Source organism: Streptococcus sp. 3167 (assembly GCF_013277175.1).
GTDB lineage: Bacteria > Bacillota > Bacilli > Lactobacillales > Streptococcaceae > Streptococcus > Streptococcus pseudopneumoniae.
Window position 1 is genome coordinate 1 of record NZ_VMML01000069.1, and the last position, 57,671, is coordinate 57,671.

56 protein-coding genes, 1 tRNA gene and 2 pseudogenes (1 of these 59 running past the window's edge) are annotated in these 57,671 nt (G+C 37.6%); 10 read left to right on the forward strand and 49 right to left on the reverse strand.

Features of this window, described 5'->3' with window-relative positions:
* Positions 1-182: hypothetical protein (locus tag HT678_RS11610; protein WP_345890415.1), on the reverse strand; the 182-nt coding region annotated here is incomplete at its 3' end.
* Between the two features lie 223 nt (positions 183-405).
* Positions 406-2,076: a formate--tetrahydrofolate ligase gene (locus HT678_RS09520; protein ID WP_172924906.1), complete on the reverse strand. Its 1,671-nt coding sequence runs from the start codon at positions 2,074-2,076 to the stop codon at positions 406-408.
* 229 nt (positions 2,077-2,305) lie between these two features.
* Here HT678_RS09520 and coaB point away from each other — a divergent pair, with 229 nt between their 5' ends.
* The 5 genes from coaB (at position 2,306) to HT678_RS09545 (ending at position 5,339) form a co-directional block, all read left to right on the forward strand.
* Complete coding sequence (gene coaB, locus HT678_RS09525; protein WP_119947830.1) at positions 2,306-2,995, forward strand: phosphopantothenate--cysteine ligase; 690 nt, start codon at positions 2,306-2,308, stop codon at positions 2,993-2,995.
* An 11-nt stretch (positions 2,996-3,006) separates the two neighbouring features.
* The gene (coaC, locus tag HT678_RS09530; protein ID WP_001284129.1) at positions 3,007-3,558 is read left to right on the forward strand and encodes a phosphopantothenoylcysteine decarboxylase; all 552 of its coding nucleotides are present in this window, start codon (positions 3,007-3,009) and stop codon (positions 3,556-3,558) included.
* Positions 3,542-4,105: an ECF transporter S component gene (locus HT678_RS09535; protein ID WP_000747412.1), complete on the forward strand. Its 564-nt coding sequence runs from the start codon at positions 3,542-3,544 to the stop codon at positions 4,103-4,105. The genes coaC and HT678_RS09535 overlap by 17 nt, the downstream gene beginning before the upstream one ends.
* 179 nt (positions 4,106-4,284) lie before the next feature.
* A complete protein-coding gene (locus HT678_RS09540; RefSeq protein ID WP_001097393.1) occupies positions 4,285-4,812 on the forward strand; it encodes an ECF transporter S component in 528 nt (175 codons plus the stop codon).
* An 11-nt stretch (positions 4,813-4,823) separates the two neighbouring features.
* A complete protein-coding gene (locus tag HT678_RS09545) occupies positions 4,824-5,339 on the forward strand; it encodes a transcription repressor NadR (protein WP_172924909.1) in 516 nt (171 codons plus the stop codon).
* Here the strand turns inward: HT678_RS09545 and HT678_RS09550 are convergent.
* The 7 genes and pseudogenes from HT678_RS09550 to HT678_RS09580 form a co-directional block, all read right to left on the reverse strand.
* Positions 5,336-5,476, reverse strand: a pseudogene (locus HT678_RS09550) (NUDIX hydrolase); the annotation flags it as partial. The gene HT678_RS09545 and the pseudogene HT678_RS09550 overlap by 4 nt on opposite strands.
* A gap of 75 nt (positions 5,477-5,551) precedes the next feature.
* Positions 5,552-6,517: a substrate-binding domain-containing protein gene (locus HT678_RS09555; protein ID WP_023940186.1), complete on the reverse strand. Its 966-nt coding sequence runs from the start codon at positions 6,515-6,517 to the stop codon at positions 5,552-5,554.
* A 103-nt stretch (positions 6,518-6,620) separates the two neighbouring features.
* Positions 6,621-7,565, reverse strand: coding sequence for a ribose ABC transporter permease (rbsC, locus tag HT678_RS09560; protein WP_023938584.1), 945 nt, complete (start codon positions 7,563-7,565; stop codon positions 6,621-6,623).
* Between the two features lies 1 nt (position 7,566).
* Positions 7,567-9,045 carry a sugar ABC transporter ATP-binding protein gene (locus tag HT678_RS09565; protein WP_172924911.1) on the reverse strand — a complete coding sequence of 493 codons (1,479 nt, stop codon included), beginning with the start codon at positions 9,043-9,045 and terminating at the stop codon, positions 7,567-7,569.
* 13 nt (positions 9,046-9,058) lie between these two features.
* Positions 9,059-9,457 carry a D-ribose pyranase gene (gene rbsD, locus HT678_RS09570; protein ID WP_000759835.1) on the reverse strand — a complete coding sequence of 133 codons (399 nt, stop codon included), beginning with the start codon at positions 9,455-9,457 and terminating at the stop codon, positions 9,059-9,061.
* On the reverse strand, positions 9,432-10,343 hold the full coding sequence (gene rbsK, locus HT678_RS09575; RefSeq protein ID WP_119947834.1) for a ribokinase: 912 nt from the start codon (positions 10,341-10,343) through the stop codon (positions 9,432-9,434). Before rbsK ends, rbsD begins: the two co-directional genes overlap by 26 nt.
* Positions 10,343-11,317 (reverse strand): LacI family DNA-binding transcriptional regulator, encoded by a 975-nt coding sequence (locus tag HT678_RS09580; RefSeq protein WP_023940189.1) that lies wholly within the window; start codon positions 11,315-11,317, stop codon positions 10,343-10,345. Before HT678_RS09580 ends, rbsK begins: the two co-directional genes overlap by 1 nt.
* A gap of 143 nt (positions 11,318-11,460) precedes the next feature.
* On the opposite strand from HT678_RS09580, the pseudogene HT678_RS09585 reads away from it, so the two are divergent.
* Positions 11,461-11,529: pseudogene (locus HT678_RS09585) on the forward strand (DNA-binding transcriptional regulator); the annotation flags it as partial.
* On the opposite strand, the gene HT678_RS09590 reads toward HT678_RS09585, so the two are convergent.
* From HT678_RS09590 to HT678_RS09610, 5 genes are all read right to left on the reverse strand, one after another.
* Entirely contained in the window at positions 11,526-11,993 is a 468-nt protein-coding gene (locus HT678_RS09590) for an 8-oxo-dGTP diphosphatase (RefSeq protein ID WP_023940190.1), read from the reverse strand. The pseudogene HT678_RS09585 and the gene HT678_RS09590 sit on opposite strands and share 4 nt — an antisense overlap.
* 72 nt (positions 11,994-12,065) lie before the next feature.
* Positions 12,066-12,554 carry a GNAT family N-acetyltransferase gene (locus HT678_RS09595; protein WP_023940191.1) on the reverse strand — a complete coding sequence of 163 codons (489 nt, stop codon included), beginning with the start codon at positions 12,552-12,554 and terminating at the stop codon, positions 12,066-12,068.
* Entirely contained in the window at positions 12,520-13,083 is a 564-nt protein-coding gene (locus HT678_RS09600) for a GNAT family protein (protein WP_023940192.1), read from the reverse strand. Before HT678_RS09600 ends, HT678_RS09595 begins: the two co-directional genes overlap by 35 nt.
* A 9-nt stretch (positions 13,084-13,092) precedes the next feature.
* Positions 13,093-15,081: an excinuclease ABC subunit UvrB gene (gene uvrB / locus HT678_RS09605; protein ID WP_172924913.1), complete on the reverse strand. Its 1,989-nt coding sequence runs from the start codon at positions 15,079-15,081 to the stop codon at positions 13,093-13,095.
* A 76-nt stretch (positions 15,082-15,157) separates the two neighbouring features.
* Positions 15,158-16,111 (reverse strand): CPBP family intramembrane glutamic endopeptidase, encoded by a 954-nt coding sequence (locus tag HT678_RS09610; RefSeq protein WP_172924915.1) that lies wholly within the window; start codon positions 16,109-16,111, stop codon positions 15,158-15,160.
* 172 nt (positions 16,112-16,283) lie between these two features.
* Between HT678_RS09610 and HT678_RS09615 the strand changes: the two genes are divergently transcribed.
* From HT678_RS09615 to zwf, 3 genes are all read left to right on the forward strand, one after another.
* The gene (locus tag HT678_RS09615; protein ID WP_172924917.1) at positions 16,284-18,449 is read left to right on the forward strand and encodes an ABC transporter substrate-binding protein/permease; all 2,166 of its coding nucleotides are present in this window, start codon (positions 16,284-16,286) and stop codon (positions 18,447-18,449) included.
* On the forward strand, positions 18,449-19,189 hold the full coding sequence (locus tag HT678_RS09620; RefSeq protein WP_001096327.1) for an amino acid ABC transporter ATP-binding protein: 741 nt from the start codon (positions 18,449-18,451) through the stop codon (positions 19,187-19,189). Before HT678_RS09615 ends, HT678_RS09620 begins: the two co-directional genes overlap by 1 nt.
* 150 nt (positions 19,190-19,339) lie before the next feature.
* Positions 19,340-20,827 carry a glucose-6-phosphate dehydrogenase gene (zwf, locus tag HT678_RS09625; protein ID WP_033681726.1) on the forward strand — a complete coding sequence of 496 codons (1,488 nt, stop codon included), beginning with the start codon at positions 19,340-19,342 and terminating at the stop codon, positions 20,825-20,827.
* A 45-nt stretch (positions 20,828-20,872) separates the two neighbouring features.
* Here the strand turns inward: zwf and ftsY are convergent, their stop codons facing one another.
* The 13 genes from ftsY to shp3 all read right to left on the reverse strand — a co-directional run bounded on the left by ftsY (position 20,873) and on the right by shp3 (position 33,054).
* Complete coding sequence (gene ftsY / locus HT678_RS09630; protein ID WP_138707763.1) at positions 20,873-22,162, reverse strand: signal recognition particle-docking protein FtsY; 1,290 nt, start codon at positions 22,160-22,162, stop codon at positions 20,873-20,875.
* Between the two features lie 3 nt (positions 22,163-22,165).
* Entirely contained in the window at positions 22,166-22,984 is an 819-nt protein-coding gene (locus HT678_RS09635) for a Cof-type HAD-IIB family hydrolase (protein WP_119946646.1), read from the reverse strand.
* Complete coding sequence (locus HT678_RS09640) at positions 22,984-23,775, reverse strand: HAD family hydrolase (protein WP_025170661.1); 792 nt, start codon at positions 23,773-23,775, stop codon at positions 22,984-22,986. Before HT678_RS09640 ends, HT678_RS09635 begins: the two co-directional genes overlap by 1 nt.
* Positions 23,776-24,397: 622 nt before the next feature.
* Positions 24,398-24,538, reverse strand: coding sequence for a hypothetical protein (locus HT678_RS11790; protein WP_212750423.1), 141 nt, complete (start codon positions 24,536-24,538; stop codon positions 24,398-24,400).
* 306 nt (positions 24,539-24,844) lie between these two features.
* Positions 24,845-26,011, reverse strand: coding sequence for a nucleotide sugar dehydrogenase (locus tag HT678_RS09655; RefSeq protein ID WP_000705670.1), 1,167 nt, complete (start codon positions 26,009-26,011; stop codon positions 24,845-24,847).
* A 21-nt stretch (positions 26,012-26,032) separates the two neighbouring features.
* The gene (locus tag HT678_RS09660) at positions 26,033-26,800 is read right to left on the reverse strand and encodes a site-specific DNA-methyltransferase (RefSeq protein WP_000846118.1); all 768 of its coding nucleotides are present in this window, start codon (positions 26,798-26,800) and stop codon (positions 26,033-26,035) included.
* Positions 26,784-28,010: an MFS transporter gene (locus HT678_RS09665; protein WP_001257305.1), complete on the reverse strand. Its 1,227-nt coding sequence runs from the start codon at positions 28,008-28,010 to the stop codon at positions 26,784-26,786. The genes HT678_RS09660 and HT678_RS09665 overlap by 17 nt, the downstream gene beginning before the upstream one ends.
* On the reverse strand, positions 27,997-28,929 hold the full coding sequence (locus HT678_RS09670; protein WP_001144047.1) for a hypothetical protein: 933 nt from the start codon (positions 28,927-28,929) through the stop codon (positions 27,997-27,999). The genes HT678_RS09665 and HT678_RS09670 overlap by 14 nt, the downstream gene beginning before the upstream one ends.
* A gap of 3 nt (positions 28,930-28,932) precedes the next feature.
* The gene (locus tag HT678_RS09675; protein WP_240153455.1) at positions 28,933-29,850 is read right to left on the reverse strand and encodes a hypothetical protein; all 918 of its coding nucleotides are present in this window, start codon (positions 29,848-29,850) and stop codon (positions 28,933-28,935) included.
* A 44-nt stretch (positions 29,851-29,894) separates the two neighbouring features.
* Entirely contained in the window at positions 29,895-30,053 is a 159-nt protein-coding gene (locus tag HT678_RS11620; RefSeq protein WP_240153456.1) for a hypothetical protein, read from the reverse strand.
* A 5-nt stretch (positions 30,054-30,058) separates the two neighbouring features.
* The gene (locus HT678_RS09680) at positions 30,059-30,529 is read right to left on the reverse strand and encodes a hypothetical protein (RefSeq protein ID WP_000350878.1); all 471 of its coding nucleotides are present in this window, start codon (positions 30,527-30,529) and stop codon (positions 30,059-30,061) included.
* Between the two features lie 495 nt (positions 30,530-31,024).
* A complete protein-coding gene (locus HT678_RS09685; RefSeq protein ID WP_000744515.1) occupies positions 31,025-32,881 on the reverse strand; it encodes a hypothetical protein in 1,857 nt (618 codons plus the stop codon).
* 101 nt (positions 32,882-32,982) lie between these two features.
* Positions 32,983-33,054 carry a peptide pheromone SHP3 gene (gene shp3 / locus HT678_RS09690; protein WP_001812431.1) on the reverse strand — a complete coding sequence of 24 codons (72 nt, stop codon included), beginning with the start codon at positions 33,052-33,054 and terminating at the stop codon, positions 32,983-32,985.
* A gap of 79 nt (positions 33,055-33,133) precedes the next feature.
* On the opposite strand from shp3, the gene HT678_RS09695 reads away from it, so the two are divergent.
* On the forward strand, positions 33,134-33,985 hold the full coding sequence (locus HT678_RS09695; RefSeq protein ID WP_172924919.1) for an Rgg/GadR/MutR family transcriptional regulator: 852 nt from the start codon (positions 33,134-33,136) through the stop codon (positions 33,983-33,985).
* A 193-nt stretch (positions 33,986-34,178) separates the two neighbouring features.
* On the opposite strand, the gene smc is transcribed toward HT678_RS09695, so the two are convergent.
* The 22 genes from smc to HT678_RS09800 all read right to left on the reverse strand — a co-directional run.
* On the reverse strand, positions 34,179-37,718 hold the full coding sequence (gene smc, locus HT678_RS09700) for a chromosome segregation protein SMC (protein WP_172924920.1): 3,540 nt from the start codon (positions 37,716-37,718) through the stop codon (positions 34,179-34,181).
* Entirely contained in the window at positions 37,709-38,407 is a 699-nt protein-coding gene (gene rnc / locus HT678_RS09705; RefSeq protein WP_000661480.1) for a ribonuclease III, read from the reverse strand. The genes smc and rnc overlap by 10 nt, the downstream gene beginning before the upstream one ends.
* Positions 38,408-38,741: 334 nt before the next feature.
* A tRNA-Arg gene (locus HT678_RS09710) sits at positions 38,742-38,813 on the reverse strand.
* Between the two features lie 66 nt (positions 38,814-38,879).
* Positions 38,880-39,866 (reverse strand): GMP reductase, encoded by a 987-nt coding sequence (gene guaC / locus HT678_RS09715; RefSeq protein WP_172924922.1) that lies wholly within the window; start codon positions 39,864-39,866, stop codon positions 38,880-38,882.
* 173 nt (positions 39,867-40,039) lie between these two features.
* On the reverse strand, positions 40,040-41,356 hold the full coding sequence (locus HT678_RS09720) for an McrC family protein (RefSeq protein WP_172924924.1): 1,317 nt from the start codon (positions 41,354-41,356) through the stop codon (positions 40,040-40,042).
* Positions 41,343-43,076 carry an AAA family ATPase gene (locus tag HT678_RS09725; protein ID WP_172924926.1) on the reverse strand — a complete coding sequence of 578 codons (1,734 nt, stop codon included), beginning with the start codon at positions 43,074-43,076 and terminating at the stop codon, positions 41,343-41,345. The genes HT678_RS09720 and HT678_RS09725 overlap by 14 nt, the downstream gene beginning before the upstream one ends.
* Positions 43,077-43,232: 156 nt before the next feature.
* Positions 43,233-44,012: a Sua5/YciO/YrdC/YwlC family protein gene (locus HT678_RS09730; protein WP_000160496.1), complete on the reverse strand. Its 780-nt coding sequence runs from the start codon at positions 44,010-44,012 to the stop codon at positions 43,233-43,235.
* A gap of 27 nt (positions 44,013-44,039) precedes the next feature.
* Positions 44,040-44,633 (reverse strand): 3-isopropylmalate dehydratase small subunit, encoded by a 594-nt coding sequence (gene leuD, locus HT678_RS09735; RefSeq protein WP_023933062.1) that lies wholly within the window; start codon positions 44,631-44,633, stop codon positions 44,040-44,042.
* A 9-nt stretch (positions 44,634-44,642) separates the two neighbouring features.
* Complete coding sequence (leuC, locus tag HT678_RS09740) at positions 44,643-46,025, reverse strand: 3-isopropylmalate dehydratase large subunit (protein ID WP_172924928.1); 1,383 nt, start codon at positions 46,023-46,025, stop codon at positions 44,643-44,645.
* A 3-nt stretch (positions 46,026-46,028) separates the two neighbouring features.
* On the reverse strand, positions 46,029-46,298 hold the full coding sequence (locus HT678_RS09745) for a DUF1294 domain-containing protein (RefSeq protein WP_023938607.1): 270 nt from the start codon (positions 46,296-46,298) through the stop codon (positions 46,029-46,031).
* A complete protein-coding gene (gene leuB / locus HT678_RS09750) occupies positions 46,295-47,332 on the reverse strand; it encodes a 3-isopropylmalate dehydrogenase (RefSeq protein ID WP_023938609.1) in 1,038 nt (345 codons plus the stop codon). The genes HT678_RS09745 and leuB overlap by 4 nt, the downstream gene beginning before the upstream one ends.
* 11 nt (positions 47,333-47,343) lie before the next feature.
* On the reverse strand, positions 47,344-48,906 hold the full coding sequence (locus HT678_RS09755) for a 2-isopropylmalate synthase (RefSeq protein ID WP_023938610.1): 1,563 nt from the start codon (positions 48,904-48,906) through the stop codon (positions 47,344-47,346).
* A gap of 313 nt (positions 48,907-49,219) precedes the next feature.
* A complete protein-coding gene (locus HT678_RS09760; protein WP_023938613.1) occupies positions 49,220-49,876 on the reverse strand; it encodes an MmcQ/YjbR family DNA-binding protein in 657 nt (218 codons plus the stop codon).
* Positions 49,877-49,919: 43 nt separating this feature from the next.
* The gene (locus HT678_RS09765) at positions 49,920-50,552 is read right to left on the reverse strand and encodes a copper homeostasis protein CutC (protein ID WP_023938615.1); all 633 of its coding nucleotides are present in this window, start codon (positions 50,550-50,552) and stop codon (positions 49,920-49,922) included.
* A gap of 90 nt (positions 50,553-50,642) precedes the next feature.
* A complete protein-coding gene (locus HT678_RS09770; RefSeq protein WP_023938617.1) occupies positions 50,643-51,002 on the reverse strand; it encodes a YbaN family protein in 360 nt (119 codons plus the stop codon).
* Positions 51,003-51,014: 12 nt separating this feature from the next.
* Positions 51,015-51,161, reverse strand: a complete 147-nt coding sequence (locus HT678_RS11310) for a hypothetical protein (protein ID WP_000693518.1) — start codon at positions 51,159-51,161, stop codon at positions 51,015-51,017.
* Between the two features lie 98 nt (positions 51,162-51,259).
* Positions 51,260-53,347 (reverse strand): type I DNA topoisomerase, encoded by a 2,088-nt coding sequence (topA, locus tag HT678_RS09780; protein WP_023938619.1) that lies wholly within the window; start codon positions 53,345-53,347, stop codon positions 51,260-51,262.
* Between the two features lie 166 nt (positions 53,348-53,513).
* Positions 53,514-54,557, reverse strand: a complete 1,044-nt coding sequence (locus HT678_RS09785; RefSeq protein WP_007284808.1) for a TIGR00341 family protein — start codon at positions 54,555-54,557, stop codon at positions 53,514-53,516.
* Positions 54,558-54,609: 52 nt separating this feature from the next.
* Positions 54,610-54,735: a hypothetical protein gene (locus HT678_RS11795; protein ID WP_031233629.1), complete on the reverse strand. Its 126-nt coding sequence runs from the start codon at positions 54,733-54,735 to the stop codon at positions 54,610-54,612.
* 595 nt (positions 54,736-55,330) lie between these two features.
* On the reverse strand, positions 55,331-56,179 hold the full coding sequence (dprA, locus tag HT678_RS09790) for a DNA-processing protein DprA (RefSeq protein WP_031222470.1): 849 nt from the start codon (positions 56,177-56,179) through the stop codon (positions 55,331-55,333).
* A gap of 87 nt (positions 56,180-56,266) precedes the next feature.
* Positions 56,267-56,956: a CTP--phosphocholine cytidylyltransferase gene (locus HT678_RS09795; protein ID WP_020902399.1), complete on the reverse strand. Its 690-nt coding sequence runs from the start codon at positions 56,954-56,956 to the stop codon at positions 56,267-56,269.
* Between the two features lie 11 nt (positions 56,957-56,967).
* Positions 56,968-57,671: the 3' portion of a DMT family transporter gene (locus HT678_RS09800; protein WP_023938621.1), read on the reverse strand. It continues 175 nt past the right edge of the window; the window shows 704 of its 879 coding nt (coding positions 176-879); its start codon lies off the right edge, out of view; its stop codon occupies positions 56,968-56,970.

Consider the following 57,671-nt stretch of genomic DNA (forward strand, 5'->3'; position numbering starts at 1 on the left):
TTTAAGCTGACTTCGTCAGTTCTATCCACAACCTCAAAACAGTGTTTTGAGCTGACTTCGTCAGTTCTATCCACAACCTCAAAACAGTGTTTTGAGCTGACTTCGTCAGTCTTATCTGCAACCTCAAAGCAGTGCTTTGAGCAACCTGCGGCTAGTTTCCTAGTTTGCTCTTTGATTTTCATTGAGTATAAAAAGCCTCTTCCCAAGGGAAAGAGGACTAAATTTTATTGATGAACTGCTTGCAGCAAATAAGAAATAGGTAGGGCAAAAATATTTAAACTCAAAAAACGCATAATATCCGGTGTTGAAAAACCTTGATATTATGCGCTCTATTATGGGAAAATTTACTTCATTTTCTCCTGAAATTGAGTTTTTACCCAGTCTCTCAAAGTCAATTTCAATCCACTAGAACAAGCCTAATACAGTTCCATCGCTTTCAACATCCATGTTGAGAGCTGCTGGACGTTTTGGAAGACCTGGCATGGTCATAACATCACCAGTTAAGGCAACGATGAAGCCTGCACCTAATTTTGGTACCAATTCACGAATGGTAATTTCAAAGTTTTCTGGTGCTCCAAGGGCATTTGGATTGTCTGAGAAGCTATACTGGGTCTTAGCCATACAGATTGGTAATTTGTCCCATCCGTTTTGAACGATTTGAGCGATTTGTGTTTGAGCTTTCTTCTCAAAGTTCACTTTGCTACCACGATAGATTTCAGTGACAATTTTTTCAATCTTTTCTTGGACAGAAAGGTCATTATCGTACAAACGTTTATAGTTAGATGGGTTTTCAGCGATAGTCTTGACAACCGTTTCAGCAAGTGCTACTCCACCTTCTGCACCATCAGCCCAGACACTTGCTAATTCAACTGGCACATCAATAGAAGCACAAAGTTCTTTCAAGGCTGCGATTTCAGCTTCAGTATCAGAGACAAATTCATTGATTGCTACAACTGCTGGAATACCGAACTTACGGATGTTCTCAACATGGCGTTTCAAGTTGGCAAAACTGGCACGAACTGCCTCTACGTTTTCCTCTGTCAAAGCATCTTTAGCCACACCACCATTCATCTTAAGGGCACGAAGGGTTGCGACAATGACAACTGCATCTGGAGATGTTGGCAAGTTTGGTGTCTTAATATCAAGGAATTTCTCGGCACCAAGGTCTGCACCAAAACCAGCTTCAGTAACTGTGTAATCAGCCAAGTGAAGGGCTGTGCTTGTTGCCAAGACAGAGTTACATCCGTGAGCGATATTAGCAAATGGACCACCGTGTACAAAGGCAGGTGTACCGTAAATTGTCTGAACCAAGTTTGGCTTAATAGCATCCTTTAAAATCAATGCTAAGGCACCTTCAACCTGCAAATCACCTACAGAAACAGGCGTACGGTCATAGCGATAACCAATAACGATATTGGACAAACGACGTTTCAAGTCCTCGATGTCCGTTGCCAAGCAAAGAATAGCCATGATTTCAGAAGCAACTGTAATGTCAAATCCATCCTCACGTGGAATACCGTTTAGAGGGCCACCAAGTCCAACAGTTACATGACGAAGGGCGCGATCATTCAAGTCCACAACGCGTTTCCAGAGGATACGACGTTGGTCAATTCCCAACTCATTCCCTTGATGTAAGTGGTTGTCAATCAAGGCAGAAAGAGCATTGTTGGCAGTCGTAATGGCATGCATATCTCCAGTAAAATGAAGGTTGATGTCTTCCATTGGCAAAACTTGAGCATAACCACCACCAGCGGCACCACCCTTAATCCCCATTACTGGACCAAGAGATGGTTCGCGAATAGCAATCATGGTTTTCTTGCCAATCTTGTTCAAGGCATCCGCAAGACCAATGGTAATAGTTGATTTTCCTTCACCTGCAGGTGTTGGGTTGATGGCAGTAACCAAAATCAATTTCCCAACTGGATTGCTCTCAACTGCACGAATTTTATCAAAGCTGAGCTTAGCCTTGTACTTTCCATACAACTCTAAATCTTCGTAAGAAATACCAAGTTTCTCTACAACATCAACGATTGGCTTCAACTCAATACTCTGTGCGATTTCAATATCTGTTTTCATTCAAAACTCCTCTAACCTCTTATATGATAATTCATTATATCACAAAACAAGATTTTTAACATCCTCAAACTCTCTAAACGTTCGTAAATATCCATTTTTTTAAGGTTTTTAGAGCCCTTTCTTAAATTTTATATGGCTTTATAGTTTGAAACTATAGTAAATATTCGTTTCTACCAAAAATTTATCACTTTCATTTTACTTACCGTTTATTTTTGTGTACAATAGTGCTATGAAAATTTTAGTTACATCGGGCGGTACCAGCGAAGCTATCGATAGCGTCCGCTCTATCACTAACCATTCTACAGGTCGCTTGGGCAAAATCATCACAGAGACTTTGCTTGCTTCAGGACATGAAATTTGTTTAATGACGACAAAACGAGCCGTGAAGCCAGAAGCCCATCCCAACCTAAGCATTCGAGAAATTAACAATACCAAGGATCTTCTACTAGAAATGCAAGAACGTATCAAGGATTATCAGGTCTTGATTCACTCAATGGCTGTTTCTGACTACACTCCTGTTTATATGACAGGGCTTGAGGAAGTTCAGGCTAGCTCCAATCTGGAAGAATTTTTAAGCAAGCAGAATCATCAGGCTAAGATTTCTTCAACTGATGAGGTTCAGGTTTTGTTCCTTAAAAAGACACCCAAAATCATATCCCTAGTCAAGGAATGGAATCCTGCTATTCATCTGATTGGTTTCAAACTGCTGGTTGATGTTAACGAAGATCATCTGGTTGACATTGCTAGAAAAAGTCTTATCAAGAACCAAGCAGACTTGATTATCGCAAATGACATGACTCAAATCTCAGCGAACCAGCATCGTGCTATCTTTGTCGAAAAAGATCAGCTTCAAACAGCCCAGACTAAAGAAGAAATTGCAGAACTCCTCCTTGAAAAAATTCAAGCCTATCATTCATAGAAAGGAAAGCTATGGCAAACATTCTCTTGGCTGTAACGGGCTCAATCGCCTCTTATAAGTCGGCAGATTTAGTCAGTTCTCTAAAAAAACAAGGCCATCAAGTCACTGTCTTAATGACTCAGGCTGCTACAGAGTTTATCCAACCTTTGACACTACAGGTACTCTCACAGAATCCTGTCCACTTGGATGTCATGAAAGAACCCTATCCTGATCAGGTCAATCATATCGAACTTGGAAAAAAAGCAGATTTATTTATCGTGGTACCTGCAACTGCTAACACTATTGCAAAACTAGCTCACGGATTTGCGGACAACATGGTAACCAGTACAGCTCTAGCCCTACCAAGTCATATTCCCAAACTAATAGCTCCTGCTATGAATACAAAAATGTATGACCATCCAGTAACTCAGAATAATCTGAAAACATTAGAAACCTACGGCTATCAGCTGATTGCTCCTAAGGAATCCCTACTAGCTTGTGGCGACCATGGACGAGGAGCTTTAGCCGACCTCACAATTATTTTAGAAAGAATAAAGGAAACTCTCGATGAAAAAACGCTCTAATATTGCACCCATTGCTATCTTCTTTGCAACCATGCTTGTGATACACTTTCTGAGCTCACTTATCTTTAACCTTTTTCCATTTCCAATCAAACCGACCATTGTTCATATTCCTGTCATTATTGCCAGCATTATCTACGGTCCACGAGTTGGGGTTACACTTGGATTTTTGATGGGGCTGCTTAGCTTAACGGTTAACACGATTACAATTCTACCGACAAGCTACCTCTTCTCCCCATTTGTACCAAACGGAAACATCTACTCAGCTATCATTGCCATCGTTCCACGTATTTTGATTGGTTTAACTCCGTATCTAGTTTATAAACTGATGAAAAATAAAACTGGTCTGATTCTAGCTGGTGCCCTTGGTTCACTTACCAACACAGTCTTTGTACTTGGTGGAATTTTCTATCTTTTTGGAAATGTTTTTGATGGTAATATCCAAAAACTCCTAGCAACCGTTATCTCAACAAACTCCATTGCCGAATTAGTTATTTCCGCAGTTCTAACCCTAGCCATTGTTCCAAGACTACAGACTTTGAAGAAATAATAAAAACATCTCCACTTTCAAGCTTGAAGGTGGAGATTTTGCTCTATACAGTTTCTTTTCAGTGAAATCTTTACTAACTTTTAACTAAAAAAACGACCTATAAACCTAAGTAAATCCTTGCTTTATTGTCTTTTTTATTGTACTATACTAGTGTATATACAGTTAAAAAGGAGATTCTTATGAACACACGGAAAAAGACACAATTTATGACCATGACTGCCCTTTTAACGGCTATTGCGATTTTGATTCCAATTGTTATGCCTTTTAAGATTGTCATTCCACCTGCTTCTTACACTTTGGGAAGCCACATCGCTATTTTTATCGCTATGTTCTTGTCGCCCTTGATGGCAGTTTTTGTCATCCTAGCCTCTAGTTTTGGATTTTTGATGGCTGGCTATCCCATGGTTATCGTTTTTCGAGCTTTTTCCCATATCTTTTTTGGGACTTTGGGGGCTCTTTACCTACAAAAATTCCCCGATACCCTAGATAAACCAAAAGCTTCCTGGATTTTCAACTTTGTGTTAGCGCTTGTCCATGCCCTTGCTGAAGTATTGGCCTGTGTCGTTTTTTACGCAACTTCCGGTACCAATGTAGAAAATATGTTTTATGTTCTCTTTGTGCTAGTTGGATTTGGCACAATTATCCATAGTATGGTAGACTATACATTAGCACTAGCTGTCTATAAAGTGCTTCGAAAACGCCGTTAAAAGGAAAAACTATGACAAAAGATCGCAAACAAGTCCTCCTCCAACTCTTGAAAGAAGCTCCTAAAGCCCTTAATGGCCAAAGTTTGGCGGAGCACTTTCATGTCACACGTCAGGTCATTGTACAGGACATTGCAATTTTAAGAGCCGATGGCGCTCCTATCCTATCCACTAATCGTGGTTATATCTATAAAGATGCTAATGCAAATACTTATCATCACAAATTATTTAAGGTCAAGCATGAAGTTGAAGAAATTGGACGAGAATTACTTGCTATCGTAGATAATGGTGGTCGCGTTCAAAATATCTTGATTGATCATCCTGTTTATGGAGAGATTGAAACCTTACTAAAACTGACCTGTCGCCGCGACGTGCAACATTTTCTAGAACAAGTCGAGCATTCAGATTTTAGACCTCTGTCTGAATTAACAGATGGTATCCATTACCACCTAGTTGAAGCCGAAACACAACAAGACCTCCGCTATATCGAGGAGGCCTTGGATCAGCTAGGTTATTTAGTAAAAGACTAGAAGGTTTTCTTCTCCCAATCGTCTTCTGTACGGCGAGGGTAGAAAAATTCAGATTTGTCCGGAGCTTCCATCATCTCCATCAGAGGTAGCATATCATAGGCCAGATCCAAGTTTGGAATCTGGTCTTTTTGAATCCAATAGCTCAAATAGTAACAATGATATTTAAAAACTACATTGAATGAAGATGAATAAGTACCTACTTATTAAATATATCACCAGTTATGTTGATCAACATTATCCTTAGTCACAAGATAAATTGGAGAAACTGTTTCTTTTTCTAGTTTTTTCCCTTGATAATGATCAATTGCTGATTGAATAGCAATTTCACCCATCTTAGCTGGTTGCTGAGCAATAGTGGCAGTAATATCACCTTTGGCAATAGCATCATGTGCATCTGGTTGACCATCAATACCAACAATTAATACATTGCTAAGACCAGCTGCTTTTACTGCTTGTGCAGCTCCTAACGCCATCTCATCATTCTGTGCAAAGATTGCTTGTACTTCTTTGTTTCCTTGAATCATATTTTGCGCTGTATTCAAAGCTTTTGCGCGATCAAAATTAGCGGATTGACTAGAAAGAACATCTAAATTTGTCTTTGAAATTTGTTCAAATCCTTTACCTCTATCTACAGTTGCAGAAGCACCAGGAACTCCTGATAATTCAAAAGTTTTTGCTTTTTCTCCCAATTGCTTGGTAATAAATTCGGCAGCCATTTTACCTGCTTCTACGTTATCAGAAGCAACAGTTGTCAAGACTTCACCACCATTACTACCGCGGTCAATTAAGATTACTGGAATATTTGCATTATTAGCAGCTTTAATAGATGTAACAATTGCATCAGAATCAACTGGATTAATTAGTAAAGCATCTACATTTTGACTAATAAAATTCTGAATATCATCTGCTTGTCTAGCAGCATCATCTTGTGCATCTGCTATCTTCAAAGTTACTTCTTTTTCTCCTGCAGCTTTTTCAAGACCATCTTTCATAGCCACAAAATAGGGATTGTTAGTAGTCGAAATAGAAACTCCTAATTTTAATTCTTTTGCCGACTTTTGAGTCGTAGATTTATTATCATTTGATGAATTTCCTAAACCAGTTTTTCCACAAGCTGCTAAAGCAAAAATAAATGTTACAAACAAAGCAAAAATGCTAATTTTTTTAATAATTTTCATGTTATTACTCCTCGTAATATATATCTATAGGGATAGTTTCCATCCCGATTATTGTACGTCATCTAATAAATTGTTGCTATTTCCAAAAAAATTGAAAATGATTCTACTGTTTTACAACTTTAAAACGATCAATCAGAACAGCAATTAAGATTACAACTCCTTTTACTACTTGCTGCCAAAATGCTGAAACACCAATAATATTAAGTCCATTATTCAAAACCCCAATAATTAAAGCACCTATTAGAGTCCCCAGTATACGACCTTTACCTCCTGATAATGAGGTTCCCCCAAGAACAACAGCTGCAATAGCATCCATTTCATAACTAGCACCTGCTGTTGGTTGAGCAGAACTTAAGCGTGATGTTATAATCAATCCAGAAATTGAAGCCATCATACCTGAAATTGAATAAATGATAATTTTCACTTTATTTAGTTTCACACCTGATATATATGCTGCTTTTTCATTCCCCCCTATAGCATACACAGATTTACCAAATGCTGTTTTATGAAGTAAAACATATAAAACAATAAATACAATAAACATAATAATTACAGGAAATGGAATTCCGACTATGTAACCTTGCCCCAAAAATTGAAATAAGAATGTATCACTTAATCCTTTTGTAATAGGATTCCCATTTGTATAAACAAGTGTTGCGCCTCTAAAAATAGTCATAGTTGCTAAAGTAACGATAAATGGAGCTAATTTCCCGTAGGAAATCAATAAACCATTCATCATCCCCAGAATGCAACCCAAAATTAAAGAGATGAGAATTGCTAATGTAACAGGCATTCCAGATCCTAATAGGCCAGCTGTGAGCGCACTGGATAATGCTAAAATTGATCCTACTGATAAATCAATTCCACCTGTTAGAATAACAAAAGTCATTCCAAAAGCAATCAGTGCATTTGATGTTACTTGCAATAGTAAATTTAACAGATTATTTGCTGTTAAAAAATTTGAATTGATAATAGTGATGACAGCCATTAAAATTATCAATGCTATTACTGTTGTCAATTCTGACATATACTTCATAGTATTTTTCACACTATTGTCCTCCTGTAGCTAGTTGCATAACTTTTTCTTGTGTAGCTTCTTGACGTGTTAATTCTCCACTAATTCTTCCTTCATGCATGACCATAATGCGATCACTGACTCCGATCACTTCTGGTAAATCTGAAGATACCATAATAATCGGCACACCTCGTTCAGCCAATTCATTCATTAATTGGTAAATTTCACGCTTAGCACCAACATCTACCCCACGAGTTGGCTCATCTAGAATCAGTACTTTTGGAGCAATACCTATCCATTTTGCTAAAACTACTTTCTGTTGATTACCACCAGAAAGTGTTCCAACTTCCTTATCTGGATAACCTGATTTAATTCGTAGCCTATCAATTAAACGTTGTACAAATATATCACTTGTTTTATTATCAAAAATGCCATTTTTAACAAAATCACGAGTACTAGGTAAAGTCATATTATCTTTAATAGAAAAATCTAAAATCAATCCCTCATCTTTACGATCTTCTGTTAAGAAACCAATTCCATGCTTAATTGCTTCAAAAGGATTTTTAATTATCAGTTGTTCTTCGTTTATTATAATTTGACCAGATTTTAAAGAATCAATTCCAAAAATTGCTCGCATTATTTCAGTACGACCAGCACCCATCAAACCAGAAAAACCAAGAATTTCCCCTTGACGTACATAGAAAGAAATATCCGTAAAAGCATCACCAGAAAGATTCTTAGCTTGAAAAACAATATTCCCAATCTCAGCCTTTTTTTCTGGATAATAATCTTCTAATTCACGACCTACCATCTTCTGAACTAATTCATCCGCATTGGTTAACTTCGTTTTCTTGGTATCAATTACAAACCCATCCCTCATAACAGTTATAAGATCTGTAATCTTAAAGATTTCTTCCATCCGATGTGAAATATACACAATACCTACACCATCAGATTTTAATCCTTCTATCACTTTAAAAAGTGTTTCAGTTTCACGATCAGTTAAAGCTGCTGTGGGTTCATCCATAATTAACAAGGAAACTTCTGATAATAAACATTTTGCTATTTCTATCATTTGTTGTTGTCCGACTGATAATTGACCAATGATTGCATCAAGAGGAATAGAGATATTAAGACGTTTAAACGCTTCTTTAGCTTTCCTTTCCATACTAACTTTATCTAGAAACCCAATCGAATTTTTAATTTCTCTTCCTAAAAAAAGATTATCAAGTACAGTCATATCTGGCCAAGTATTCATTTCTTGATGAATAAAACTCAGTCCAAACCGTTCTGCCTCTTGAGGATTAGAAAATGTTTTTTCTTTTCCATCAATAAAAATAGTTCCTGAAGTAGCTGGAAAAAGTCCAGTTAAAATATTCATTAAGGTTGATTTGCCTGCACCATTCTCTCCCATTAAAGCATGAACTTCTCCTGAATTAAGAACCAAATCAATACTTTCTAAAACACGATTATTCCCAAAAGATTTTGAAATGTTCTTCATTTCAATTTTCATAGGCAACCCCCTTCTAAATAATAACTCCTGATTGCAAGATTATATTCGAATATGGTGTATCTTCCCCAGTGCGAATAACTGCCTTAACTTTAGTATTCATAGCTTTCAATTCTTCATGACTAATATATTCAATAATTATATTCGATCCTAAAAGATCTAGAACTGCTTGCCACTGTTCTTTGTTTTTTTCCTTAATTTCTTCTGCTAAGAAAATTTTTTCAATAAGTACATGATCTGAATATTCTTTTAAAACTTCTAAAAAACTTGGACTACCTTTTCTTAATGCTAAATCAATTTTATCAACACCTTTTGGAACTGGCAATCCTAAATCTCCGATACAAACCAAATCCATATGACCTAAATCATCAGCTAGTTTTGCTATATTACTATTTAAAATCCCATATTTCTTCATATCCTGAATGCTCCTTTATTTCTTTCAAACTCGGCATGCCTCCTTGCGCTCCAAATCTTTGAACAGACAGATGTGAAGCAATCGTTGCAAAGGACAATGCAACATTCATCTCTTTTCCTTTTGAGATAGCATAAGCAAAAGCACCATTAAATGTATCTCCTGCTCCTGTAGTATCAACTACTTCTGCTTTTATAGCAGGAATCTTCTGAACTACTGCCCCATCATAATAAATGGAACCTTCAACTCCTAATGTCACAATCATTTTATTAGGATAAATTTTAATAATTTCTTCTAATTTCTTATCTGGAAAAAGCTCTGAACATTCATGCTCATTAGGAGTAATAAAATCACAAAAAGAAATCATCTCTATGTCTGTTTCTCTAGCTGGTGCAGGATTGTAAAGCACCTTAACTTGATTTTCTTGACAAAATTTAGCTATAGATAGGTTGGCTTCATGTGGTATTTCATTCTGTAATACAACAATACTTGCATCACTAATCAATTCCCACTCATTTTTCCAATCATTTGTTTTAACTAAATTATTCGCTCCGGGATAATAAATAATCCTATTATCACCTCCATATAAAGTAATTTGTGCAACTCCTGTAGATTGTGGTACCGTTCCCACATGTTCTGTAGAAATATTATTATTTTGCAGATTACTTAGTAAATCTGCTGAAAAAATATCTTCTCCGACGTTTCCAAATATGTAAATATGATCTTCTACACTGGATAATCTACCAATAGCTACAGCTTGATTTGCACCTTTTCCACCTGGAACTATATTAAATGAATCCCCAAAAATCGTTTCACCTCCTTCTGGAATCCTTTTTGTTCTCATAACTAAGTCCATTGAAATACTTCCAACAACAACAATTTTACTCATTACTTTCTCCTTAATGTATTTCTTTCTACGTATCTAACAGGTAGTTTAATTTTAGCTTCATCTATAGAGAACTTATTTGCCATATTATAGATTAGCTTTGCAGCCTGTTCTCCCATTTTATATGATGATTGGTGAATAGTTGATAAAGAAGGGTAAATAAATTGACTAAGTACAATATCATCATAACCAATGATTTGAATATCATCTGGAATTTTTTTACCAATTGCTAAAATTTCATGAATATAAGCTATCGCATGAATATCAGAAGGTGCTATAATACTATCGATATTTGGATTTCTTTTTAGATTCTCTTTAGCTTCTTTTTGAATTTTTTCAAAGTCAAACGTTTCACTTTCTTCAATACAAATTTCTAAAGATTTATTCCTCAAATAGTTTAAACTTGCTTCAAACCGTTCCGCGATATTCTCGGCTTTATCATCTAAAACTTTAATAATCAGAACTTGTTTAGCACCTGCATTACAGATTGCTTCAGCAGCCAAACGACCACCTGACTGATTATCAGAAAAAACACCGTAACCTGTATCTTTACTAATTCGGTCAACCACAACAACAGGTAATGATAAATCTGGATATTCTTTTGTGAAGTCATGTGTAGTAATAATGCCAGCAGCATTTGTTTTCAACAGTAAGTTAACATATTCACTCAAAGATTCTTGGTCTGAAATCGTACCAACCATAATTCTATAACCTTTATCTTTCAAATATGATTCAGCTCCTCGAACCAATCTTGGGAAGAAGGGATTTGAAATATCTGGTAATAAGAGTCCTACCATTTGGTTTTTTTTAGTTTTCAAAGATTGTGCTAATACATTTGGTGTGTAATTTAATTTTTTAATCGCATTTTTTATTTTCTCTCTCGTATCATCTCCAACATAACCTTTTTTTGATATATATCTTGAAACCGTTGATTTTGATACTCCAGCTTCTTCAGCAACCTGTTTTATTGTAGTCATCACTCCTCCTTCTTACGCTGTGGAACCGTTCCCTTATTCTATAGTAAACGTTTTCTTTTGATTTGTCAATACTTTTCTAAAAATATTTTAAATTTATTTCATAGTACATATATTTTTCCAAATATATTATTACTATTACACAAGAAACACAACAAGACCTCCACTATATCGAAGAGGCCTTGGATCAGCTCGGTTATTTGGTAAAGGATTAGAAAATTTTCTTTTCCCAATCGTCTTCTGTACGGCGAGGGTAGAAAAACTCCGACTTGTCCGGAGCTTCCATCATCTCCATCAAGGGTAACATATCATAGGCCAGATCCAAGTTTGGAATCTGGTCTTTTTGCACCCAAGAAACTTCTCCCTCATCTGAAGAGCGAAGGGTACCAGAGAACTCAGTCGCCTTATAACAAACGACAATATAGCGCCCACCTGTATCTAGTGGCCAATTTTTAATGCCGACCAGTTGAGGATTTTGGATAGTCAACCCTGTTTCTTCATAGATTTCACGAATGACAGACTCCGCAAAAGCCTCACCATTTTCTACATGACCTCCAGGAAAGGCATAACCAGACCAGCGATTGGTTTCAGGAGAGCGATACTGCATAACCACGCGCTGAGTTTCAAGATCTTCAATCAGACAAATGTTTGTTAAAATCGTTAATTGGGAACGTGACATAAATTTACTCACTTTCTAATTTATTAAATTTTTAGACTTGGTACCAGTGCCATTAGCTTCTACTTTTTAGAATTATTTAGAATAAAATACCATTCGTTTTTCCTTCATAGGCTTTCCAAGTTCAAGTATCTTTTCTTGTCCATCAAAAGTAAAACCCATTTTTTGATAGAAAGCAATGGCTCGTTTATTATCTTTCAATACCCATAAGAAAATTTCAGAAAAATGATTAAGAGCAGTCAAAGCTACTTTCACTAACTTTTGTGCGATACCTTTTCCATAATAGTCTTTTAAAACATATAAAGCAATAATTTCACCAGCTTGAATAGTCTCATCACGAAAATTGCCATAACTGATAAAACCAACCACCTTCACACCATCCATCGCAATCAATGTATTTTCTGGATACTTTTGACTAAAGAATCGACATCTTTCTAATGTCATTGTCTCCTGAAATTCTGCAGGCAAAAGGTTATCATAAGCCTCTCTCCACGTTTGCCAGTGAACGAGGGATTTATCTTCTATCTCTTCAGGAGTTTCCATTGATTTGATAATAACCGTCATTTGTTTTCTCCCAGTCTTCTCTCAAAATACCATATTTAATACTATCAAAATATTTACCTTGATAATAACGAACTTTTGGAATATGAGCTTCTTTTTTCATTCTTAATTTTTCAGCAAGTTTCATCATACCAAGATTTCCTGACCAAGTTGTCAAACCCAGATGCTCCAACTCCAAGTAATCCTGAAACGTCCTATCTATCCACTGCAACATAGCAACTTTCCCAATACCAGTGTTCCAGAATTTTTTATCATAAATACCAATTCCCAATTCCATCCATCTTGTTTCTTTACATACCCAATAACGCGAAACAGTCCCAACTAGTTTATCATCAACAAAAATACCAAGGCGATTTGAGTGGCTTAAAATGGATTCTGATTTTTGTAGTTCGAATTCTTTAAAATTTGAAAAATACTGATAATCATCATAATAGGGAGCATCATACTGTTTCCAAACTGGATTAAGCTGTGAATAAGCCATTTCCCATAAAGACATCAAATCTTCTTTCTTTAACTTTCTTAAATAAATCATACTATTCCCCTAATCCAAGGCCTTGACTTCCAGCATCATATCACGAATCTGAGCTGCTAGTTCAAAGTCAAGCACTTCAACGGCTTCTTGCATTTGTTTTTCGAGTTTCTTAACAAGTTCTTTGCGCTCTTGTTTGTTTAGGCTATTGATATCGATTTCCTTGTCCTCTTCCTTAGCAACTACCTTGGTCACGGCAATCAGGTCACGAATTTCTTTCTTGATGGTTTGTGGAACGATACCATGTTCTTCATTATAGGCCATCTGGATTTTCCGACGGCGGGCAGTTTCATCGATAGCACGTTGCATAGACTGGGTAACGGTGTCAGCATACATGATGACATGACCTTCACTGTTACGGGCGGCACGCCCAATGGTCTGGATGAGTCCACGCTCGTTACGAAGGAAACCTTCCTTGTCAGCATCGAGAATCGCTACGAGGCTCACTTCAGGAACGTCAATTCCTTCACGAAGGAGGTTGATTCCGACCAAGACATCAAAGACACCCAAACGCAGGTCACGGATAATCTCTGTCCGCTCTAAAGTCTTGATATCCGAGTGCATGTACTTGACCTTGATGCCCATTTCCTTGAAGTAGTCGGTTAAGTCCTCTGCCATTTTCTTGGTCAAAGTGGTGATAAAGGTACGCTCATTTTTCTCAACACGGGCATTGATTTCACCTAAGAGGTCATCAATCTGTCCCATAGTCGGACGAACTTCCACCTCAGGATCCAAGAGTCCCGTTGGACGAATGATTTGCTCAATCACTGTCTCAGTCTGTTCATTTTCATAGTCACCAGGTGTCGCTGAAACGTAAACAATCTGATGGACATGACTCTCAAACTCCTCCCGACGGAGAGGACGATTGTCCAAAGCTGATGGCAAGCGGAAACCATAATTCACCAGCATTTCCTTACGAGAACGGTCTCCATTGTACATGCCTTTGATTTGTCCCATGGTCATGTGGCTCTCATCAATCATGATTAAGAAATCATCTGGGAAGAAATCTAAGAGCGTATAAGGAGGCTCACCCTCACTACGTCCATCCATGTGGCGTGAATAGTTTTCAACCCCGTTGGTGTAGCCCATCTCACGCAGCATTTCGATATCGTACTCTGTCCGCTGTTTCAAGCGTTGGGCTTCAAGCAATTTACCTTCCTTCTCAAAGATAGCTAACTGCTCCTCTAATTCTACCTGAATCTTGGCAATGGCAACTTCCATGTGGTCATCATTGGTCACAAAGTGAGTCGCAGGGAAAATCGCTAAATGATCCACTTCTCCCAATACCTGACCTGTCAGAGCCTCAACCTCACGGATACGGTCAATCTCGTCTCCAAAAAACTCTACTCGAAAGGCGTGTTCATCACGAGAGGCTGGGAAAATCTCCACTACATCCCCACGAACACGAAATCTTCCCCGTTGGAAATCAATATCATTTCGCTCAAACTGAATATCGACCAAGTCATTTAAGAGTTTATCACGAGAAATTTCAAGACCTGGACGGAGACTAACGACACTATCAGCGTATTCCTTGGGCGAACCCAGACCATAGATACAAGAGACAGAGGCAACGACAATAACATCATTACGCTCCAAAAGGGCTGAAGTCGCTGAGTGGCGGAGCTTGTCAATCTCGTCATTGACAGAACTATCCTTCTCAATGTAGGTATCACTAGAAGGGACATAGGCCTCAGGTTGGTAATAATCATAGTAAGACACAAAGTACTCAACTGCATTTTCAGGGAAAAATTCCTTAAACTCCCCATAGAGCTGGCCTGCTAGAGTTTTATTGTGGGCAATAACCAGAGTTGGTTTATTGACTTTGGAAATGACCTGACTCATGGTATAGGTCTTCCCTGTTCCGGTCGCCCCCATCAGAATCTGAGCTTTTTCTCCACCCTCAATGTTATCAACCAACTGTTCGATAGCTTGTGGTTGATCTCCTGATGGTTGATATTTTGATACTAGTTTAAATTGATTATCTGTAATGCGGTTAATCATAAGAATCCTCTCTCCATGTGCTATTCCTATTTTAGCATACTTGTAGCATTTTCACGAAGAAAAGGACGGACCGAAGTCACATCCTTTCATTTTCTTTCTTTAATTGATAAGCGAGATAAAGAATCAGCAGAAACAAAATAATACTGGACACGATGGAACCCTCAATACCAAAAGACCCACCAGATAGCCAGTCTTGATTGCCTTGTGGAGTAAATTTCATGATTGATGTTCCTGAAGACTGACCACTAACTAATACTCCAAAGAGGTTTCCCTGTGCGAAATTCCAGGCTCCATGAATACCACCTATACCCCATATAGTATCTGTTTTAAGAAGATATAGGGACATGGCAACTCCGAATAAAAAGAGATCAATTGCAGATAAGAAAGTTATGCCTGGATTTCCTAAATGAAGTAAGGTAAAGAGACTACTAGATATGATAATAGCGACTTTAAGATTAGTTCTCTTAGCCAATTGTGGAAGCAGCCAAGCACGAGTAACCAATTCTTCTGCCGTTCCTTGTAAAATCCAAAAAGGTATTGTAAATAAAGTAAAAGCTAGCGAATAAGTATCCAAGTGAATGGAGTCAAATTGATACTGCCCCAAGGCTACTAGTCCAGCCAAAGCAAGTATAAAGAGGGATAGACCAAGACCGTATCCTTTAAATAAGGCACTTAAAAAATTTTCTTTATAGAATCCCAAGGTTCGAATCGGTCTTTTCTCTACTTTTCTAGTCCATCTAAACACAGTTAAGATGATAAAACCAAAGGACAATAATTCAAATATTAAATGGATGTCACTTGTTTTATCAGATAAATTCTGAAATAACATTTGAAGGAAATCTGCAATTCTTTGACCACCCATACCAAGATTGCTAAATAGCCCGATCAATTCTAAAAAACTAAGTCCAAAAAATAGAGAAGATATGAACTCAGATATATAGACGAAAAATAGAGCTAACAAGGGGCTTGTGTAAATGTTTAAACTCATTTTAGAAGTTTCAAAGTCTTTTAAGATTCTTTTGTCTTTCATAACTTTATCCTCTTTTACTATATGATCTACCTTTATTATAGCACTTCTGTTGTGTGATTCAAGACAAAACCAGAATTATAGATGTCATATTTTCTTACACGAAAATATAAAAATTTGCCTTTTTTTACTTTTTCTGATATAATGGGAAAATATTCGGAAAAGGAGACTAAAAATGAAGAAAAAATTTCTAGCATTTTTGCTAATTTTATTCCCAATTTTCTCATTAGGTATTGCGAAAGCTGAAACGATTAAGATTGTTTCTGATACCGCCTATGCACCTTTTGAGTTTAAAGATTCAGATCAAACTTATAAAGGAATTGATGTTGACATTATCAACAAAGTCGCTGAGATTAAAGGATGGAACATTCAGATGTCCTATCCTGGATTTGATGCAGCGGTAAATGCGGTTCAAGCTGGTCAAGCTGACGCTATCATGGCAGGGATGACAAAGACGAAAGAACGTGAAAAAGTTTTCACCATGTCTGATACTTACTATGATACAAAAGTTGTCATTGCGACTACAAAGGCACACAAGATTAGCAAGTACGATCAATTGTCTGGTAAAACTATTGGTGTTAAAAACGGAACAGCCGCTCAACGTTTTCTTGAAACAATCAAAGATAAATACGGCTTTACTATTAAAACATTTGACACTAGTGATTTGATGAACAACAGCTTGAGTGCTGGTGCCATCGATGCCATGATGGATGACAAACCTGTTATCGAATATGCCATTAACCAAGGTCAAGACCTCCATATTGAAATGGATGGTGAAGCTGTAGGTAGCTTTGCTTTCGGTGTTAAAAAAGGTAGCAAATACGAGCACTTAGTCACTGAATTTAACCAAGCCTTGGCTGAAATGAAAAAAGATGGTAGTCTTGATAAAATCATCAAGAAATGGACTGCTTCATCATCTTCAGCAGTGCCAACTACAACTACTCTAGCGGGCTTAAAAGCTATTCCTGTTAAGGCTAAATACATCATTACCAGCGATTCTTCTTTTGCACCTTTTGTTTTCCAAAATTCAAGCAACCAATACACTGGTATTGATATGGAATTGATTAAGGCCATCGCTAAAGACCAAGGTTTTGAAATTGAAATCACCAACCCTGGTTTCGATGCTGCTATCAGTGCTGTTCAAGCTGGACAAGCTGATGGTATCATTGCTGGTATGTCTGTCACAGATGCTCGTAAGGCAACTTTTGACTTCTCAGAATCATACTACACTGCTAATACAATCCTTGGTGTCAAAGAATCAAGTACCATTGCTTCTTATGAAGATTTGAAAGGGAAGACAGTTGGTGTTAAAAACGGAACCGCTTCTCAAACCTTCCTAACAGAAAATCAAAGCAAATACGGCTACAAAATCAAAACCTTCGCTGATGGTTCGTCAATGTATGACAGTTTAAACACTGGTGCCATCGATGCCGTTATGGATGATGAACCTGTTCTCAAATATTCTATCAGCCAAGGTCAAAAATTGAAAACACCAATCGCTGGAACTCCAATCGGTGAAACAGCCTTTGCTGTTAAAAAAGGAGCAAATCCTGAATTGATTGAAATGTTCAACAACGGACTTGCAAACCTTAAAGCAAACGGAGAATTCCAAAAGATTCTTGACAAATACCTAGCTAGCGAATCTTCAACTGCTTCAACAAGCACTGTTGACGAAACAACTATCTGGGGCTTGCTTCAAAACAACTACAAACAACTCCTTAGCGGTCTTGGTATCACTCTTGCTCTAGCTCTTATCTCATTTGCTATTGCTATTGTTATCGGGATTATCTTCGGTATGTTTAGCGTTAGCCCCTACAAATCTCTTCGTGTGATTTCTGAGATTTTCGTTGACGTTATCCGTGGTATTCCATTGATGATTCTTGCAGCCTTCATCTTCTGGGGAATTCCAAACTTCATCGAGTCCATCACAGGCCAACAAAGTCCAATTAACGACTTTGTAGCTGGTACTATTGCCCTCTCACTCAATGCGGCTGCTTATATCGCTGAAATCGTTCGTGGTGGTATTCAGGCCGTTCCAGTTGGCCAAATGGAAGCCAGCCGAAGCTTGGGGATCTCTTATGGAAAAACCATGCGTAAGATTATCTTGCCACAAGCAACTAAATTGATGTTGCCAAACTTTGTTAACCAATTCGTTATCGCTCTTAAAGATACAACTATCGTATCTGCTATCGGTTTGGTTGAACTCTTCCAAACTGGTAAGATTATCATTGCCCGTAACTACCAAAGTTTCAAGATGTATGCAATCCTTGCTATCTTCTATCTTTTAATTATCACGCTTTTGACTAAACTAGCGAAACGCTTAGAAAAGAGGATTCGTTAATGGCAAAATTAAAAATTGATGTAAATGATTTACACAAAAGCTACGGAAAAAATGAAGTCCTAAAAGGAATTACGACTAAGTTCTATGAAGGAGATGTTGTTTGTATCATCGGTCCTTCAGGTTCTGGTAAGTCAACCTTCCTCCGTAGCCTCAATCTTTTGGAAGAAGTTACGAGCGGTCACATCACTGTGAACGGTTATGACTTAACTGAAAAAACAACCAACGTTGACCACGTCCGTGAAAATATCGGAATGGTTTTCCAACACTTCAATCTCTTCCCACACATGTCTGTATTGGACAACATCACCTTTGCTCCTATTGAGCACAAGTTGATGACCAAGGAAGAAGCTGAAAAATTAGGAATGGAGTTACTTGACAAGGTTGGGCTAGCAGATAAGGCTAAGGCCTGTCCAGATAGCCTATCAGGTGGTCAAAAACAACGTGTGGCCATCGCTCGTGGACTTGCAATGAATCCAGACATCATGCTCTTTGATGAACCAACTTCTGCCCTTGACCCTGAGATGGTCGGAGACGTACTGAACGTTATGAAGGAATTGGCTAAACAAGGCATGACCATGATTATCGTAACCCATGAGATGGGATTTGCCCGTCAGGTTGCCAACCGAGTTATCTTTACTGCGGACGGTGAATTTCTTGAAGATGGGACACCTGATCAAATCTTTGACAATCCACAACACCCACGTCTGAAAGATTTCTTGGACAAGGTCTTAAACGTTTAAACGCCAACTGTAAGGATTTCCTTGCAGTTTTTTTCTATCTCGTATTGGAATTTTTGATTTTTCGGAAAATTATGTTAGAATTAAGTTTATGAAATGAGGTTTCCTCATACCTAGCAAAACTAGGAATAAAAATAGAAATTAGGTAGCTAGATGTCATCTAAGGTTATTGTTACAATTTTCGGTGCGAGTGGAGACCTGGCTAAACGCAAGCTCTACCCTTCCCTATTTAGACTATATAAATCCGGCAATCTTTCCAAGCACTTTGCAGTCATTGGAACTGCCCGTCGTCCTTGGAGCAAGGAATATTTTGAATCTGTTGTAGTCGAATCTATCCTTGATTTGGCAGATAGTACCGAACAGGCTCAAGAGTTCGCTAGCCACTTCTACTATCAAAGTCATGATGTCAACGATACAGAACACTACATTGCTTTGCGTCAATTGCAGGCTGAACTAAATGACAAGTACCAAGCTGAACACAACAAGCTCTTCTTCTTGTCTATGGCACCTCAGTTCTTTGGAACTATTGCCAAACACCTCAAGTCTGAAAATATCGTAGATGGAAAAGGTTTTGAGCGCTTAATCGTTGAGAAACCATTTGGTACAGATTACGCAAGCGCAAGCAAGTTGAATGACGAGCTCCTAGCAACATTTGACGAAGAACAAATTTTCCGTATTGACCATTATCTTGGGAAGGAAATGATCCAAAGTATCTTTGCAGTTCGCTTTGCAAACTTGATTTTTGAAAACGTTTGGAACAAAGACTTTATCGACAATGTTCAAATTACCTTTGCGGAGCGCTTAGGCGTAGAAGAACGTGGTGGCTATTATGATGAATCTGGTGCCCTCCGTGACATGGTACAAAACCACACTCTACAACTCCTTTCCCTTCTTGCCATGGACAAGCCAGCAAGCTTCACAAAAGATGAGATTCGTGCTGAAAAGATTAAGGTTTTTAAAAACCTCTATCATCCAACTGATGAAGAACTTAAAGAACACTTTATCCGTGGTCAATACCGCTCTGGTAAGATTGATGGCATGAAATACATCTCTTATCGTAGCGAGCCAAATGTAAATCCAGAATCTACAACTGAAACCTTTGCATCTGGTGCTTTCTTTGTAGACAGCGATCGATTCCGTGGTGTTCCTTTCTTCTTCCGTACTGGTAAACGTCTGACTGAAAAAGGCACTCATGTCAACATCGTCTTTAAACAAATGGACTCTATCTTTGGAGAACCACTTGCTCCAAACATTTTGACCATCTATATCCAACCCACAGAAGGCTTCTCTCTCAGTCTAAATGGGAAGCAAGTAGGAGAAGAATTTAACTTAGCTCCTAACTCACTGGATTACCGTACAGATGCGACCGCAACTGGTGCTTCTCCAGAACCATACGAGAAATTGATTTATGATGTCCTAAATAACAACTCAACTAACTTTAGCCACTGGGATGAAGTTGGTGCGTCATGGAAATTGATTGACCGTATCGAAGAGCTCTGGGCTGAAAATGGTGCCCCACTTCATGACTATAAAGCTGGAAGCATGGGACCTCAAGCAAGCTTTGACTTACTTGAAAAATTCGGTGCCAAATGGACTTGGCAACCAGATATCGCCTATCGTCAAGATGGTCGTTTAGAATAAAAAAATTTCCTGCAAGTTTATGCCTTGCAGGATTTTTGCTTCTGATTAGATTAAGCCTTCCAAGAGACCTTTCATAAAGTTTTCTGAGTTAAACTCTCCAATATCATCGATTTTTTCACCAAAACCAATCAATTTTACAGGAATATTGAGTTCTTCACGGATGGCTAGAACAACACCACCTCGAGCAGTTCCATCAATCTTAGTCAAGACAATTCCTGTTAAAGGAGTGATTTTTGAAAATTCTTTGGCCTGTACCAAGGCATTTTGACCTGTTGATGCATCAAGTGCCAAGAAGGTTTCATGAGGAGCTTCTGGCACAATACGTTTGATAATACGACCAATCTTTTCCAACTCAGCCATGAGGTTGTCCTTGTTTTGCAAACGACCAGCAGTATCGATCATGAGAATATCGATACCTTCAGCCACGGCACGTTCCATGCCATCAAAGACCACACTGGCTGGATCAGCTTTTTCAGATCCAGTCACAACTGGAACGTCCACACGACGGCCCCATTCAGCAAGCTGGGCTACCGCCCCTGCACGGAAGGTGTCTGCCGCAACCAACATAACCTTCTTGCCAGCTTGTTTGTAGCGGTGGGCTAGTTTTCCGATAGAAGTTGTTTTCCCAACACCATTAACACCGACAAAGAGCATGACTGTCAAGCCATTTTGGAAGTGGATGCTTTCATCGTAGCTACCATCCTTTTCATAAAGCTCAACCAATTTCTCAATGATGACACGGCGCAGTGCATCAGGTTTCTTGGCGTTTTCAAGCTTGGCTTCGTAGCGTAACTCATCTGTTAAGTTAGAAGCGACCTGTACACCAACGTCACTCATGATCAGCAGTTCTTCCAGTTCCTCGAAAAATTCTTCGTCAACAGAGCGGAAGTTGGCAAGGAAGGCATTCAAACGAGCACCGAAGCCTGTACGAGTCTTCTTGAGACTGCGGTCATATTTTTCCTGAACAGTTTCTTCTGCTTGAGGCGTTTGTGCTTCAAGCACTTCAGAATTATTTTCTTCTACAGTTCGTTCGTGCTCAGGATTATCTCCCTCTGAGACTTCTTCTGAGTTTGGAAATTCTTCTATTTCTTCTTGAGAAACCTCTACAGTTGGCTTTGAATCCATACTTTCTTCAACTGTATCTTGGATTTCCTCTTCTTGGAGCTTAGCTTGTTCAACAATTTCAACTTCTTCATCTTCCTGAGAAACTTCCTCAGCTTCTGTAAGGGCAGGCTCCGTATCTTCAGACAAATCAAGATTTTCCAGAGCTTCTTTTACAACTTCTTCTATTTTAGGTTCTTCTTTTTTTCCGAATAGACGGTCAAATAATCCCATATCTTAGTTCTCCTTTAGCACATATTCTTCGATAGCCCAGGCGACAGCTTCCTCATCGTTGGTCATCGGCGTTACTACATTTGCGGCTGCCTTTACTTCAGGAACAGCGTTTTGCATGGCAACACCGAGTCCCGCCCACTCAATCATAGAGAGGTCATTGGCCTCGTCACCACAAGCCATGACTTGGCTTTGGTCAATTCCAAGATGGCTAATTAGTTTTGCCAAACCTGTTGCTTTATGAACATTCTTTGGTGACCACTCTAGCAACATTTCACGTGATTTAAAGATTTCATATTGGTCAAACAATTCTGGAGAAATCTTCTGAATAGCTGCATCCAAGGGTTCTTGAGCAAAGGCAGTCACACACTTATTGTAAGTCATCTGACTAGACAAGTCTTCAAAGTCCACTGGAATAAAGGTCAATGCTGGATTGAATTTGGCATAAAGACTTTCTTGGTCCGATTGGATTTGATAAACAGTTCCTTCTGAGATAGCATCAAGAGGCAGTGATAATTTCTCTGTCTCCTCATACAAGCGTGCCACATCATCATATGAAAAGACTGTTTTATCAAGGATTTCACCTGTATTCTTCTGAACCAAACCACCATTAAAAGTAATCGTATACTCATCTTCCTGACCGTCAGTCCCTAGCTCATGGAGAAAGAAATCCATGGCTTTTAAGGGACGACCAGTTGTCAATACGACCTTGATACCACGATCACGCGCAGCTTTCAAGGTTGCTTTGGTACGATCCGTCAGCCTTTTATCAGTAGTCAGCAAGGTCCCGTCCAAGTCCAATGCAATCAATTTTATATCTGCCATTATAAGCCCTCCATATAAGCTATAACCGACTGATCCTTATGGTGACCAATCACAGTCTCTGCTAATTCTAAAATTTCTGGTCGTGCATTTTCAGGAGCTACAGGATGTCCCACAACCTGCATCATATGCAAATCATTTAGATTGTCTCCAAAAGCCATAACCTGATCCATTGTGATACCAAGTTTTTTAGCTAATTCAACAATAGCCACACCCTTATCGACATAATCCAGAACAATATCAATGGATTCAAAGCCAGTTGTCATGGCCTTAACACCAGGGACATTTTCATTGACCCAAGTTTCCCCAGCTTCTAGCGTTTCTTCTGTGAAGTTGGTTGTAAATTTGAAAATATCATCTGTGATAGCTTCCAAACTCGCTACTTTTTGGATATTTTCATTATAGTGCTGGCTCTCTTTCAAATAGGTTGCATCAACCGTATCTAGCACATAAGAACCCTTCTTACCCGTCAAGAGCAATTTATTGATATCTACATAAGGTGACGTTTTCAGCTTTTCAAAAGTTGCCAGATAAAACTCACGAGACATAGTCGCTTCATACAAGTCCTGACCTTGATACTCTACTAAACTGCCATTTTCCGCGATGAAAATAATGTCATCACGAACATCAGCAAATAATTTTTCTAGAGATAAAAATCCGCGCCCCGAAGCCACCGCAAAGTAAATCCCTTTTTCCTTGTAAGAAACCAAGAGAGACTTGAGGCGGTCCATATCAAAGCGTCCATTCTCATCTAGGAAGGTTCCGTCCATATCCGTTGCTACTAGTTTAATCATAAATTCTTCATACTCCAATTAATAAATCCACCTTCTATTATACCATAGAAAAAGCAAATAGCGCCTAATCCATTTGAGATTAGACGCTTGATAAACTCCCGACTTTATCACTTAATTTTTATCCAATATTACTTAACCCTTTAGTATAACTGGATTTTTTCTAAATTCCCAAACTAACTTCCACCGCCAATAAAAGTTGAAATTAATCTGATAAAAATCGAAAAAACAAGTGGAATTCCAAGTCAGAGTAAGTTCCACTTGTTTATCGTCCAATAACAAGGAAGAGATGCTCGTCTTTCAAAATTGTCTTAAAGGTTTCTTCAGAATTGAGCCTGTATTCAATAGCCTTCCCTAGTTCTGAACCCTGTAAAACTGACTGGATCCGGCACCAAACAAAGAAGTCTTCCATTCAGGGTTGGAGCTTTTCTTGACGTTTCTGTAGTCGTTCATCAATCGACAATGTATCCCATCAATAAGCTAAGCCTTTAGCACCTAACGATGATTTCCCCACTTGCTTGGGCGTCGCTTCAAAAAACTCCTTTCTCACATGTGCCCAACAACCAACAAGTGCAGCTTCTTCCAGTTGACGATAAGCGGACGAGCATCTCGCAGTTTACCAAGCTTAGCATCGCTTTGCTCCTAAACCTTGGACTGCTATCGCATAAGCAGAATAAGCTCCCTGAGATTCCTGCACTACTAAACCACTCCGTCGCTGATCATGATGGTAAAGCGTGATACCTTGTTGCTCATCTTTCCCTGACAAAAAAGTCTAATAATAGGTCTGCTGGCTATCACTTTTTAAGACCCAATAAGAGGTTTCTTTCGGATGAGGAAGAGGTTGTTATAGAAACTTTTCTTCTATAGTTACTTATCTTATAAAAAACATGTTATAACATAGTATATTGACATTGAAATAGTACACCGTTGTTTCTAAAACATTGTTAGAAATTGGTTTAACTTCCCCAATAAATTTGTTCAATTTTTATTTCATTTCGCTATAAATCGTAATATACTTTGATTTTCTCAAATATTATGTTATCGCAACTTCTCAAAAGTAAAATATTATTATTTAATCCCTATTAAATATATCTCTTGTATAAACTTTTTCTAATACATCAGACAATTCATCTGAAATTCTATTTGAAATAATAACATCCGATGTTTTTTTAAATTCTTCCAGATTCGTTACAACTTTAGCATCAAAAATCTCTTTTGAAGACAAAAACGGTTCATAAATAATAATATTTACATTATATTTCGTTAATTGTTTAATCACATTTTCAGTTGACGAATCACGAATATTATCAGAATCTTTTTTAGCTAGCAAACGATAAATGCCTACATTGTATATATTATTTTTTGTTATTTGTGTTGCTATAAACTCTGATCTTTTTTGGTTACTTAATACAATAGAATCTAACAAAACAGTTGGAAGGCCTTCACATTCACTTAACATATGTTTTGTATCTTTAGGTAAACAGTATCCTCCATAACCAAAACTAGGATTATTGTAAAATTCTCCGATTCTTTCTTCAGAACAAATTCCTTCAATGATATTTTTAGTATTTAACCCTTTCATAATGGAAAAACTATCAATTTCATTGAAGAACGCAATTCTCATTGCAAGGTATGAATTTGAAAATAACTTAATTGCTTCAGCTTCAGCTGAATTTGTCAGTAGAATCGGGGCAACTTCATTTAACGAGAACTCCGATAATAATCTTCCAAATCTTTGACAATATTCAGCTCTCCCTCCCAAAATAATTCTAGATGGAAATAAGTTATCTAATAATGCTTTTCCTTCACGCAAAAACTCTGGAGAAAAAATGATCCGATCTGTGTGAAATTTTGTATTCAAATAATTCGTAAATCCGATTGGCACTGTAGATTTTATAACTATATATGCAACAGGATTAATACTTAGGCAATCAGCTATAACTGATTCTATACCCTCAGTATCTAATACTCCTTTATTTTCATCAAAGTCTGTTGGTATTGCTATTATGATACAATCAACTTTTTCAAAGTACTTCTCATCATAAATACAAGCTTCGAATTTCAAATCTTTATTTAAAAAATATCTCTCCAACTCATAGTCGATAAATGGACAAATTTTATTATTAAGCTGTTCGACTTTCTGTAAATTAATGTCTAATCCAACCACGTCATGTTCCTGAGATAACAGGACAGATAAAGTCAAACCGACGTACCCCATACCAACTGTAGTTATTTTCATAATAGACCTTCTACTACTTTCTTATCTGTTTACATTCAGCGCACCCACTTGATTTAGTTTTTTTAAACCTAATTTATAAGTGGTTGGATTTAATTCATAGGTAATGAACTTTCTATTTTTCTTAAAAGCACACAAAGATGTAGTCGCTTGCCCCATAAACGGATCCAACACAACATCACCTTCCAGAGAATAAATATCAATAAGTTGATTGACAATTTGTTCTGGAAAAGCTGGTGGTCTTGTAGAATAATCCCAAGGTATATTCCAAATGCAGTCAATAAATTTAGTGCCCTCAATGTTTCTATCCCACACTATAAATTCTGACTTTTTCTTAAAAATCAATATGTATTCATAGTTATTTAGAATCAAAGACTCATTATTCGAATAACTTGAAGGATATTTTTCAACTTGATTTTTGATATATGAAGTATTATTCAAATTCCATATTATTGTCCCTTCAATATAGAAATTATGCTCCGCAAAGAATTTTTCAATTTCATGTTTGATATCGTAATACATATTTTGATTTTTTCTGCTAATTTCTACAGAACTGCAAATATTGATGCAAATTGTTCCTGTTTCTTTTAATATTTTACTACATCTTTCCCAAACACTATTTAGACTCTGAATATAGCCTTTATATGTTTCTGTTAACCCAATCTGATCATCGTGTTGATAATCAACTAAATTAAAATATGGTGGAGAAGTGATTATTAAATCAACAGAATCATTTTCTACATCTTCCATAGCTCTGGAATCACCTAAATAAGCCTTATTCTCTGTTTTCATGTTTTTTACTCCTTTTAGTTTTTTCTATTAACATATACGAGATTAATATCATTACAATCATAAAACAAGAAATCAATAAGATAGTTATTCTCATATTAAATATTTGAATTCCTACACCAATTATCGGATTTACCAACATTGTAACAAGACTAATTGAAAAGGATAGTCCTGATATAACTGTTGCTCTTGAATTGTCATCAACCCAAAGATGTAACATCTCCATGATAATAGGATCAAGAATATCTATGATAATGTACAACAGTAGAAAACTAAATATAAATGTGGCATTGAAAGGCAAAATTTGAAAAATAATGGAAATCATTAGTATCAATGATAGCAGCATAATTAATTTAGAAACTCTTATTTTTGATATTTTATAAGCTTGAGTTGCTACTATGCCACCAATGATACTATAAATCATAAACATAGCTCCATTAATAGATGTAGAAAATCCTATTTTAGAAAAATAATCTGGTAATAAAGCAAATACTACGTTAATTGCTGAGACAATAACCGTAGTAAAAGCGAACATGAAAAGAATTTTAGTAGATTTTAGCAACCTATGAAAAACTGAAAATAATTCTTTAAATTTCGGAACACCATTTTGATTAAGATCTTCTATAGAGTGTTTCTGATTATCTGGAATAGATATGATGATTATCATTGAACCTATAAGTGTAAAAGATTGTATAAAATATGGTAAACATCTTGTAATGCTATATAAACCACCTCCTATAAATGTAGCAATCCCCAAAGTCAGAGCGCTGATTAATTGTAACTTTCCTCGTATTTTCCCATAACTCTCCTCCTTGCCTTCACTTCTTAGAGATTCAAAAAACAAGGCATCATCAGCTCCACTTAAAAAAGCATTTCCTACTCCTTCTAAAACAAATGCACCTAGTATAACATAGTAAACATAGTCCTTCATTAGCAAGATTGATGAAAGAGTTAATAATGGAGTAATTGATAACAGAACTAGTCCCAATAGAACGATTTTCTTCTTACTAAACCTATCTCCTAAAATTCCGGAGGGAATCTCTGAAACTAATTGTGAAAATAGAAAAATAGATTGAAAAAATGCAAATTGTACTAAAGATAATCCCAAAAACTGAACAATAAAGATAATATTTACTATTCTAGTAAATCGTAAATTTGTAAAAATGATATATAGATAATATTTTAACTCTGATGAAATTTTATTGCTTCTCATACCACATTCCTTCTAATTCATCTTTTACTAACCAAAAATTATCAACATCAAAAGATTTAAAAATAGCTTCCAATTCTATTCTATTCATAAATTCATGAAACAATGGATCAGATTTTCTAGTTTTATTCAAAGATGCTGATTCAAAAATACCTATTTTCCCATTATTACTCCTATGCATGCGATTTCTACAACTAAGAGATGGCATATCTATATATATTTTGGGATATATTTTATTACTGATTCTCCAGGCTTTGCCAATTGCTTTACACTGACTTAACTCTTCACAAACTATAATTTCTTCAAAATTTTCTTCAAAATATTCTGAAATGAATTCTGGTAAATACGAAATGATTGATCTACGAAAATGAAGTAATAGTTCTGGTCCAAATACAATATTCTTTGCACTAGGCACTAAATCATACAAACCTTTTAATTCATCATCACTAAAGTTATGTTTTTTTAATATCTTATCAATCATTTTATAAGATAAATCTCTTCGAATTATTTTTATTTCAATGCCTACACGTTTTCCTAGCTGTTCAAAAAATATTTCTAAGCGTTTAACAAATTGTTGCCATCTTTCTTTTTCACAATCATCTTTACATGATTCAATAGGTGTATCCACATATATTGCACAATTTAAATTTTTCATGATGGCCTCATTAATAGGCATCAGTATATCAAAGTAAAAATTGATAGCCAGATTATCAATTTTTGCATCACAGCGATCAATACAAGCCCCCCCAACAACAAGACTGTTATTTGGAGAAAAATTACTTGTTTCATCAAAAACTATTAAATTATCCCTAAAACTAGCATCATAATTTAAGTCATTTAATGAAATTATCTGATTTAAATCTTTTTTATACATTTTTTTCACTAGTAAATTGGAAAAATCAATATCTTCAATCACAGGCATGTATTATCTTCCTTTCAATAGTCCTTTTTCAAGCATAATTCTAATAATTGAACGAATACCGCTCTCTTCCTTATATTGAATTTCATTTTTTGATTCATACACCGAACCTTCATTAATATATGATATTATATTGTCGAAGATTTCTTCTTTATATCTTGTACTAATATTAGAAAATGCTTCTCTTACTTTAGTCACACCTTCACTTTCTTCAAGTAACTCATCTGTTGAAAATAAATATCCATACTTAGATAAGGTATTACAATTCCCAGAGATTTGATTATATTTTTCAAGCAATAATGCCTGAGAATAATTTGAAAGCAAAAAATAATGTGGTTTTAAGCCTAATTCTAAACTCTCTAAATAAAATGTCAAACCAGGTGTTGTAAATATCCTACTTGCTTCACATGACGCTGATAGAAACTCTTTATGGGACATTACTTTAAATGTAACATTGTAGTCAAAACGGTTGTTTGATTCAATCCATTTTTTCTGCGTCATGTTACAAGCACAATCAATCTCATATTTATCAATATTAGGTATTTTTGAAAAAAGTTTTAGATAAAATAACATGTACTTTTTGAAAAATACATCATTTTCATATGGAGTAACTATACCAGCGAAATTTAATAGAATTTTATTGTTTTTGAAATCTTTTGTTTTTGTTATTCCTTCCGTATTAATAATAGGATTTATTGTTTGGATATTCTTATACTGCGATAAATTATTGGGATCAATAAAAGCATTTTGAACAAAATAAATATCATATTCGTTAATCCCATCTAGGGGTTTTTCCCACATCCAACTTAGACTATCAACAAATACACTTTTTACATTTAAATTTGTATCTCGTTGAATTTTAGGAATATTCAGATTCATAACATTAATTAAGAGTTCATAATTCTTAATATCTACTATTTTCAAAAAGCTTTCAGACCTAATTTCATCAGTATCACACTCGATGTATTCTAATCTATTACCAAAGTTGGTCTTAAAAAATTTATAGATTCTCCATTTCCGCAAAATGTAATCTCTTTATATCCCATCTTCAATAGCTCTTTGATAATAGAATATAATTTGGAAGACGGACCAAAACCAAAATTTGTAGTTACTGTCAAAATTCTCATAACAATCACCTAATAAATATATGCTTTTCTATGTACTTTAATATTTTTAACCATTCAAGTTTATCTGGAAACTCATCTTCAGAATCATAATAAATAACATGAACCTGAGTACCTGTTGTGTGTAAACCTTCATACAATGGTGTTTTTGAACCGATTCTTTTGTTAATTCCTAAGACAATAGGAATAGAGTGCGCTGAAGCCCAACCAAGTTCCACAGCACATCCATAACTATTATTTGGAAAAGTAATATATACATTACTTTGTTTCAGTATCGAATAATCTCTAAGGGTACATTCTAAAGAATCTGCAATCTTTTTGCCAAATTCTTCTTCCTCTAGAGCACAAAACACATTATGACCATACGATCTCAAATCAGAAATAATCCCCTTAATTCTGGACTTTGTCGCAGTTTCTAACGGACTTTTCAAGTTCGGATTAATTATTCCTGTGATTGGTGTACCTAAAAAAATATCCATTGTTATTCATTCCTTTCTTTCGTTTCATTCAATACACAACACTGAGTTAAAAAGTATTGTGCTCTTTGTTTAAAACTATAATATAAAACGTGAAAACATATCACTATTACAAATCGCGACGAGGCGATTAAGTGAGTGCTTCAGCCAATACATTTGAAAAAATCCATCATTATAACTGTAGTTCATCCTATTAGGTACAACCAACTGTGACCATAATACTAAAAAAATCAAAGAGAAAACTAGGAAGCTTGTCTTGTACATCTCAAAATACTGATTTTATAATGAAGATAAGACTAGAATGCTAATTAATAGATTTACAGATAAATATCTGATATCTTGTATTGCTTTACGATTTCTTAAGATTATAATTAGTAAATTTATTATTAGATAAGCGACTTGTTTATAAAAAGAAATAGGCCTTTCTCAAATTTGGTGAAGGAATACTCCTCGTGTTTCAATTACTCAAAATTAGAGTAAATAATAAATATATTACATTTATATTTTTTCAAACTTTCCCTCACAATTATTTATTAAATTGAAGAAACATCTACTAATAGCTATTCCCCCATTCTGAATAATAAATAGCTTAAGATAATAGCTTTGAAGTAAAGTATCCTCGTTAAAACAGATCTCTCCTTCAACTACTTTAGTTCCAATATTTTTAAAACGTATTCTTTTCAACTCTGGTGAGGTATTTGATGACTTTTCTACATATGTTGGTAGCTGTACTCCTAAGTAAACATCTCCTCTATGTTGTGGAGTAATAACAATCTTATATTTTATTCTTAATCTTTCTCTATCATAATTATCACACATAAAATCTACTTCTGGCATGCCTGTCATTGAAGTATTTTTATCACCGCACCTATAACAATAGAAAGAATTAATATTGAATAAATTGTTAGTTTCTGGAATATAGTTGCAACCAACACCCGAACTTCCACAACAACATATTTTTTTGAAAATACTACTTTCATCAATTATAGACCTAAAAATATTATATCGATCAAATTCGAAAAGCTCGTCATTTTGGTTCTGAATCATTATTTCAGCTATCTTTTTAGAAATAGGATTTACTCTATTTATTAAATTTTGTTCAAAATTTAAATATTTTTCTTCTGTCACTCCATAGGTACCTCTGCGTGTCATTTGCATGTAATCTGCTAAAACATTATTAGATAACTTTTTTACCTCATGTTCACTACTTAATAACCCAGACGAAACATATGAAGCAAGTCGCGATAAAATCATTTTGCTACTTTGGGTTAATCGGACAATCCCATTTATATTTTCAAGTGATTGATCTACTTTTCTAGTATTTGGGAGTCCAATATTAACAATTGAAACAAACGGCTGTACATCATTTAATTTATTATGAAGTTTGGTTCCAATATTTGTCAAATTTGAATCTGAAAAAATTTCATATATCTCTGGATTATCAATCGATTGAACAGCAATAGAAGCAACAATATTTCTTGCTATTCCATCGATAGCATCTAATGTTAAGTTGAATCTAGAATCATACAATCTACAATCATTAAACGGAAAATTACTACAAGATAATAAAAATAATGTTTCAACATTTATAGAGCTAATACGTATTGCTTTACTCTCATCCTTAAAAAAAGATTGCCCTTGATGGCCCCAAGAAGGAGCAAATTTTTCTTGTTGAGGAATTAATTTATTAAAACCATGCAAAGTGAAATCAGCTAAATTTAGATGATCTTCTTTTCCATGTCCATGAAAAACTAATTCTGACCAAGATTTTTCTTCCAAAAGATTTTTTATATTTTCATTTTCAAGCCTTTTTATATCAAAAATATCCCATTTGTTTTTTGTTTCACTAAATTCATTTAACTTTTTATGCGAAAAGACTGCTTTTCGTACTTCTTTTTCACTTTTTGAGTAAAACTGCTTTCCTATCATCCAAGACAATGAAGATAGATCTCTTCCTGTCAGTATGTACAGTTCAATATTATTTTTCTTACAATATTCTAATATAGTCAAAATTTTATATTGTGAAAAATCTTTATATAGTCCTATTACTACCAGATTTTCTATGTTTATCATCTCATTTAAAGAGGTCACCCACTTCTTACAAAATAACCTACAGTTTTTATAAAACTCTAAATCAGAAGATAGAGTGATCCCTGCATCGCATTGGTAAATTGGCGTTGTTTTATAGCATTCGGAATATTCATTGTTAATTCGCTTGATATTATGAAGTAAATCTTCTCTTTTGTGGTCAACAAAAATAGGAATTTCTCCTTGAAAATTTAAACCCATAGTATTAAAAGCATTCGAATACTCTTGTACATTATTTGATATTTTAAATAAATTCTGTTTTTTCAATTAAAGCCTCCCAAATTATAAATACCGTATTTTATACTATGTATCTATAAAATCTTAAGTCTTTAGAATATTCTAAAGACTTAAGTGTACACTTAAGCATTTTACCCACCAACAATTATAATAATATCCATCACCAAAACCAAAATCGGCAAAAATTTTGAAATTTTCTTCATACTCGGACTTCCTTTCCGTTTTTATTTATTGTACAATAAATAAAAACGGATTTAATTTTTGTTGGGAAAATGGGAAATTATGAAATCAAAACTTGGCATCACACTTAGAAAAGTTCGTAAAGGAAAACAAATTAGTCTATGCTCTGTAGCAGATGAACACCTTTCAAAATCTCAAATATCTAGATTCGAACGTGGGGAATCAGAGATATCTTGTATTCGACTTATCAATATTTTAGACAAATTACACATTACTTTAGATGAGTTTCTTATTTTACATAATGAAAATTATACTAATGCTGAATTATTCGCTAATTTGGTTCAATATATTCGTAAGCAATATTCATCACATAACATCAAAAATATAGCTGCTCTACTTTCTGACTCATCACATTACACTTTAAATTCTTTCGATAAAACAATGATAAAATCCATTCTACATACAATGGATTCCAGCATTATTCCATCAAATAAAGAATTACTTCAATTGACAGATTATCTCTTCAAAGTTGAAAAATGGGGTTACTATGAAATCACTTTATTAGGTAACTGTGTACGAACAATAAACTACAACTCCTACTTCCTATTAACAAAGGAAATGTTGAACAATTACATCTACTCTTCGTTGAATAAAACAAATAAGCGAATTGTCACTCAATTGGCCATCAATTGTCTAATTCTTAGCGTAGATAAGGAAGAATTTTCAAACTGTACTTGTCTAATCACCGAAATAAAAGCATTATTAGATAATGAATTAAACTTTTATGAACAGACAGTTTTTCTCTATGCAACTGGTTACTTTGAATTTAAGCGTCATTTAGATAGCGGAATTGAAAAAATGAAACAGGCCATACAAGTCCTTGATATTTTAGGAGAAGACAAGTTAAAATTACACTATACTAGCCATTTCGATAAACTGGTAAACAAAGAATAGATGAAATGATTCTCTACTATTTAACATTTTACAAATCAAGGGTGTCTCCATAAACTCACAACATCTCTAATGATTTTACCCTGATAGCAATAGACAGTTAAAAAGCCCTGAAATCAGCTAAATTTCAAGGCTTTCTTTATAGGCTATTGTATCAATTTACTTATTCCGATTTCTGTTGCTACTAGTTTAATTGTCATCCTTCAATACTTTCTAAATCTTTTAACTTAACCGAAACAATTTTTGAGACACCTGACTCTTGCATGGTCACTCCATAGATGGAATCAGCCGCTGCCATGGTTCCCTTACGGTGGGTTACGACGATAAACTGGCTGTCCTTGTCAAAGCGGTTAAGGTAATCCCCAAAGCGTTTGACATTGGCTTCATCCAGCGCAGCCTCTACCTCATCCAAGATAACAAACGGAATAGTTTTAACTCGAATGATAGAGAAAAGCAAGGCTAGAGCCGACAGGGCTTTTTCCCCACCACTCATAAGGTTGAGAGACTGGATTTTCTTACCTGGTGGTTGAACAGAAATCTCAACCCCAGCTGTCAGCAAGTCGCCCTCAGTCAATATCAAGTCCGCCTGACCTCCACCAAACATCTGCTTGAAGGTCACTTTAAAGGACTCACGAATAGCCTCAAAGGTTGATTTAAAGCGATCTTTGACCTCATCATTCATCTCTGTAATGGTCTCAAGGAGCAGATTTTTTGCTGACAAAATATCATCTCGTTGTCTATTTAGGAAATCCAGACGATTGTGAACTTCTTCGTACTGTTCAATAGCTTCCAAGTTGACTGGACCCAGTGAGCGAATAGCCTTCTCCAAATCCTTAACCTCTTGCTCTGCCAGATTGAGATTTTCCAATTCATGTGCCTTTTCTAGAGCTTCAGTATAACTAATCTGGTACTGGTCTGTTAATTGACTTTGTAAATGGCGCAAATGCTCACTGACTTTTTCTTTCTTGGCTTCAGCACGCGTTTGCTTGCGAATCCACTCCTCATTCTGTTGGCGAGCCTGGTCCAAATGACTAGCAATATCATCCAGCTGACCTTCAATATCATCCAACTCAAACTGCTTGCGAATTAAACCTTGTTGGAGGTTTGTTTTCTGCATTTTGGCTTCTTCTACCTGTTGACTGAGCAATTCTGTATCAACTTTCTCAAGATTGTCAACCTTTTCTTGAAGAAGGCGCTGGATTTCCTCTTGTTCGATATTCAGATTATCCAATTCCTTGCCTAGACGGTCAATATCAGCCACTTCATAACGTTTTTGCCCTTGCAGTTCTGTCTTAAGCAGGCGAGCTTGCGCTAGCTCTTCCTGCAAATTTTGATAGCGTTCTTGGATGGCATTTTTGTTGGACTTAATTTCTTCAATCTCAGCTTCCAGATTTTGCTTGTCACTGGCAATGGTAGCAAGGCGATCTTGGCATTTTTCCTTATCTGCTTGCCAATCTCCGTCAGAAAGACGATCTAATTCCTCTTCTTGGAGTTTCCAAAGAGTTTCCAGTTCTTCAACTTGCTGACTGGTCTGCTGATAGGCGAGGGACAAGCCTTGCTCCTGAATACGAGCCTGCTCTCCCTGATATTTAATAGCTTCTAATGATTCGGTCAATCTAGCCATCTGGTCTTGTAAGATCTTCAAACTCGACTCTTCTGAACGAAGACTTGCTTCCTCTTCAGCAATTTCTTTTTGCAATTGCTCCAGTTCTGGCTTGATAAAAATACTGTTATTCTGGCGATTGGCACCACCCGCATAGGAACCACCTGTTCGCAACTCTGTTCCATCCAATGTCACCATACGAACCTGATAACGAACCTGGCGAGCTGCTTCACGCGAATGCTCTACAGTATCAAAAATAGCCGTCGTAGCTAGCAAGTTCTTGAAAATAGCTTCCAACCTATTATCGAATGTCACCAACTCATCTGCCATGCCCAGAAATCCCGGACTTGCAGCGATAGCATCTTGATTCTGGCTAGAAATCGTACGAGCCTTGATCGTTGTCAAAGGAAGAAAGGTTGCACGACCGGCTCTGTTTCGTTTAAGGAAATCAATCGCCTTGGTTGCCGCATGTTCATCTTCTACGATGATATGCTGACTGCTGGCTCCGAGCGCGATTTCCAGCGCAGTTTGATAATTCACATCAAAGGTCAGGTGCTCACTGACTGCCCCAATAATCCCATCTAGGTGGTCTTTTTCTTGGAGAACACTCTTCACACCTGCATAAAAGTTACTGTGATTTCTAAGGATGTTTTCCAAACTCTGGGCTCTAGCCTGTTTATTTTTGAGACTATCCAGACGGTCAAAGAGTTGACTTTGTTGAGCTTGATAGGAAGCTTTCTGCTCCTCTTGCTCCTTGGCAATAGCTTGATAGTTAGCCAATAATTTCTGAACCTGCTCCTTGGCAGTTTCAAGCTCTTCTTTTTGCTGACTAGCCTTCTCTTTAGCTGTAGCCAATTGTTCTTTGAGTTTTTCTAGTTGATCTGCTTGTTTTTGAGAAAGCTGACGACTATTTTCCAACTCGTTTTCGATACGGGTCAACTGGTTTGAGACATCTGCTTCTTCTTGTAAAAGGGCTACAAAGCGTTCACGTAGAAGCTCAATCATCTGATCAGGATCATCTGAAAAAGCCAGTAATTCAGCTTCTAAACGATTAAGTTTTTGATTATTTTGGACTAGATTTTCCTCTAACAGAGTTAAAGAGCTTTCTTTATCAGATTTTTCTTGGCTGAGTAAATTTCTCTTATCCTCCAAAGCAGCCAAACGAGCTTGTGCTTCCTGTTGATTCAGGGCTACTTGCTCAGATTCTAATTTCGATAGGGCTAATTTTCTCTCTAAGTCACTAATTAGACTGGTCAAATCCATCAAACTGCCTTGGTCTTTGGCCATTTCAGCCTGTAAATCTTGGCGTTGCTTCTTGAGATTCTGATTTTCCTCTTCTAATTTTTCACGCTTTTGATAGTAGCTCGTCAAAAGTTCCTGAACCTGAGCCAACTCTTCTTCTGTCGAGTCTAGTTCAGCCTTATTTTCCTTGATTTGAGCAACCAGAACATCTAAATAAATAGCCTTGCGTTGACCTTCCAAGTCTAAAAACTTACGGGCATTCTCAGCTTGCTTCTCAAGAGGCTTGATTTGATTATCCAACTCGTAGATAATGTCTTCAAGACGATCCAGATTATCCTGAGTTTGCTGCAGTTTACTCTCAGTTTCTTTTCTGCGAGTCTTGTATTTCAAAACACCTGCAGCTTCTTCAAAAATAGCTCTGCGTTCCTCAGGCTTGGAATTAAAAATCTCCTCAACCTTCCCTTGGGAAATGATGGAGAAGGAATCTCGTCCCAAACCTGTATCCAAGAAAAGGTCATGAATATCACGCAAACGGACTTTCTTGCCGTCAATCTTGTATTCGCTATCTCCACTACGATAGATATGGCGTTCCACCCTAATTTCTTGGCCTGCATCCTTGATAAATCCGTCATGATTATCCAGAGTCACAACTACAGAAGCATAATTGAGCGGTTTGCGACTTTCAGTTCCAGCAAAAATGACATCCGGCATCTTGCCGCCACGGAGACTCTTAACACTTGACTCCCCCAAAGCCCAACGCAGACTTTCTGTAATATTCGACTTTCCAGATCCATTGGGTCCAACGACTGCCGTCACACCTTGGTCAAAGACGACCTTGGTCTTGTCAGCAAAAGACTTGAATCCCTGAATTTCGATTTCCTTTAAATACATGAATCCAGCCCTTTCTCAACGGCATTTTTGGCAGCTTCCTGCTCTGCTAGTTTCTTAGAACGACCTTGACCTTGACCAATGCTTTTACCTTCAACAAGAACTTCTACATCAAAGACCTTATCGTGTGCAGGACCCGTTTCAGAAATCACCTGATAACGAATAGCCACATCGCCATTGACCTGAAGTAACTCTTGGAGATGGGTTTTGTAGTCTGTAATCATCTCAAATTCGCCTGCTTCAACCTTAGGAATCATGACTTGATAGATAAATTCCTTGACCTTGGCCACATCCTTGTCCAAAAGGAGAGCACCAAGAAAGGCTTCGAAGGCATCACCAAGAATGGTGTCACGATTGCGTCCACCAGACTTTTCTTCCCCTTTACCCAGCTTGATAAACTGATCAAACTGGCAATCACGTGCAAAACCAGCCAAGCTTTCCTCACGGACAATCATGGCACGAAGTTTAGACAAATCACCCTCAGGTTTTTTAGGATATTTTTTATACAGATATTCTGAAATCAATAACTGTAGAACAGCGTCTCCTAAAAATTCCAAGCGTTCATTGTGTGAAATTTTTAAGAGGCGGTGCTCATTGGCATAACTCGTATGAGTAAAGGCAGTCTCCAGTAACTTTTTGTCTGCAAATTCGATTGCAAAATGGTTCTTTAGTACAGTTTGTAATTCTTTCATACCAACCTCTTTCTAACTGATAACAGTCCTTTTTATTATATCAAAAAAAGCCTCCTGAGTCACTCTAAAACGGGACTGGAGGGGATTTGGGCATTCTTTAGACAGAGATTTTCAGTTTTATACTCAATGAAAATCAAAGAGCAAACTAGGAAACTAGCCGCAGGCTGCTCAAAGCACTGCTTTGAGGTTGTAGATAAGACTGACGAAGTCAGTTACATATATCTACGGTAAGGCGACGTTGACGTGGTTTGAAGAGATTTTCGAAGAGTATTAGGGGCAAATTTGAGGCAGGATAAACAAAAAGCCCTATTAAAGGCTTTTTAGGATGTTTACATCCACCCTGAGGGAATCGAACCCCCATCTCAAGAACCGGAATCTTACGTGATATCCATTACACTAAGGGTGGAAACTTGTTTTATTATAACAGAAATTTGCTCTAATAACAAGTTTTTTTCTAGTGAGATAGGCCGTCTTAGTGGGAAGCATCCCCATTCCAGATAGAGTTTTTCACGATCACATAATCAACGTGTTTAAGGTCAGCAACCTGACGTCCACCTGCGTATGAAATGGCACTTTGCAAATCTTGTTCCATCTCAGTTAGAGTGTCTTGCAAATGACCTTTGGCAGGAAGCAAGATGCGTTTGCCTTCCACATTTTTGTAAGCACCTTTTTGATATTGTGAAGCTGAACCGTAGTATTCTTTGAATTGTTCACCATCGACTTCAATCGTTTTCCCTGGACTTTCGATGTGTCCAGCAAAGAGGGAACCAATCATGACCATGCTAGCACCGAAGCGGATAGACTTGGCAATATCACCGTGAGTACGAATTCCTCCATCAGCGATAATCGGTTTACGCGCAGCCTTGGCACACCAGCGTAGAGCAGCCAACTGCCAACCACCTGTACCAAAACCAGTCTTAACCTTGGTGATACAAACCTTACCAGGACCGATTCCGACCTTAGTAGCATCCGCACCAGCATTTTCCAATTCACGCACAGCTTCTGGTGTTCCCACATTTCCAGCAATGACAAAGGTATCTGGCAATTCTTTCTTGATGTGTTGAATCATAGAAATCACGCTATCCGCATGACCATGAGCAATATCAATAGTGATATACTCAGGAGCATCAGTCTTGAGCTGTCTAACGAAATCATACTCATAGTCCTTAACACCGACAGATATGGAAGCAATGAGCCCTTGATTGTGCATTCGTTTAATAAAAGGAATGCGTCCTGCCTCATCAAAACGGTGCATAATGTAGAAGTAACCACCTTTAGCCAGTTGCTCTGCTACATTTTCATCCAAAATCGTCTGCATATTAGCTGGCACAACAGGTAGTTTAAAGGTGTGATTTCCTAGAGTGACACTTGTGTCCGCTTCTGCACGGCTTTTAATGACACATTTATTTGGAATCAATTGAATATCTTCGTAATCAAAAATTGGAAATTCATTTAACATATCGATGTCTCGTTTCTTTTGTAATGACCTACCTATGCTCTCGCATCACTACGCCTTTTCCGACGTTTCCTTAATTCATTATAAACCAAAGTACAGTTTTTGTCAAATAATTTTATAAATTGAAATATAATGTTCGGATTTTATTGCATAAATAACAATAAAAAGAGGAGAGATTATTTTCTCCCCACTTCTTTAGTAATATTACTTTTAAATATTTCTTCGGAGTTTTCCAGCATTTCACAAAATTCACGATAAGATGAAGACTTCTGAGGAATTTGGATAGACCATTTCTTCAACAAAGCTCCATAACCTGCTAGCTTTCCTATCTCATTATCAATAACCTTGTCCTCGCTCGGAAAAACCAGACCAGCCTTCTCAGCTTTTAAAATATAAGAATAGGAAATCAGCTGGAATAAGTCCTCACGGTTGATTCCTTTTTCAGTCAATTCCAGTTTTTTATACTTAGCATCTAATACTATTTTAAGCTCTTCTTGATAAAAATCTGGATATACTTTCCGTTTCCCAACAGAAAATACCGAAATACCACCTAGTTTTTCTTTATTTCGTGGATGTACAAAACATTTTGGCAACAAGGTGTAAACATACTCTTCCCAAAGCCAGGCAACATCAAAGAGAATACCATAGATTTTTTGATCTTGATACCCTAAACCGTGCTTTTCTTGGTTTAGGATCATCAGACAAAGTTCTTGTAAGTTTCTGTACTCGTGAAAGTATGCATGACGTATAGGTTTAGATTGATTTCCCCGAATAATCTTAGCACGATCAGCTAGTTTATAAGAGGGCGTTACCCGCACGATTTCAGATACGTTTTCACGACTAGTTGAGAGATTATCTAGTACCCCTTGACCAATGCTTTTCTGATTCTTAATGTATTCAATAGTGTGACGGACCAACTGCATGAGGGGATTATCATAGGTGAACTCTCTCGTTGTGTAGACAATATTTCCCGTGAAAGGAAGATTTTTCTTGAGATGGTTTCTTACATCAATCACTCCCTTAACATGACTGTCGTTATGAGAAAATCTCTGGTATTCCTTATAAAGACCTTTTCGAATAGCAGCTTGTAGATACTCGGGGAAGAGATACATCAAAAGTTGATAAAGCCTCTCTTCACGAGACAAAGCAACATCTAAACTAGTGAGATTGATATGAAGAACCTTGTTTAAGAGATAATGCAAAAAATGGTCATTACTCTCATCAGAAAATCGTGAGGAAATCGTTAATCTTTCCTGACCATATCCAAGAAAACCAATCACGTTCCCTGTCTTGATTTTCTGATTGACTGTTTCAAAAATCTTTTGGTCCTTATCCAAATCAGGAGTATGAGTCAAATCATTTGGAAAAATGAAAATACGTTCATCTTGGGATAGACTTTCCAAGGTTCTGTCTAAAAGAAGATTGCTTAGTTTAGGATATTCTTCAACAAATTTTTCTTTAATAATCTTGTGTTGATTATCAGTTATCCTCATCTTTATTTTCATCGCTTTCTTCGTCATCTGTATGTTTCTGAATAGTTTGCTCATTTTCTTTTAAATCAAACGCTTTTTTCAATATTTTTAGTTTTTCAACTTCCTCATAGGAACCACGTAGATAATCTTCCAAAAGCGGTTTAAGGTAATCAGACCAAAGTAATTCATAGTCAAAATCTACATCCTTCAACTTAAGAAAATAACTTGGTCCAATATGATAATGACTGTTTAATTCCTGAACATTTTCGATAGCAGCGTTCAAGTTTCTTAGACGAATTTTTGCTTCTTCTGCATGGATATTCAACTCTTTATCCAACATGCCAACTTGACCCTCGGCAGTAACTTCAACAAAACGAAAACGACGACGCATAGCAAAATCAAAGGTATCCACTGAACGATCAATATCATTCATAGTTCCGATGATGTAAACATTTTCGGGGATATAGAACTTTTCATCAGTTTCGTGTAGATTTGCATATTGGGTAGAAACACTTCCTTTTTCACCACGATAGCCAGGGTCGATAGAGAAAAAGAGTTCGCCAAAAATCTTAGAAATCTCCCCACGATTGATTTCATCGATGATGAAGACGAATTTCTTATCAGTATCAATTTCTATTGGGGAAACATAGTCTTTCAAACCAAATCTCTTTCTCAATGTTTCTAGGACAGTTTTTCCACCACTTTTGTAGTATTCTTGCTTATTATAATTTTTATCTTTATACAACTCGTAAACATATTTGCTAGGTAGTGACCATCCTGGAACACCACTATCATAATTTACTGACAAATTTTGTCTACTATTAACAGATAAGTAAGATGTTTTTGTTATATATTCTTTTTCTTCAGCAACATTTATATATTCTAAGTAAGAATCCCAAGCCTCATCAAAATTATCTTGTCCTCCAATCAATTGGGTTTCTTTTGCTTTCTGACAAAAATCTTTAAAAATACCGTCCTGTAGCCTAAACTCAATAGCTCCATCCCCATTTGATACTGGTCTTAAACCTTCTACAAAATCCGTATAATCATAAGATGGATGAAACTGTACAAAGCCGATTTGCTCCTCATGACCTTCCGTTAACTCTTTAGCAATTTCTTTAGCAAGATAAGTTTTTCCCGTCCCCGGTGCACCACGGAGGATGAGGTTTTTGGATTTTCTTAATATACCACTATAATTAAATAAAAAATCATTCCTTAACATAGTTTCACTTTCTAATTTTTTATACTTTTTCCAATTAGGATGATTCAAAAAATAGTCATAGTCTTGAATTATGATTTCATCACTTGCAGCAAATTTTATTAACTGGTTAGTCTCTTTAGTTCGATACTTAATATCTGATGGAAACCATATTGTTTCTTGCCCCGTAAAGAAAAACCACTCCCTCTCTATATACTCTTTTTTCCAATCAACAATAATGGTATGCCCATCATCTAAAACCTCTTTAACAGTCGCCATTCCACGAATTTTCATCACAGAAACCTTTAAATCATCTTTCTTTACAAAAGGTAAATTCTTCTTTTTGACATATGTGGATTTAGCAAATAAAACGTCACCTGGTTTAATTTTATTAAACAACTTTAACATTTTTTGATACTGTTTATTTTCCTCGTTGTTATGCCATCCTAATTCCCACTTTCCTTCTTTCCTGAAATATTCAAGATAATCATCATCACCAAATCTTGTACCAACAAAAAAGTAATTATTTTGTTTACTGTTCATTTGAATACTCCTTTAATTTACTTTCACAAGTAAGTTCTATTAATATATAGCTCATCTCTAGCATATCATATCCTATAGAAAAAGAAAAGAATTTCTAAAGAAAAAGCCTAGTGTAGAGTGGAGTATTCCCTCTTAACACTAGACTTCTTTTTTATCCTAATAATACTCGCCCTGACGGTAATCCCATGAGTTAAAGGTATCTGACAGGTGCATCATAATCTTATCAATGTCAAGCCCTTTACGGATTACAACTGGAGCTGGTGAAGTTGATCGTGCTCCCCCTTGTTCTGGGATGAGTTTGCCATCTTTATCGACCATAGACACCATCACACCTTGCTCGTAGCGAGTTTCAATCGTTTTGTCAGGTTGGATGGATGCCACATAGTCGTCTGCTTCGATGACAAGGTCTACTGCTCCTTCGATACGTTCTCCGATACCTTCTACCTTACCACGGTTTCCTTTTCCAGATGGGTTTGCAGATGAAGCGTAAACCATTTTGCCTTCTTCCCAAAGTTTGGCAGCCAATTGTTCACCAGCTTTTCCAAATTTGATAACAAAACAGCTAGTACCACGCACGTCAGTCATAAGCTCTTCACGACCATCCCCATAAGCTTTGAGTTTCTCAAAGGCTTCTGGTTTCCAAGGAAGGATACAACCAAGAAGAATATCTTCATCCCAATGTTTTTGGTAGAAGGCTTCAATTTCTGGGTTGAGTTGTGCTAAAGCGCGAAGCTCGTCCATGCTACCACAGAGAACAACACCTGGTTTGTTACGGTTACGTTCTTTAGCTTCAAACTTACGTTCAAGACCTGCCTTGTCACTAGTCATGATGATGTAACCAACTTTAGTAGGGCAAACGATACATCCACCCTCACCTTTTAAAATATCATAGCCTTCTTGTGAAAGTGTTCCCTTCCATTGAATGTGTTTTGTCATAGTTCTATTTCCTTTTCTATTTTTCTTCTAATCCTGCCAGTAGGCTGGTCGTTGTTTTTCATAAGCAGCAATCAAATCTTCATACTGCAAGGTAATACCAATATCATCCAAACCATTTAAGAGTTTGTGTTTCCATTCGCTATCAATTTCAAACGTGAATTCTCCAACTGGTGAGATGATTTTTTGTTGTTCCAAGTCCACAGTTACCTGGTCACTTGGTTGTAGCTGAGCTAGTTTCTCTCTAACCTCTCTGGGCTGAACAATAGGCAACATACCATTATTGAGTTCATTATTGTAATGAATATCACCGAAAGACCCCGCAATCACGACCTTAAAACCATAGTCCGCTAGAGCCCAAGCAGCGTGTTCCCTCGAAGACCCTGCGCCGAAGTTATCCCCTGAAATGAGAATACTGGCTTTGCGATATTCAGGTCGGTTAAAGACAAAGTCTGGGTCCTCAGTATAGAGATCATCCAGATAACGCCAAGCATACATAAGGTACTTACCAAAGCCTTTTTTATCAATTAACTTGAGAAACTGCTTGGGTAGGATTTGGTCGGTGTCGATGTTATCATTCATAAGAGGAACGGTCGTTCCTGTATAAACTGTGAATTTCTCCATATCCTCTCCTTACTGGGCCTCTGGCATTTGCCGAACATCTACAAAGCGCCCTGCAATAGCTGCTGCTGCTGCCATGGCTGGACTGCAGAGGTGGGTCTTAGCACCAAAGCCTTGTCTGTCTTCAAAGTTGCGGTTGCTTGTTGAGGCACAGTGAACACCATCAGGTACCTTATCAGGATTCATCCCTAGGCACATGGAGCAACCCGGGTCTCTCCACTCAAAGCCAGCGTCTAGGAAAACCTTGTCCAAGCCCAACTTCTCAGCAGCTCGTTTGACAGGACGAGAGCCTGGAACTACGATAGCCGTTAAGTTAGGAGCTATTTTCTTCCCTTTGACAAATCGAGCAGCCAGTTGCAAGTCGCTGAGTCGAGCATTAGTACAAGAACCGATAAAGATATAACCTAGTTCAATATCCGCTGGCTTTTGACCAGGCTCCAAATCCATATAATTGTAGGCTCGTTCATCATTCATATCTTTGATTTCTGGGAAACTACTGTCAAAGTCAACACCCATAGCAGGATTGGTTCCCCAGGTTACCATAGGAGCTAAGTCTGAGACATCCATCTGGATAACCTTATCGTATACAGCATCCTCATCGCTGACAATTGTTTTCCAATCAGCCACAGCCTCATCGAAATCTTCTGGAACACATTCTCGTCCCTTGAGATAATCATAGGTGGTTTGGTTCGGATTCATGATTCCCATCTTAGATCCAAACTCGATGGACATATTGCAGATGGTCATTCGCTCTTCCATGCTCAGTGCATCAATCGCTTGTCCACGATATTCCACCACGTAGCCAACGCCGCAAGCAACGCCGTACTTGGCAATCAAGGCTAAAATGTAATCCTTGGAATAAACTCCCTTTTGAGGAACACCTGTAAATTCCACCAGCATTTTCTTGGGTTTGACCTGCCAGAGTGTCTGTGTCGCAAAGACATGTTCGACCTCACTGGTCCCAATTCCAAAGGCGATTGCTCCGAAAGCTCCGTGAGTTGCTGTGTGGCTATCTCCGCAAACGATGAATTTCCCTGGTTGGGTTCGTCCTGTCTCTGGACCAACCATATGAACGATCCCCTGTTTTTCAGAACCGTGGGCCGCATGTTCAATCCCAAACTCCTCAACATTTTCAGCAAGTTTATCAATTTGCGCCTTGGAAATAACATCTCGAATATCGTAGATATTGACTGTCGGAACATTGTGATCAAAGGTTCCAAATGTCAAGTCTGGTCGTCTCAATCTACGACCTGCGTCTCGTAGTCCTTGAAAGGCCTGAGGACTGGTCACTTCGTGGATATAGTGCTGGTCCACATACATGAGTTGGGGCTGCCCCTCTTCTCCTGTGATAACATGACGATCCCATAATTTATCAAAAATCGATTTTCCTGTCATCCATTACCTCCAAATAAAATATAAGGCTACTAGTGTGGTCACCATCCCAAGAAACCAAACTATTTTAAAGTACCATTTTCGAGTCTTGTGGTGAAAGATGATTCCTGCTAGCCAGGCACCAAAACCACCACAAGTAAAGGCCAAAATAAGTAAGATTTTCTCAGGGATGCGCCAAACTCTTCTCCTTGCCTTAGATTTGTCAATACCATAAATCAAGAAAACCATGACATTCCAAATCAAAAGGACTAGAGTAATTTTTTCGTCTAACTTCATAACCTTGCAATAATAGCTTCCGTCATTTCCTTGGTCGAAGCCTGTCCCCCTATATCTCTTGTTAAAACACCAGCTGCCAAACTTGCCTCAACAGCACGCTCGATACGCTCTGCATCCTCATAACGTCCAAAACTGTCTCTCAGCATCATGGCCACTGATAAAATCATGGAGATAGGATTGGCAATTCCTTGACCAGCAATATCAGGTGCTGAACCGTGAATAGGTTCATAGAGACTTGGTCCATTTTCAGAATGACTGGCTGATGGCATAACCCCAAGTGTGCCAGATAGAACGCTTGATTCATCCGAGAGAATATCTCCGAAAAGATTTTCTGTCACGATGACATCAAACTTGGCAGGATTGGTAATCATGAGCATGGCAGCTGAGTCCACTAACTGGTGTTCCAAGGTTACATCTGGGAAATTCTGTGAGACCTTCTCAGATACTTTCCGCCAGAGTTTTGAGGTCGCCAACACATTTTGCTTATCGATACTAGTAACGATTTTTCTGCGATTTCTTGCAATTTCAAAGGCTTTGCGAATAATCTGCTCCACTTCCTCATAGCTATAGTCGTTGATATCACGCGCTTTGCGCTCTTCAAGGATATGATCTCCAAAGTAAATCCCGCCTGTCAACTCACGCACCACGATAAAGTCTACACCAGCAATTCGTTCCGGTTTGAGTGGTGACAAATGCTTGAGACTGTCAAAGATTTTTACAGGGCGAATATTAGCGTAAAGATTGAGTTCCTTACGGAGAGCTAGCAAGCCTTGTTCAGGCCGAACCGCTGCTCCATCATACTGAGGACTACCGATAGCCGCTAGGAGAATAGCAGATGCTTCACGACATACCTTGAGGGTTTCATCAGGTAAGGGATGCCCTGCAGCATCGATACCTGCACCTCCAAAAGGTCGTCTATCAATCTCATAGTCAAAACCTGTTTTTTCAGCTAGAGCTTCCAGAATCTCTAAACCAGCCTCCATGATTTCTGGGCCAATTCCGTCCCCTGCTAGAGCTACTATTTTCTTTGTCATAGCATTCTCCCTTACACACTAGGCATGTCACGATAGGAAACACTGCGTCCCATCTCACCAGCATTCTCTTTTTGAACAAAGGTATTGGCATTGATGTAGGCAATAGCAGATGCTTTCAGTACATCGAAATCAAGCCCTGCTGCATTAAAGATGGTTTCTGTATCTCTGTTTTCAACAGTGACCAAAACCCGAGCTTGGGCATCAATTCCATCTGTCACAGCGTCAATAGTGTAAGACACCAAGCGGACGGATTGGTTAAAGAACTTGTCGATAGCGTTAAAGATTGCTTCAACGGAACCTTGCCCTGTCGCATTAAATTCGACCTTCTCACCATCCATATTAGCTAGGCTAACGAGCGCTTCGATGTCATTATCCGCATGGGTTTGAAGTTGTAAATCATCAAAGTGGAAGCCTTCTGGATTTTCAACCATGATTCCAGCTACCAGAGCACGAATATCTGCATCTGTGATTTCTTGTTTCTTGTCTGCCAGTGCCTTAAACTTAGCAAAGAGTGGCTTGATGTCATCCTCTGTAAAGTCTAGGGCCAATTCTCTCAGTTTCTCGACAAAGGCATGGCGACCAGACAATTTTCCAAGCGGAAGACTGTTACTCTTGACACCGACCAATTCAGGGGTGATGATCTCATAGGTAAGAGGATTTTTAAGGACTCCATCTTGGTGAATACCAGATTCGTGAGAGAAGGCATTACCACCAACGACGGCCTTGTTTTTAGGAACTGGAATACCTGAGAAGCGAGAAACCATTTCTGACGTATTGATTGTCTCATTTAGGACAATACTGGTTTCTGCTTGGTAGTAATCTTGGCGAATATTGAGAGCAACTGCTATTTCTTCCAAAGCAGCATTGCCAGCTCGCTCACCAATACCGTTGATAGTTCCTTCGACACGCCCTGCACCATTCTTAACAGCAGCAAGGCTATTAGCGACTGCCATCCCAAGATCATCATGACAGTGAGGCGAATAGATAATCTGGCGATCCGTCTTAACATTCTCAATCAAATATTTGAAGATAGCTCCGTATTCCTCTGGCGTTGTAAATCCTACCGTATCAGGAATATTGACATAAGTAGCACCTGCATCAACCGCTGTTTGAACAACTTGCAGGAGGAAATCCAAATCTGTTCTGGTCGCATCTTCTGGCGAGAATTCGACCACTTCAAACTTAGAACGAGCATAAGAAACATGCTCCTTAATAGCTTCCAAAATCTCTTCCTTGCTCTTATTGAGCTTATACTTTCGGTGTATCGGACTAGTAGCAATAAAAACGTGAACTTGTGGATACTTGGCATCCTTGAGGGCTTCATAACAAGCATCAATATCAGACTTGACAGAGCGGGCCAAACCAGTCACTGCTGTTTTCTTCAAGACCTTGGCAATCTCCTGCACTGCTGTGAATGAATCAGGACTCGCCGCCGGAAAACCGGCTTCAACGGCTGAAATACCCCATTTCTCCAGCTGTCTTGCAATGGCAATTTTTTCCTTGATTGAAAAATTAACGCCCGGTGTCTGCTCTCCATCCCGAAGGCTGGTATCTAGAAATTCAACTGTTCGCATAAGATTTCCCCTTTTCCAAATGTGATTTTAAAAAAACATCTCGCTCAGAAACCCAAGCGAGATGTTGATTTACTCCCGCTTGGTAAGCCAAACAGGACTAATGCTTTTTGCACTAGCCCGAGTACCTCAACAACAAAGCAAATTGATTAAACTTAGCTGTTTTCATGTTTGACTTTCTCCTTCGTTTGATATCTTGTTTAGTATTTTAGCATAGGCAAAAGCACTTGTCAAGAAAAAATCCAATATTTTCTGAAAATTTCTTCAGTAGAGAATATTTAGCTAATTGAAAGTTATTGAAAATCCTTGAAATATTTCATTTTTTAGAAGTTAAATTCCAGCTTCTTTCTATCAATTCCAGTACTCCTTCATCTGATAAAGTATCATCAAGCGCCACACTAATCCAGTAGCGTTTGTTCATATGAAAAGCTGGATAAATGCCCTTTTGTGAAAGCAAGTCCGCTACTTGGTCGTGTTTGAGATTGACTGCTTCCACTTGTCCTTCTCTGCCCTTTTCCAGCTTATCCCAAGAGATTTTCATCAAAACAGCATACCATTTTTTATTGCCTTCATGTCTTAACACTGCCGTATCAGGTGATTTTTTCCACAGATACTCCAACTGATTTCCGTACTTTTCCTGAACTTGAGTCATGATACGCTTAGTCTGAGGACAGATAAAATCCTGCACATCAAAACAAGCCTTCCGAATCTGGTAGAGAATCTCCAAACAAGCCTCACGTACACTTGCAACAAAACTTCCCCTCATGCTTTCCATATGAACTTGAGGATAGAGATCACCAGTCTCCTGGTCAAAGACTTGAAAACTCACATTATCAGTAGTGATGGACACAGTCATGACAAAATCACCCTGCAAAATCTGGCGACTATAAGTCCAGACTCCCCTATTTTCTACAAAACCAAAAGCTTTAGCCTTTTCGTGATTAAACTGATAGGATTTAAAAATTTCAAACATAAGTTAAAACTGCTACCCAAAGCTAGCAGTTCCTTTCTATTTTTTAAAAGACAACCTTAGTTCCGTGCAATTGTGTCACGCCTAGCTGGTCAATAAAGGTTTGACGGTTGTCAAGGTCAATCCCCCCACCTGGTAGAATTTCAATTTTACCTTTAGCGTGCTCCAAAATTCTGTGATAGTGAGCAAAACGTTTGTCTAGTGAATCGCCAGACACACCAGCGCGAGTTAGGATACGAGTGACACCAGCTTGACTAAGCCAGTCAATAGCTTCTAACTGGTCTTCTTCGCTCAATTCATCAAAGGCCATGTGAAAGACAATTTCCAATCCTTTGGATACAGCAATTAACTTTTCAATATTAGGCTTATCCAACTTCTTATCAGCAGTTAAAGCTCCAAATACAACCCCTTGACTTCCAGCCTGAGCAGTCAACCGAATGTCTTCTAGCATAATAGCAATTTCTAGGTCATTGTAGACAAAGTCGCCACCACGTGGACGAATCATGGTCATGATGGTTGTATTGTAGTTAGCTGCCAGTTCAACTGCTGCCTTAGTCACTCCATAGCTGGGTGTTGTCCCACCAACTGCAAGATTATCACAGAGTTCGATTCGACGAGCTCCAGCCTCCATCGCTTTTTCAAGCAAGGTCACATTTTCAGCACAAAATTCGTAAATCATTTGATTCTCCTTGAAGATTACTTTAAATTTATTATATCATATTGTTGTAAATATGCTTTCGTTTATATCAAGGAAAATAGTTACTATTTTTTATTCTTTGTCCGGAATGACCTTGAAGAGATAGTAGGTGATAAAGATGGTCAAGGTTCCCAGACCGATTTTGACTGGTAAAAGAGGTGCAAAATAAATGGAAATTCCCATCAAGATGTAGATGGATACGATGATTTTTTTCTTACGTTCACGCGCAATGGACTTGGTTTCCCGAAAATCAGCTACATATGCTTGATAGAGCTTGGTATGATAAAGCCAATCTTCGAAGCGCTTGGAACTTCTGGAGAAACAAGTAATAGACAACAAAAGGAAAGGCGTTGTAGGTAGCAAAGGCAAAACAACCCCAATAATAGCCAAGGCCAGCGATAAAAAACCAATAATAAGATAAATAATACGCATAACTACTCCTAGTTAATACTCTTCGAAAATCTCTTCAAACCGCATCAACGTCGCCTTGACGTAGGTATGGTTCCTGACTTCGTCAGTCTTATCTGCAACCTCAAAGCAGTGCTTTGAGCAACCTGCGGTTAGTTTCCTAGTTTGCTCTTTGATTTTCATTGAGTATAAAATAATCCTCTTCTAGTTTCGCATAAAATGATGAATTTTGTCAAGTTCCAACCAAAAAGAGCCTGAAATTCACTTTCAGGACTCTCTTCTTATTTAATCTTTTCTTCTTCGTAATCACCATTGCTGCAAACAACCTGCTTGCCACCACCACGGACTTTTTTCTCCATGAGGAAGTTGCCACATTTTGGACAGTCACGACCAACAGGCTTGTCCCAAGAAGTAAATTCACAGTCTGGATAGCGATTGCAACCATAGAAAAGGCGATTGCGTTTGGTTTTACGCTCAATAATTTGTCCCTGATGACAACTTGGACACTCAACACCAATCTCTTTCACGATTGCTTGGGTATGACGGCAATCTGGAAAATTGCTACAAGCGTAGAACTTACCAAAACGACCAAGTTTAATGACCATTGGACTACCACACACTTCACAGTCAAATCCAGCTGGTTCATCCTTGATCTGGATTTTCTCCATTTCTTCTTCAGCCTTGGAGACCTCTTTAGAGAATGGTTTGTAAAAGGCATCAATGACCCGTCGCCACTGCTCTTTTCCAACTTCGACATCATCCAGTTTACCTTCCATTTCAGCTGTGAAGGTCACGTTTACGATATCTGGGAAATATTCAACGATGAGCTTATTGACAATTTCTCCCAACTCTGTCGGTTCAAAACGTTTGGCTGCCAGGCGAACATAATAACGTTTCTGAATGGTTTCAATGGTTGGCGCGTAGGTTGATGGACGTCCAACCCCATTTTCCTCTAAGGTTTTAATCAGTGTTGCTTCAGAATAACGGGCAGGCGGTTGGGTGAAATGTTGCTCTGGTTTGCTATTGACCTGTTTGACCACATCTCCAACAGCCATATCTGGTAGCATTTTATTCTTGTCAGAATCATTATAAATGGCAAGATAACCATCAAACTTAACCTGACTACCATTGGCAGCAAATTGAACTCCATTTTGAGACAATTTAACAGCCATGGTATCAAAAACGGCCGCTGTCATCTGGCTAGCCACAAAACGATTCCAGATAAGGGTATATAGCTTGAGCTGATCCTTGTCCAGATACTTAGCGATGCTTTCTGGTGTATTAAAGACACTCGACGGACGAATAGCCTCATGGGCATCCTGAGCACCTGATGCGTTTTTGACCTTGCTACCGTGCTTAGAATACTTGCTATCAAAACGATCCGTAATGAAGCTTGCCGCCTCATTTTGCGCTACAGGACTGATACGAGTCGAATCGGTACGCATATAGGTAATCAAACCTTGAACACCAGAACCGATATTAATTCCTTCATAGAGCTGTTGGGCAACCATCATGGTTTTTCGAGTACGGAAATTGATTTTATTGGCAGCATCCATCTGCATAGATGAAGTGGTATAGGGTAAAGGAGCATTGCGCTTACGCTCTTTCTTATCCACCTGATCTACTGAAAAGTCTTTACTCGTCAGACGAGACAAGACTTCCTTGACTTCGTTATTGCTGGTCAGTTTCATCTTTTTACCATCTACTCCATAGAAGGAAGCATGAAATTGTTTGGTTCCCTTTTTAAAGACAGCATCAACTGTCCAGTATTCTTCTGGCTGGAAGGCATTGATTTCATTTTCACGGTCAATGATGAGTTTAAGGGCAATGGACTGAACGCGACCTGCTGACAAGCCCTTCTTGACCTTCTTCCACAAAATAGGCGAAATCGAATACCCGACCAAGCGATCCAAGATCCGACGAGCTTGTTGGGCATCGACCAAGTCCATATCGATCTTACGAGGTTCTTTAAAAGCATTTTTGACTGCATCCTTGGTGATTTCATTGAAGACCACACGGTTGGCATCATTTTCATCCAAGTTGAGAATATGGGCCAAATGCCAAGAAATCGCTTCTCCTTCACGGTCCGGGTCACTCGCCAGAAAAACTTTATTAGCTTTTTTAGCTTCTTTTTTCAAGTCATTGATAAGAGGGCCTTTTCCTCGGATATTGATATATTGCGGTTCATAATTATTTTCAATATCGACGGACATACTGGATTTCTTCAAATCACGGATATGCCCGACACTGGCTAAAACCTTGTAGTTTCTGCCGAGATATTTTTCAATCGTCTTGGCCTTAGCAGGCGACTCCACGATGACTAGATTTTTTTTAACTGTTGATTTTTTCTTTTTTGTTGCCGTAGCCACAGTATCACACCTTTTCAAAGTAATAAACTTTATAAAGTGTAAACCATTTTTTGAACCCTGTCAAGACTTAGCTACTATAGATAGAAGAAAAGTTTTATGCTTAAGACCGCATCTTCCTTTGATATACATAGAAGACTCACGAGAAAAACCAGCTATTCTCAAGAAATTATTGTTCCTCAGACTCTGTATCAAATTTATTGGCTTTTTCCTTTTCTTTTGCTTCCTTATCCTTGATATACTGGAAGAAATACTCCACCAGTTCTTCTTTACTAAGTTGTTCTGAATCAGACAATTGGGAAACTTGAACAGAAACATCACTTAAACCATAGTCACCTCTCTTACTTGAAATCATATCGAGTTCTTCTTCTGTCAAATAATTTCCTGAAATGGTTAGCTTTAGGGTATGAGTCTTTTTAGAATAGATTTTTTTCAAAATATTATGCCCCTGAAATTGCTCTGATATAAATTTCTTAAGGGACTCTTTTTTCAACGTTTCTCTCACTAAAGTCGTTGCAGAGATAAAACTCGGAATCATCAGCAAAACAGCAACTAGAAGCAAAATCCTGCGCATTTTAGAGTCTTCTTCATTATCTTTAAAATAATGTTTCTTAACCATCATCAACCTAACACCTATATAAGTCGCAATGACAATAAAGCTACAATTGATGAGGAATAGGTAAGAGGAGCCTATGATAAATTTTAGATTAGCAGAAGCAATAGCATAACCTACTGTACAAAGAGGAGGCATCAAGGCAGTTGCAATTGCTACACCAGGGACGATATTATTGGTCTCTTTTTTCCTAGCACCAATAATACCTGCTATCCCTCCTACAAAAGCAATGAGAACATCCCAAATAGTCGGAGAGGTTCTAGCAACAATCTCCGAACTAGCATACGAAATGGGAGAAAGATAAAAATAAAGTGTTGAAGCTATTAGACTGGCAAGAATTTGAATAGCTAATATTTTAAAAGATTTTCTTAACAATTTAAAATCAAATATAGCTAGAGAGAGCCCCACTCCCAGAATAGGTGTCATCAAAGGAGAGATTAACATAGCTCCAATAATCACGGGAGTCGAATCCATATTTAATCCGATAGAGGCGATAAGCATGGCACATAGTAAAATCGCTAAATCACTTCTGGAAAGTTCTAATTCTTCATATATTTTATTTCTAAATTCTATCAACGAATACAGTTTATTATTTGTCACAAATATCTTCCTTTCCCAGCTAACTAGTCGCTAATACTCTTCGAAAATCTCTTCAAGCCACGTCAGCTTCACCTTGCCGTAGATATATGTAACTGACTTCGTCAGTCTTATCTACAACCTCAAAGCAGTGCTTTGAGCAACCTGCGGCTAGCTTCCTAGTTTGCTCTTTGATTTTCATTGAGTATAAAATCCTAACAAACTCAATACTTTAGTAGTCTGATATGCCAATCTCATGAGGTCTTTTTATCATTTTCCATCATATCCTGACGCAAATGTCTACTGATGTCTCTCATCAGTTTCATTTCTAATAAATGAAAATCAAACTCGGAAGCTCACCGTAGCTTGCTCAAAACACAGCAAGGCAAAGCTGAACTGACGTAAAAATATTTTCGAAGAGTGTCATCATCAATTTCAGACCATTTTTTATAATAACCATTTTATTTTTATCTGTCAAGGTCTTTGAATTCTTTCTTAACAAACCGCTTACAACCTCTACTTTTGAAGGCTCTATTTTTCCCTACTGGCAATACTTGAGACGATACAGCTCCCTGATAATAAGCTGACCAAGATTAGTCACAAGCAACTCTCCTTTCTCAATTACACTAAATTGCTTTCCTTCCTCTGGGAAAAGTCCTCCACTCTACTTATTCACTTAGAAAAAACGCATAATATCAAGTGCTGAAAAAACTGATAGGATGCATTTTATTGTGGGGATATTTACTTCATTTTATCTTGAAATTGATTTTTTCTCAGAATTCTAGCTTAGGTCATTTTTAAAATTCAAATTCCGCAAGCACATCCTGCCCGCTGGTGACTAATTTTGCTCCTTCTTGAATCAAATGGTGGCAACCGTCTGATAGTCCATCTAAAATGCTACCAGGTATAGCAAAGACATCGCGTCCTTCTTCCATTGCTCGCTCACAGGTAATGAGACTACCTGAGCGCATCTTGGCCTCTGCTACAATCACGCCACGGCAAAGTCCAGCAATGATGCGATTACGGGCAGGAAAATGAAATTTCAGAGGTTGTTCACCAGGTCCATATTCACTGAGAACCAGATGATCATTTCCAATGTAGTCTTGCAAACGTTTATTGGCTTTAGGATAAAATACATCCAGACCTGTTCCAATCACTGCAATGGTTTTTCCGCCATTCTGAAGAACTGCCATATGAGCTGCTGTGTCAATGCCCTTGGCCAGACCACTGACGATAACCAGTTCATTTTCCAAGCCTTGAATGACTTTTTCAACTGATTTAGCTCCCTGTTTGCTACAAGCACGACTGCCCACGACCGCTACCTTCGGGAATTTCAGGAGGTCAAGATTTCCCTTGTAAAATAAAAGCACGGGCGCATCGTATATTTCACTCAAATCCCAAGGATAACAGTCATCTAAAATAGAGAAAGATGGAAATTTTTGAAACTCTTTCTCCAAATGCGCATCGTCTATCTGAAAATAACGCTCCATAAAAACAGCTGGATTTCGGCAACCTGATATATCTGCAATATCACCTAACAACAGTTCTTGATCGACATTTTCACCATATTCTAGGACATTCAAAATCTGTTGATTGGTCAAACCTGATTTTTTTAACTTATAGATTTCATAGTTTGTGATTTTCATAAATAACTCCATTTCTTTTTCTACTCATCTATCTATTCGTAAAAAAATCAAAAAACATCCGACTATTTTAGTCAGATGTTGGAATCTTTAATTTTCGTTTTTAAGAATTTCTTCTAATTTATGATAGTCTTGGACACTATCGATCTCATAGATGCTATTGCCTTCTAATTCTTCAACATAGACATCTAGCTCTTTGATGTTATCCTTAACCATATTGTCCCAGTAGAGATCAACAAATTCGCCACTTGCATAGGCCTTATCGATAAAGCTGACAATCTTTTCTGCAGTTGGAGCATCCCAGAAGGATACACCACTAAGGATACGACCTGCCTTGCTATCAACAATAATGTCTTGAACCTTGTAGTCATCTCCATAGACCAAGAACCATTCGTTGGTACAATCTTCACGATAAACACTAAAATAAGTCGAACGTGTCAAATCATTACGGAACATATTTTTAAAGAGATAATTGTCAGCATCAATAACATAGCTGTTAGCCAATTCTTCTTTTACAAGATAGAGAGAGTAAAAGTTATTGTAGTCAGCGTATTTATCATTGAAAACGAGACGAACACCATATTTTTCTTTCAAGTAATCGAATTGTTCTTTAAGGTAACCAACGATGATGATGATATCATGGATCCCTTTTTCTTTTAGAAACTCAATTTGGTATTCAATCAAAGGTTTTTGATTAACCTGAACCAAGGCTTTAGGGGTATTTTCAGTCATAGGACGCAAGCGAGTTCCCAATCCCGCTGCTAAGATAATGGCTTTCACACGAATCTCCTTTATTCTTTAATAATAATATAAACTCCAGCAATGACGACAAGTGACGTCATAATGGTCAGCATATCTAGTGGTGCACCTAAGAAAACAACTGCAAATAAGACAGTCCAAACAACATAGCTCACATTCAAGCCTGTAGCCTTGGCTGGTTTCAAGCGATTGATAGCGATATAATAAGCCAAGTAGGAAATCATATCAAAGGCTGCAAAAACAATCATGAGACCTAGCAATTGTCCATTGGCTACTGCAGTAAATGACTGATGAGAGAAGAGCACAATCACAAGATAGGACAAGAATGAAGTTACTTGACGGATTAAGAGGGCTTCGATTTCACTCAATTCACTTTCCATGGCAAAAGAGCTAAGAACACTCTCACTTCCCCATGCAATAGCACAAACTAAAGCACAAAGAATCCCAATGTAGAAAGAATTAACCTGTTCAACCTTATAAGTTTGAGCAATAATCCCTCCAATAATCAAGACAATCCCAAACACAGTATTTTTCGAAATCTTGTGCTTCAAAAAGAAGAAAGCCAATAAAACTGAAATCGCAGGGTAAATAGCCGATACAGATGAAGCTAAGGAACTTCCGATATACTTAACTGCGTAAAGATTGGCCTGCATACCGATAGGGCCTGCTAGCAAGGCTCCGATGATCACACTGACATTGCGAATATTTAAGAAAATTGAAAGGCGAACTTTCCCTT

Bases quoted from the DNA above. Each gene is read 5' to 3' on its own strand.
- HT678_RS09520 (WP_172924906.1), bottom strand. From the start codon at position 2,076: ATGAAAACAGATATTGAAATCGCACAGAGTATTGAGTTGAAGCCAATC.
- coaB (WP_119947830.1), top strand. From the start codon at position 2,306: ATGAAAATTTTAGTTACATCGGGCGGTACCAGCGAAGCTATCGATAGC.
- coaC (WP_001284129.1), top strand. From the start codon at position 3,007: ATGGCAAACATTCTCTTGGCTGTAACGGGCTCAATCGCCTCTTATAAG.
- HT678_RS09535 (WP_000747412.1), top strand. From the start codon at position 3,542: ATGAAAAAACGCTCTAATATTGCACCCATTGCTATCTTCTTTGCAACC.
- HT678_RS09540 (WP_001097393.1), top strand. From the start codon at position 4,285: ATGAACACACGGAAAAAGACACAATTTATGACCATGACTGCCCTTTTA.
- HT678_RS09545 (WP_172924909.1), top strand. From the start codon at position 4,824: ATGACAAAAGATCGCAAACAAGTCCTCCTCCAACTCTTGAAAGAAGCT.
- HT678_RS09555 (WP_023940186.1), bottom strand. From the start codon at position 6,517: ATGAAAATTATTAAAAAAATTAGCATTTTTGCTTTGTTTGTAACATTT.
- HT678_RS09565 (WP_172924911.1), bottom strand. From the start codon at position 9,045: ATGAAAATTGAAATGAAGAACATTTCAAAATCTTTTGGGAATAATCGT.
- rbsD (WP_000759835.1), bottom strand. From the start codon at position 9,457: ATGAAGAAATATGGGATTTTAAATAGTAATATAGCAAAACTAGCTGAT.
- rbsK (WP_119947834.1), bottom strand. From the start codon at position 10,343: ATGAGTAAAATTGTTGTTGTTGGAAGTATTTCAATGGACTTAGTTATG.
- HT678_RS09580 (WP_023940189.1), bottom strand. From the start codon at position 11,317: ATGACTACAATAAAACAGGTTGCTGAAGAAGCTGGAGTATCAAAATCA.
- HT678_RS09590 (WP_023940190.1), bottom strand. From the start codon at position 11,993: ATGTCACGTTCCCAATTAACGATTTTAACAAACATTTGTCTGATTGAA.
- HT678_RS09595 (WP_023940191.1), bottom strand. From the start codon at position 12,554: ATGACGGTTATTATCAAATCAATGGAAACTCCTGAAGAGATAGAAGAT.
- HT678_RS09600 (WP_023940192.1), bottom strand. From the start codon at position 13,083: ATGATTTATTTAAGAAAGTTAAAGAAAGAAGATTTGATGTCTTTATGG.
- uvrB (WP_172924913.1), bottom strand. From the start codon at position 15,081: ATGATTAACCGCATTACAGATAATCAATTTAAACTAGTATCAAAATAT.
- HT678_RS09610 (WP_172924915.1), bottom strand. From the start codon at position 16,111: ATGAAAGACAAAAGAATCTTAAAAGACTTTGAAACTTCTAAAATGAGT.
- HT678_RS09615 (WP_172924917.1), top strand. From the start codon at position 16,284: ATGAAGAAAAAATTTCTAGCATTTTTGCTAATTTTATTCCCAATTTTC.
- HT678_RS09620 (WP_001096327.1), top strand. From the start codon at position 18,449: ATGGCAAAATTAAAAATTGATGTAAATGATTTACACAAAAGCTACGGA.
- zwf (WP_033681726.1), top strand. From the start codon at position 19,340: ATGTCATCTAAGGTTATTGTTACAATTTTCGGTGCGAGTGGAGACCTG.
- ftsY (WP_138707763.1), bottom strand. From the start codon at position 22,162: ATGGGATTATTTGACCGTCTATTCGGAAAAAAAGAAGAACCTAAAATA.
- HT678_RS09635 (WP_119946646.1), bottom strand. From the start codon at position 22,984: ATGGCAGATATAAAATTGATTGCATTGGACTTGGACGGGACCTTGCTG.
- HT678_RS09640 (WP_025170661.1), bottom strand. From the start codon at position 23,775: ATGATTAAACTAGTAGCAACGGATATGGACGGAACCTTCCTAGATGAG.
- HT678_RS09655 (WP_000705670.1), bottom strand. From the start codon at position 26,011: ATGAAAATAACTACAGTTGGTATGGGGTACGTCGGTTTGACTTTATCT.
- HT678_RS09660 (WP_000846118.1), bottom strand. From the start codon at position 26,800: ATGAAAACAGAGAATAAGGCTTATTTAGGTGATTCCAGAGCTATGGAA.
- HT678_RS09665 (WP_001257305.1), bottom strand. From the start codon at position 28,010: ATGAGAAGCAATAAAATTTCATCAGAGTTAAAATATTATCTATATATC.
- HT678_RS09670 (WP_001144047.1), bottom strand. From the start codon at position 28,929: ATGCCTGTGATTGAAGATATTGATTTTTCCAATTTACTAGTGAAAAAA.
- HT678_RS11620 (WP_240153456.1), bottom strand. From the start codon at position 30,053: ATGAGAATTTTGACAGTAACTACAAATTTTGGTTTTGGTCCGTCTTCC.
- HT678_RS09680 (WP_000350878.1), bottom strand. From the start codon at position 30,529: ATGGATATTTTTTTAGGTACACCAATCACAGGAATAATTAATCCGAAC.
- HT678_RS09695 (WP_172924919.1), top strand. From the start codon at position 33,134: ATGAAATCAAAACTTGGCATCACACTTAGAAAAGTTCGTAAAGGAAAA.
- smc (WP_172924920.1), bottom strand. From the start codon at position 37,718: ATGTATTTAAAGGAAATCGAAATTCAGGGATTCAAGTCTTTTGCTGAC.
- rnc (WP_000661480.1), bottom strand. From the start codon at position 38,407: ATGAAAGAATTACAAACTGTACTAAAGAACCATTTTGCAATCGAATTT.
- guaC (WP_172924922.1), bottom strand. From the start codon at position 39,866: ATGTTAAATGAATTTCCAATTTTTGATTACGAAGATATTCAATTGATT.
- HT678_RS09720 (WP_172924924.1), bottom strand. From the start codon at position 41,356: ATGAGGATAACTGATAATCAACACAAGATTATTAAAGAAAAATTTGTT.
- HT678_RS09725 (WP_172924926.1), bottom strand. From the start codon at position 43,076: ATGAACAGTAAACAAAATAATTACTTTTTTGTTGGTACAAGATTTGGT.
- HT678_RS09730 (WP_000160496.1), bottom strand. From the start codon at position 44,012: ATGACAAAACACATTCAATGGAAGGGAACACTTTCACAAGAAGGCTAT.
- leuD (WP_023933062.1), bottom strand. From the start codon at position 44,633: ATGGAGAAATTCACAGTTTATACAGGAACGACCGTTCCTCTTATGAAT.
- leuC (WP_172924928.1), bottom strand. From the start codon at position 46,025: ATGACAGGAAAATCGATTTTTGATAAATTATGGGATCGTCATGTTATC.
- HT678_RS09745 (WP_023938607.1), bottom strand. From the start codon at position 46,298: ATGAAGTTAGACGAAAAAATTACTCTAGTCCTTTTGATTTGGAATGTC.
- leuB (WP_023938609.1), bottom strand. From the start codon at position 47,332: ATGACAAAGAAAATAGTAGCTCTAGCAGGGGACGGAATTGGCCCAGAA.
- HT678_RS09755 (WP_023938610.1), bottom strand. From the start codon at position 48,906: ATGCGAACAGTTGAATTTCTAGATACCAGCCTTCGGGATGGAGAGCAG.
- HT678_RS09760 (WP_023938613.1), bottom strand. From the start codon at position 49,876: ATGTTTGAAATTTTTAAATCCTATCAGTTTAATCACGAAAAGGCTAAA.
- HT678_RS09765 (WP_023938615.1), bottom strand. From the start codon at position 50,552: ATGATTTACGAATTTTGTGCTGAAAATGTGACCTTGCTTGAAAAAGCG.
- HT678_RS09770 (WP_023938617.1), bottom strand. From the start codon at position 51,002: ATGCGTATTATTTATCTTATTATTGGTTTTTTATCGCTGGCCTTGGCT.
- HT678_RS11310 (WP_000693518.1), bottom strand. From the start codon at position 51,161: ATGAAAATCAAAGAGCAAACTAGGAAACTAACCGCAGGTTGCTCAAAG.
- HT678_RS11795 (WP_031233629.1), bottom strand. From the start codon at position 54,735: ATGAAAATCAAAGAGCAAACTAGGAAGCTAGCCGCAGGTTGCTCAAAG.
- dprA (WP_031222470.1), bottom strand. From the start codon at position 56,179: ATGAAAATCACAAACTATGAAATCTATAAGTTAAAAAAATCAGGTTTG.